Raw genomic sequence first — 57,671 nt, 5'->3', positions numbered from 1 at the left:
CCTGAGCGGCTGGAACAGCGCGATGCTCTCCGTTAACCACTCTCCGCATCGCGTGGTGACCTCTCACCTGGCGGCAGGTATTACGACCGGCCTGAACCTGCTCGGTGATATTCGTATCACCTGGCCCGAACTGGATGCGCTGATTTGCACATCCGATGAAATCGCCTGCGGTTGCATTATGGCCTGCCATGGCGCGGGGCAAAAAGTGCCCGACTCTCTGGCACTGGCAAGCCTGAGCGGAGGGACTCTTGCCGCCGTTTGTTCACCGGCGCTGACTGCCGTCGAATTTCCCTGGAGTGAAACGGGAACCCTCGCAGGACAGACATTGCTGGAGCTCCTGGCGGGTAATTCGACAGATAAATTCATTGAATTACCTTCAGCGTTACAAGTTCGCGCCAGCACCAGAAAGCCGTAGTTTTAGTGACATATTTATTGATTTGTTATCCCGCCAAATACGGCAGGATAACTATGAGTCAGAAAAGTGATGTTTTCATCTGCGGCGGGAAATGGTCAGAAAGAGAGACTGGCGCTGTAAGCCGCGCCAGTTCTGGGGTTAGTGATGGTTGCCTGACGCCATCAGGCAACCGGTACTGATTAATGCTTCACAATATACATCGTGCGGCTGTAGGCCACGTCTTCCGGATTGGTGATCGGGTATCCTTTTAACCACGGCTTGATCAGGCGGCCATTGGTATACTGATAAATCGGCGCAATAGGCGCTTTGGCCATGATGATTTTCTCTGCCGCATTGTAATCATCGTTACGCGCTTTTTCCGAGGTTTCCTGCGCCGCCTGAGCGAGGATCTTATCGTATGCCGGATCGTTAAACCGCGAGATATTACCGCTATGAGTAGAAGTGAGTAGCGACAGGAAGGTCGACGGCTCGTTGTAGTCCCCTACCCACGACGCGCGGATAACGTCGAAATTACCGGTATTACGACTATCGATGTAGGTCTTCCACTCCTGGTTTTGCAGTTTCACGTCGACACCGAGGTTTTTCTTCCACATTGACGCCACGGCGATGGCGATCTTTTGGTGATTTTCCGACGTGTTGTACAGCAGCGTCAGCTTCAGCGGACGGTCCGGGCCATATCCTGCCGCCGATAGCAGCGCTTTAGCCTGGGCATTAAGCTCGGCCTGGCTCATACTTTCAAACTGCGAAGGCTGCGGAGTAAAGCCTGCGGTGACATCTGGCGTGAATCGCCAGGCCGGTTTCTCGCCGGTGCCGAGGATCTTCTCCGCCATAATCCGCCGGTCGATAGTCATGCTTAACGCCAGGCGCACGCGCTCATCGGCGGTTGGCCCTTTCTGGGTATTGAAGGCGTAATAATAGGTACCTAACTGCGGCGGCGTGTAGACCTGTCCGGGAATATCCTTCAGCAGCTTCTGATACATATTTTTCGGGAAGGATTCGGTGATATCAATATCCCCCGCCAGATAGCGTTTGGTCGCCGAGGATTCCTGGTTAATCGGCACGAAAGTCACCTGCTTAATCACCGTTTTGGCGTTATCCCAGTACTGTGTATTCGGCACGACAACCAGTTTCTCATTCACCACCCGGTCTTTCAGCACATAGGCGCCGTTGCCGATAAGGCTGCCCGGGCGCGTCCAGTTAGCGCCGCTTTCAACGTTAGCTTTCTGCACCGGGTAGAACGCAAAGCTGGCGGTCAGGTTGCTGAACCACGGCAGCGGTTTATCCAACTGCACGCGCAGCGTGTGGGCATCTACCGCCGTCACCCCGAGGGTGTCTGGCGCCGCTTTACCATCAATAATATTTTGCGCATTACTGATACCCGCTAAGGCGGCAAACCAGGCAAATGGCGAGGTGGTTTTCGGATCGACCAGCCGCTGCCAGCTATAGACGAAATCCTGCGCCGTCACCGGAGTGCCGTCGGACCAGCGCGCGTTATCGCGCAGGGTAAAGGTCCAGACGCGGTTATCGTTGCTCTGCCAGCGGGTTGCCACGCCAGGAATAATATTGCCCTTCGCATCCTGGTTCACCAGTCCTTCAAACAGATCGCGGATAACCTGAATTTCCGGCAGGCCGACGGCTTTAGCGGGATCTAATGAAGCGGGCTCGTCTTTGATATGGCGTACCAGCTGCTGTTTTTCAGCTAATACGGTTCCCGGAGGCACGTCAGCCGCCCAGGCAAGAGAAGAAACGCTGGCTAACCACAGCGCGCCGCATGTCAATGTGACAGGATACTTCATGAGATCCCCTTTTAAATGAACAAACCAGTGCTGGCAGAGCGATAATTATTTGTTTCCCCAGCTGAAATTGCAAACAGCTTATGATAGAAAATTGACATGACGAGTTTTTTCGCCAGCCATGGAAACTATTTTATTCCGGGGCGCTTTTCTACAACACTGCTAACAATAACCTGATGACAGGATACCCTATGCCCGTTTCACGCCCTCGCCCCTTGCGCGGCGCTTTCCCGCCAGGCACGCAACGCTACGGCCAGTCGCATCTCTGCGCGCCGCTGCTGTGGTTCCCCGCTCCGCTGGCCGATAGCCGCAGCGGTCTGATTATCGCCGGCACGCACGGCGACGAAAACTCGTCGATCGTCACCCTCTCCTGCGCGTTGCGCACACTGAAACCGGAGCTACGTCGCCATCACGTCGTTCTCACAGTCAACCCCGATGGCTGTCAGTTAGGGCTACGCGCCAACGCCCGCGGCATCGATCTCAACCGTAACTTTCCGGCCGCTAACTGGAAGGCGGGAGAAACGGTGTATCGCTGGAATAGCGCCGCGGAAGAGCGCGATGTAGTGCTGCTGACCGGTGAAAAGCCAGGTTCAGAACCCGAAACCCAGGCGCTGTGCCAGCTGATCCACCAGATCCACCCGGCGTGGGTGGTCTCTTTCCACGATCCGCTAGCCTGCATTGAAGACCCCGGCCACAGCGAGCTTGGACAATGGCTCGCCGGGGCCTTTAATTTACCGCTGGTGGGCAGCGTCGGTTACGAAACGCCAGGCTCTTTCGGCAGCTGGTGCGCCGATATCGGCCTGCCGTGCATTACCGCCGAATTCCCGCCGGTCTCCGCCGACGAGGCCACAGAAAAGTACCTCGCGGCGATGACCGATTTACTGCACTGGCACACTCACAGATGAAGCACGCCGGTGCTGAACTGCAGCGCCGGCTCGACATCCACCGCCAGCCAGGTCGGTCCATCAAGGTCTGCGAAACGGGCCAACTGCGCCAGCGGCAGCGCGGCGGAAATAGCCCGTGAAGTACAAAGCATACAACCCAGCATCCGCGTATAGCCCAGCCGCTCAGCCTCCTGCGCCAATAGCAATGCCTCGGTCAAACCACCGGTTTTATCCAACTTAATGTTGACCATTTCGTAGCGGCCCGCCAGCGCCGGCAGGCTTTCCCGCGTATGACAGCTCTCATCGGCGCAGATCGGCAGCGGATGAATAAAGTTTTCCAACGCCTCATCCGCGCCGGCCGGCAACGGCTGCTCCAGCATCGCCACGCCAAGATCGGCCAGCAGCTGGCAGCGCGCCGCCAGACCCTCGCCACGCCACGCTTCGTTAGCATCCACGATCAAGGTCGCCTGCGGCACCGCGTCGCGAATAGCAACCAGCCGCTCGCTAATCAAATGATCGTCGAGCTTGACCTTCAGCAGCCGCGCGCCTTTCTCCCACAGCGCGGCGGCGCTGGCCGCCATCTGTTCCGGCGTGCCGATTACCACGGTTTGCGCCGTCACCACTTCGCGCGGTAGATTGACGCCAAGCAGCTGCGGCAACGTTTTCCCCGCGCGGCGCGCCTCCAGATCCCACAGCGCGCAGTCGACGGCGTTGCGCGCGGCTCCTGCCGGCAGTAGCTGTTGCACCTGCTCGCGGGTAGCTCCGCGCTCAAGCTGCTCGCCGATTGCCATAATCTGCGCCATCACCGAGGCGATGCTCTCACCGTAGCGCGGATAAGGCGTACATTCTCCGGCCCCTTTTACCCCATCCTCTTCTATTTCCACCACGACAACTTTGGCCTCGCTGCGGCTGCCGCGAGAAATAACAAACGGCGTGTGTAGCGGCCATGATTCTTCAAAAACTCGAAGGTTGCGCATTCCCTGGGCCTCTTAGGTAAATGTTAAATAGAGTTTGCCGTGTTGCTGGCTGATGTCATACACTAACTACGACGTTAACTATATGTAAACAGGAAGATAACCATGTCGCAAACCGTACATTTCCAGGGTAACCCAGTGTCCGTTCAGGGCTCCATTCCGCAGGCTGGCGCGAAGGCGCAGCCGTTTACGCTGGTCGCCAAAGATCTCTCTGACGTCACGCTGAGCCAATACGCTGGTAAACGTAAAGTACTGAATATTTTCCCAAGCATCGATACCGGCGTCTGCGCGGCATCGGTTCGCAAATTCAACCAACTGGCTTCTGAGCTGAACAACACCGTGGTGCTGTGCATCTCCGCTGACCTGCCGTTCGCGCAGTCCCGTTTCTGCGGCGCAGAAGGCCTGAGCAATGTGGTCACCCTGTCCACCCTGCGCGCGCCGCAGTTCCTGGCAGATTATGGCGTTGCTATCTCCGCAGGCCCGCTGGCTGGTCTGGCAGCACGTGCAGTCGTCGTTATCGATGAAAACGACCAGGTGGTTTACAGCCAACTGGTTAACGAAATCACCGAAGAGCCGGATTACGATGCGGCGCTGGCTGCGCTGAAAGCGTAATCGCCCTCCTTCTGTTATCAAGCCTCCTTCAACGGAGGCTTTTTTCTTTGCGCGGCGCATAGCGCGAAATCAACCGCGCGGTGGCCGGGCCGGTGAGCAATATGGTAAACAGGCGCAGCGTTTGCATCGCCATGATAAAAGACATATCCGCCCGGGTCCCGACGGCGATTATCGCTACCGTATCCAGGCCGCCGGGGCTGGTCGCCAGATAGGCGGTGAGAAAATCCAGCGGCAGCAGGTGCGTTAACGCTAAAGCCATCAGCGCGCACAGCGCGATCAAGCCAACGATGGCGGCGATGATTTGCGGTAGCGTCTTCAACGCCAGCAGAAAAATCTCGCGATTAAACTGCAGGCCAACCGTCCAGCCGAGCGCGGTATACGCCAGCACCAGTAACCATTCCGGTAGCTCCAGCAACAGCATGCCCTCGCCCTGCGCCAACGCGCCGGCCAGCATCGGTAATAACATTGCCCCGGACGGGATGCGTAAACGTAACCCCAACCAACCGGCGACCGCGGTCAATAGCAGCGTTAACGGTAGATTAAAAGTCAGCGGCGGGAACCAGACGATATGCTGGGTCATCTCCTGCGCCTCGCCGCCAAGCGCCAAACGCACCACCATCACCGCCGCGCCGACCACAAAGAGCACCCGCAGATACTGCATCAGAGCCACCAGCCGAACATCGGCTCCATACTCCTGCGCCATCACCACCATCGCCGATGCGCCACCCGGCGAGCTTCCCCACGCGCCGGTTGCTCCGGGTAGCGAACTGTAGCGCACCAGCAGCCAGCCGGTCAGCGCGCTGATGGCTAGCGTGGAAAAGAGGATAATCAACACCAGCGCCCAGTTGGCGGCCAGAACGCCGAAAATAGACGGCGTGAGCGCACGGGCGATCATGCAGCCGATGATAGCCTGAGCGGCGATAAAGAAGGGACGAGGGAGACGAATCGTGGCGCCGCGCAGGCTGAGGATTATTCCGGCGATCAGTGGGCCAAGCAGCGGCGCGGCAGGGAGATGAAAGCGGAACAGCACAAAGGAGAGCACGGCGGAGAGTACCAGTAATATCATCCACTGAGGCCAATCCCGTTGCAGCACCAACCGTCACCTTCCCGGAAAAAAGAATAATAAAATAAGTATATACAGAAATATCGCTAAAAAAACGCAGTTAATTGCGGCCGCGCCGAGCCGGCCGCAACCTGTGACTTACTCGTCGCCCTTCTTCTGGCTCAGACCATACTCGCGCAGCTTGTTAGCAATCGCGGTATGCGAAACGCCGAGACGTTTGGCTAATTTACGCGTGCTGGGGAAACTGCGATACAACTGCGTCAATACCGAACGCTCAAAGCGGCGGGTAATATCGTCGAGCGATCCTTCCATCGCCTCTTCGCCAACCGGCAGCGACGACACATCGTGATCTGGCAACAGGATATCCTGCGGGCGCAGTTCGAAGCCATCAAGCTGGGTTAACGCCCGGTACACTGCGTTTTTCAACTGACGCACGTTGCCCGGCCAGCTATAGCGGGTCAACACGGTATTAAGGTCGGCAGAGAGTTTGGGCCGCGGGATGCCCTGCTCATCGGCAAAGCGCGCGACGAACAGTTCGGTGAGCGGCATGATGTCCTGCGGACAATCACGCAGCGGCGGCAGGTTCAGCGTCAACACATTCAGACGATAATAAAGATCTTCGCGGAACAGCCCTTTCTGCACCAGTTCGACGAGATTTTTTTGCGTCGCGCAGATAACGCGGACATCGACATGCACTTCGTGATCTTCACCGACGCGACGGAAAGTGCCATCGTTGAGAAAGCGCAACAGCTTCGTTTGCATGCCCGGCGACATTTCGCCGATCTCATCCAGCAGCACAGAGCCGCCGTTGGCCTGCTCAAAGAAACCTTTTTTCCCCTGCGACGCATCGCCGAACAGCTCGCTCTCCACCGCGTTTTCCGGAATCGAACCGCAGTTCAGCGCCAGATACGGTTTGCTGGCGCGCGGGCTGGCCAGATGGCAGGCATGGGCAAGCAAATCTTTACCGGTACCGGTATCGCCGACAATCAGCAACGGGGCGCTAAGCATCGCCAGCTTGCGGGCCTGTTCAACGACGTGGCGCATTTTCGGCCCAACGGCGAGGATCTGGCTAAAGGCGCTGGTATCCTGGGTCGTCAGCGTTTGCAGTTGACGCCCCATACGTACGGTGGAGCGTAACATCACCACGGCGCCGGTCAGCACGCGTTCGGCGTGTTCGCCTTCCAGATACACCGGCGTTACTTCCAGCATAAAGTTTTGGCCATTAACGACCACATGCTCGGTATGCGACTCCAGCGGATTGCCTTCCAGCCAGCGCTGCAGGTTGAAATCAGTAATGAGCTGCGCCACCGGATGGCTGCGTAAGCGGGCCTGGGTTTGACCAAACAGCTGGCAGCTGGCCGGGTTGGCAAGCTCTACTTTGCCTTTGGCATCCAGCGACAGCACCGGTTCCGGCATTGCCACCAGCAGCGCGCTCAGCGCCAGATGTTCCCGTTCTGACGGCATCCACGCCACGGTACGTACATCGGTTACGCCGGAGATACGGCGGATTTCCGCCATTAAACTGCTGAAACTGGCGAACTCCAGCTCGGCGAAATTAAGGTAGATTCGGCCAATCGGGTCGATATCGATACCGCGCAGGTCAATACCGCGCAGCACCAGCAAATCGAGTAATTCACGGGTCAGACCAAGACGGTCCTGACAAAAGACTTCCAGACGCATAGGAGTTTTCACCCTAAAAAGGCCAATGACGGATGAATGATAGGACAGATATGGGCTTACGTGAAGATAGCTGTCAACAATTATTGACAGTATGGCGGAAAAATGGGCTTTATGCCGTAAAGTTATGCGGGCAACAGTAAACTGTTTTAAAGGATTTCATCAATTACAGCAGACGCAGCGTATCGTTTGGTCCAGGAAAGCATATGCGTTGTGTTAATTCAGAGCACATTGCGCTCCCGATATTTCTTCTGCGTTATGGCTCTCATGGCACAGAGGGCGCTGGTCGCTAGGTTTTTTCCCGGAGGCGGCGCGTTGCGCCTTCTCCGGGCTACCAAATCGCAAAGCGCTGTAGCCCCGGTAAGCGGCAGCGCCACCGGGGGATCCAGCGTGGTGAATAAATTAACGGCAGGTCGCACGAACCGTAGATACTGTTATCGGTTTGCAACCTTTTAGCTTGAGAAAAGCGTTTATCTCGTTTCGCTCCAGAGTATCTTGCGCTCCTGGTTAATTTTTCTGCGACATGTTTTCCGTGGCGCAGGGAGCGCACAGAGGGCGGCCAGTCGCCGCCGCCCTCTGTACTCCCGGGCTCTGGCCGCCAAAATCGCCACTTCGTGGTACCTTCGACTTATCCCGGCAGGCTTCGGGTCGGGCCGAGGCAGCGTCCTTGCAAATCACGGCCCTCAGCCCGCATCCATTCGGGCTGCCCCGGCCTGCCGGGAACGTCTCAGCGATTTTGAGGCCACCAACACCGGCAGTTTCAGTCAGCATGGTGAATAAATTAAAGGCAGGCCGCACGGACCGTAGATACTGTTATTGGTTTACCACTTTTTTAAGGGGTTTTCCCGGAGGCGGCGCGTTGCGCCTTCTCCGGGCTACCAAATCGCAAAGCGCTGGATCCCCCGGTAAGCGGCAGCGCCACCGGGGGATCCAGCGTGGTGAATAAATTAATGACAGGCCGCACGAACCGTAGGCCGGGTAAGGCGCAGCCGCCACCCGGCATTTACGCTTGCCGGCGTTATTTCTCCGCGCCGGTTTTGCTTTTCTGCAGCGTCTCTTTCAACTGGCCGATCAGCTCGCGGCGGAAATCGCCGAGCCGCGGTTTATCATCCGCGATCCACGGCAGCGGACGGCACAGCTCCATCGCCTTAATCCCCAGACGGGCGGTCAACAAGCCGGCACCGATACCCTGGGCGGCGCGCGCCGACAGGCGGGCCGCCAGATCCTGCGACATCCAGTCCATTCCGACTTCGCGCACCAGTTCGCTGGCGCCGGCAAAGGCGATATTCAACAACACCAGGCGGAATAAACGCAGGCGGCTATAATAGCCGAGTTCAATACCGTAGAGAGTGGCGATACGGTTAATCAACCGCAGGTTACGCCAGGCGATAAACGCCATATCGACCAGCGCCAGCGGGCTGACGGCGATCATCAGCGTCGATTCCGCCGCCGAGCGGCTGATTTCCCGCCGCGCCTGTGCGTCCAGCACCGGCTGTACCAGTTGCGCGTACAGGCTCACCACTTCGCGATCGTTTTGCGTTTCATGGATGGCCGCATACCAGCGCTGCAGCGCCGGATGCGATTGATCCAGCCCGGCCTGCTGCGCCAGCTTCTCACAGAACGCGCGCCCTTTGCCCACCGCGTGGCTATGCATCAGATCCCGCGCTTCATCGCGTTCGTGCGCACGCTGGCGCAAACGCCACAGGCGACGCCATTCGGTCGCCACCGAGCCCACGCCCGCGCCGACAATCAACGCCCCGGCCGCACAGCCGCCGAGCGCAATCCAGTCCTGGGTCTGCCAGGCCGTCACCGTCCACTGCACGCCCTGCGCCACCACGCTAATGCCAAAAATCGCCAGCCCGGCGCTAACCATCCGCCGCCACAGGCTGCGTTTCGGGCGCAGTACCGATTCCACCACCGCTTCGGCGGCCCCCTCTTCTTCAGCGACCCTTTCAGGCAGCATCGGAGAGAAGGTTTGCGCATCCGCCGCGTCAAAGGCGCGGGCCGATTTTAAGGTCTGGCTCTTTTCCGTTTCCAAAGGGCCATCGAAATCGATCCGCGGTTTTATCGGCTCGCTCATCGCAATTTATCTCCAATCAAAAATTCCAGCGCCGCGTCGAGGCGAATATGCGGCAGCGGTTTATCGACATCCATCGCTTTCGGGCGGAAGTTCTCAAACTGGAAGCCCTGCTGTTCCCAGAAGGCCTGACCCGGCAGCCGCGCTGGCACCTCGCCCGGGAAAATGGTGAGCGGCTGCCCATCGCTCAGACGATCGCCGCGCAGCGCCGGGATCTTCTCGCCGTTAACCTCGATAAGCCCGCCCTGGGTGGCCTGAATTGACGCCAGCCCCAGACAATCCATGCTGATGCCCTCAAAGGCGGCATTCTGCCAGGCGTCCTGAATCAGTTGCTGAAGTAGCGACACCATGTTGCCATGCTGATCGACGGTCACGTGATCGGCTTTGGTGGCGGCAAACAGTAGCTTGTCGATAACCGGTGAAAACAGGCGGCGGAACAGCGTTCGCTGGCCGTAATGGAAGCTTTGCATCAACTGGGTCAGCGCCAGGCGCATATCATTAAACGCCTGCGGCCCGCTGTTTAATGGCTGCAGACAGTCCACCAGTACAATCTGGCGGTCAAAGCGCAGGAAGTGATCTTTATAAAAGCCTTTCACCACTTTCTCGCAGTAGTATTTGAAACGCTCGCGCAGCATCCCGGCATTGGTGTGTTTATCAGCCTGCGCCAGTCTGGCTTCGCCAATCGCATCGACATCCGGCCAGGGGAAGAACTGCAGCGCCGGCGCGCCCGCCATGTCGCCGGGAAGCACAAACCGCCCCGGCTGAATAAAGTGCAACCCCTCGCGCTTGCAGGCGTGCAGATAATCGGTCCAGGCGGCGGCGATCTCCGCCAGACGGGTTTCGTCGGCGGGCGCCAGCGGATCGAGCCCATCACACAGCTGCCGCCAGCGGGCAGACCACTCTCCGCGCTGCCCCTGTAAAAGCCCGGTCATCTGCCGCGACCAGCTTAAATAATCCTGCGCCAGCATCGGCAGGTCGAGCAGCCATTCTCCCGGATAATCCACGATTTCCAGATACAGCGTTGAAGTGTCTTTGAAATGACGTAGCAGAGAGTCGTTGGAGCGATAGCGCAGCGCAAGACGAATTTCGCTCACCCCACGGGTCGGCGTCGGCCAGGCCGGGGGCTGGCCATAAAGCTGTGCCAGGCCTTCATCATAGGTAAAACGCGGAATACCGAAATCACGCTGCGGAACCCGTTTCACGCCCAACAGACGTTCTTCACGCGCCGCGCTCAGCAGCGGCAACCGCGCCCCGGCGTGGATATTCAGCAGTTGATTGACCATCGCGGTGATAAAAGCCGTTTTGCCGCTGCGGCTTAGCCCGGTCACGGCAAGACGTAAATGCCGGTCAACCCCGCGGTTGACCAGCGCATTGAATTCAGTTTTGAGTCGCTTCATCGCCAGTCCGTTATGCCCAGAAGGAATGTCGTTTAATGATAAGCTAAATAGATGGGGATAATCAGGGCCAATATAAAGCGCGCCGGTATTCCTCCCCCTGAGGAATTATTTCATGCCGCGGGCAAAACGATTGGCCAGCCGACTGAGCAGCGGCTCAAGCGCTACCGCCAGCAACATTTTCAGCGGCCGACGCGCCACCGATTTCACCGCCCAACCGGCAACGCCCGCCGGGCCGTATCGCAGCACGGTCAGTAGCACCAGCTTACCGGCGATCTTAAGACCCGGTTTCACTTTTTGCCCTGCCTGTTGCCATTTCATATTCATGCGTTGCCTCGTTGGTTACATGGAAAAATTTTACAGCTGACGAAAACGGCTGCGCAGCGTGAAGGTATCGGAGGTGATATAACGCTCCATATCACGCAGGCGCTGTTCGCCGGAAGCCAGTTCGGCATCCACGGCGGCCAGTAAATCGCCATTGCTTGGCCCTTTCTCGCCGTACAGTTCGCTATCCGGTATCGGATCCAGCGCGAAAGTGAGAATGATGTAGGCCACCAGCACAAAAAAGAACAGGCCAAAAATCATCGCCAGTACGGTTATCAAACGCACCAGCTTCACCGGCACATCCAGGTGCTGCGCGATACCGGCGCAGACCCCTTTCACCATGCCGCGCTGCGGAATGCGCCACAGTTTTTTATTAAAATCCAATCCGGCCATTATTTGTCTCTCCAGTTCGGATGTTCCGCATCAAGGATCGCTTCCAGCGCCTGAATACGCTCGCGCATCCGTTTCGCCTCATCGGTCAGCTGCAGCAGGCGCTGCTGTTCGTTCTGGGTTAATGCCCCGTCCGCCGAGCGATTGTTGTAGTGCAGCCATAACCAGACCGGCAACACGAACAGCACAAACAGCGTGAGCGGGATGGCAAGAAAAAGCATGCTCATGTGTACTCCTTACAGGTGGTGAGCCGCGGCGCAACACCGCGCCGCGCAATATGCATTACTGGTTATTCTGATTCATTTTGGCTTTCAGCGCCGCCAGTTGCTCGCTGATTTCATCATCCGCTTTCAGCTCGGCAAACTGCTGATCCAGCGATTGTTGTTTGCCAAAACGATGGCTCTCCGCCTCGGCTTCCATTTGGTCAATACGGCGTTCGAAAGACTCAAAACGCGCCATCGCTTCATCCATTTTACCGCTATCCAGCTGGCGGCGAACATCGCGCGAAGAGCTGGCCGCCTGATGACGCAGCATCAGCGCCTGCTGACGAGCGCGGGTTTCGCTGAGCTTATTCTCCAGCTCGCCAATCTCTTTTTTCATCCGCGCCAGGGTTTCATCCACCAGTTGCGCTTCGTGTTCCAGGCTGCCGATAAGGTCGGTCAGCTTCTGTTTTTCGATCAGCGCCGCACGCGCCAGATCTTCTTTCTCTTTACGCAGGGCCAGCTCGGCCTTTTCTTGCCATTCCACCTGCTGCGCCTGCGCCTGTTCGATACGGCGGGTCAGCTGTTTCTTTTCCGCCAGCGCGCGGGCGGAGGTAGAACGCACTTCAACCAATGTATCTTCCATCTCCTGAATCATCAGACGGACCAGCTTCTGCGGATCCTCCGCTTTCTCCAGCAGAGAGTTGATGTTGGCGTTCACGATGTCGGCAAAGCGAGAAAAAATACCCATAATTTCAATCCTCATAGTTCTGATAGCAGGCAGCGGCCTGTGCAGTAGTTAATACAAATGGCGTGCCAACTTTTTATCTTATTGATTTTAAACAAGGTGGTTGAGGAATGGCCGCCTGCTTGCTACAGTGAGTTGGTGAATCACACTACTTAATGGCGAAATTCATCATGACGGAATACAAGGATAACCTGCTTGGCGAGGCAAACAGCTTTCTGGAGGTGCTGGAGCAGGTCTCGCAGCTGGCGCCGCTGGATAAACCGGTGCTGGTGATCGGCGAGCGCGGGACCGGCAAAGAGCTCATTGCCAACCGTCTGCACTTTCTCTCTTCGCGCTGGCAGGGGCCGTTTATTTCGCTCAACTGCGCGGCGCTGAATGAAAACCTTCTCGATTCCGAATTGTTTGGTCATGAGGCCGGCGCCTTTACCGGCGCCAGCAAACGGCATCCGGGACGCTTTGAACGTGCCGACGGCGGCACGCTGTTTCTCGATGAGCTGGCCACCGCTCCGATGCTGGTGCAGGAAAAATTGTTGCGGGTAATTGAATACGGCGAACTGGAACGCGTCGGCGGCAGCCAACCGCTGCAGGTTAACGTACGGCTGGTGTGCGCCACCAACGCCGATTTACCTAAAATGGTGGAAGAAGGTCATTTTCGCGCCGACCTGCTCGACCGGCTGGCGTTTGACGTCGTGCAACTACCGCCATTGCGCGAGCGCCAGAGCGACATCATGCTGCTTGCCAACCAGTTTGCCATTCAGATGTGCCGCGAACTGGGGCTTCCTCTGTTTCCCGGCTTTAGCGAGCGAGCCGTCGACACGCTGCTCGCATACCGCTGGCCGGGCAATATTCGTGAGCTGAAAAACGTGGTTGAACGTTCGGTTTACCGCCACAGCAGCAGTGATAGCGAGCTGGATAATATCATTATCAACCCATTTCGCCGCGCGGCCCCAGCGCCTGCTCCAGGCGATGAATCTGCGCTTCCCAAACTACCACTGGACCTGCGCGCCTTTCAGCTGGAGCAAGAAAAAAGCCTGCTGCAGTCAAGCCTGCAGCAGGCGAAGTACAATCAAAAGCAGGCGGCGGCGCTGCTGGGGCTTACCTACCACCAGCTACGCGCATTACTGAAGAAGCATCAGCTATGAGCGACGCGCGGCAGCATCGCCGCGCTGACCAGCATTGAGCCTAAACACAGCGCGGCGTTAAACCACAGCGCGTACTGCGCGGCGCTGGCCATCCCCAACGGCAGGAATAGCGCAAAAAGTGACGCTGTCACGGCAATACCCATCGCGCCGCCAAGCGAGCTTCCCATCTTATACACCCCTGACGCGACGCCAATTTTATTCTCCGGCGCATTGGCGACGGCGGTGTCGGTCGATGGCGTGGCGTAACAACCGAGCCCGAGGCCAAACAGGATATTGCTGAAGAAGACGGTCCCGATATAGAGCGACTTATCGAGGAAGGTACAGGAGATCAGCAGAATACCTATAGCGGTAAACACCGGCCCGGTCATCATCGGCAGCCGTGCGCCGTAGCGCTGGAGCAGCTTTTCCCCGACGCGGATCATCGCCAGTACCGTCACCAGATAGCCCAGCGTCATCATGCCGGTTTCCAGCGGACTGAGATGATGCCCCTGTTGCAGCCAGATGCTGGTAATCATCATGGTGCCGATAGCGCCGTTGAGCATAAAGTTCGATAGCACCGCCGCGCCGTAGGCTCGGTTGCGAAATAAAGCGAAGTCGATCAGTGCCGCTTCACCTTTACGCAGGCCGCTGCGGATAAATACTGCTGCCGCCAGCACCGCGCCACACAGCATCGACAGCGATAAACCACTACTCCAGCCCCATTGATGACCCTTGCTGATAAACAGATTAAGCAGCACCAGCGACGCGATCAGGCTTAATAATCCGCCCACATCCAGCTTATGCCGATCGGCGCTGGCGCTGCGGCTCTCCGGGGTGCCGCGCAGCAGCAGCAACGCCAGCAGCGCCACTGCAATCGAGAACACGAAGATCCACCGCCAGCCAAGACCGGTGGCAATCGCACCGCCGACAAACGAGCAAAGCCCGCTGCCGCCCCAGGAACCAATGACCCAGAAACTCACCGCCCGCTGCCGCGCTTTGCCTTCATACCAGGTTTTAATCAGCGCCAGCGTCGCCGGCATAATGCAGGCCGCCGAAAGCCCTTGCAGGATACGGCCGGTGATAAATAGCCCCGGCCCCTGCGACGCCGCCAGAAATGCGCTACCGATAATACTCAGCGCCAGGCCGAGATAGGTCATCCGCACCCTGCCGAATTTATCCGCCAGCCCGCCGCTGGCCACCACAAAACAGCCGCTGAATAAGGCGCTAAGACTCACCGCCAGGGTTAGCGTCTCCAGTGAAATATCGAGGCTGCTTTTCATCGCCGGAACAACATTGATAACCGATTGCGCAAACAGCCAGAACGTCAGCACGCTGAGCACAATACCCGCCAGCAGGCGATCGCTACCGACGAACTGAGATTCGCTTAACGATACAGAACTCATAATCGGGTCCCCCGTCGCGATAGGTTAACGCAGATAGCGTTCCGTCAGGCCGCACCACAGCGCCGCGCCGGTAAGCAGGATTTGATCGTTAAAATCGTACCCTGGGTTATGCACCATGCAACGGTCGGCTTCATCACCCGCGCCGATAGTGAAATAGCAGCCGTTGGGATTGCTCTCCAGCATGAAGGCGAAATCTTCGCTGCCCATAAATGGATTCACGGTACCAACCTGTTCTTTGCCAAACAGCGTGGTCGCCACTTCACGGACCAGCTCATTAGCCGCCGGATCGTTACGCAATACCGGGCTGCCGTTGACGTGGGTTAAGGTAGCGCTGGCGTTAAAACTTTCCGCCTGAGCGACCGCGATGTCGTGAATACGCTGCAGCACCGTCTCGCGCACCTGCTGGTTAAGGGTACGTACGGTTAGCTTCATCAATACCTTATCGTTGATGATGTTCGGCGCATGGCCCGCCTGAATGCTGCCGACGGTGACTACCGCGGGTTCAAATGGCGTGATGTTGCGTGAAACGATCGATTGCAGCGCGAGGGTAATGTGGCAGGCCACCAGCGTCGCATCGACGGTATGTTCCGGCACCGCGCCGTGGCCGCCAATGCCCTTCACCTCGATATGCAGCGTATCGGAAGAGGCCATCATCGCGCCGTCGCGCAGGCCGATTTTGCCCAGTTTCTGGCCCGGCATATTATGCAGGCCAAAGATGGCGTCACAGGGGAATTTCGTGAACAGGCCATCTTTGACCATCACCCGTCCGCCGTACAGCAGCTCTTCCGCCGGTTGAAAAATTAAATGCAGCGTACCGTTAAACTGACGCGTGCGCGCCAGATATTCCGCGGCATACAGTAGCGTGGTGGTGTGACCGTCATGGCCGCAGCCGTGAAAACGCCCGTCGACCTGGCTTGTCCATGCTTTGCCGCTCATTTCCTGCATCGGCAGCGCATCCATATCCGCGCGCAATCCCAGACGTTTATCGCCGCTGCCGACTTTCAGCGTCCCGACCACGCCGGTACCGGCGAGGCCGCGATGCACTTCATACCCCCACTCAGTAAGCAGCCGGGCGACTTCATCGCTGGTTTTATGTTCTTCAAAGCCAATCTCGGGCTGTTGGTGGAAGCGGCGACGTAACGCCACAAACTGCGCTTCATTAACTTGCAAGGATTCAATCAGTGGATGTGTCATTTTTATTATTCCTGTGTTGTGTTTGCACGACACTTTCGAGTTTATGCGTCCCAACCGGCTTTAAAATGCCTTTTTTTGTTTTATATTGACGAAATATCAATGACTATTTTCTATACAATTCTGTTATGACAAAAAACAGCCTGCTATTTTTTGTCTTTTAAGGAGCGGCGCATGGAACATCATCTCGGCGATTTCAGCCTCACGGTTCGCGATATTCGCCATTTCAGCCCGCCGGAAAATGACGGATTAACGCTGCTATGGCTGCTGGAAGGTAACGCAACGTTGCAACTCGGCGAATCGTCGCAACCGATGCGGGTTGATGAACTGGCGATTATTAACCGCCGCCAGCGCTGGCAGATTACCGGCGAAGAGGCCAATGCGGTCATGATCCTCAACCTTGCCGCCGGTTGGCTCACCCGCCTTGATAGCGATTTTTTTGCCAGTGATTATCGGGTTAGCAGCGAAACCAGGGATGCCACAGATAATCTACGCCAGCTGATGCGCCAGTTGCTTGTAGCCGGGCTGGTCAATCATCAGTCGCGCTATCGGCTGGAGGCGAACCGTTGGCTGAGTGAAATTGCCCTGCTGCTGGCAACCCGTTTTACCCAACCTATCGTGCCCAGCCTGCGCCGCGGCGCCGAGAACTGGAGCCGACGAATTACCAACGTGGTAGCGCGCATCGAAGCCAACTATCAGCGGCGGATCTCGCTGCAGGAACTGGCTGCCGCCGAATTTGTCTCTGAGGCCTGGCTTTCGCGCCTGTTCCATAAAGAGGTCGGCATTAGCTTCGTGCAGTACATTACCGCCCTGCGTCTCGGCAAAGCCGCCGAGCAACTGCTGACTACCCGCCGCTCGGTTCAGCAGGTGGCGCAGGATAACGGCTTCGCCAGTACCCGCATCATGAGCGATCTGTTTAAGCGCCAGCACGGCGTCACGCCGCGACAATTTCGCCAGCAGCAGCCGCAGTCCAGCGCTCGTCCACGAGCGAACGCCAGCGAAATCTGGCGCCCGGTCGCGGTCGAGAGGCTTTACGCCCGTCTTAACGAGGCGGAAAAAAGCAGCGATGATACACCGCCGCTGCTGCTCAACCCGCGTCAGACACGGCTGGTGGATATCCGCCAGCTGCCAGCGCGCGCGCCGGTATTGCGCCATACCCGAACCATCGTTACCGTCCGTGAACTCGATGATTTACTCCGCGAAGATGTGCGACGCGAGCTGGAGCAACTGCAGCAGACGCTACCCGTTTACGGCATCGATATTCACGATCCGTTTCTCAGCAGTCGCTTGTTTGGCGAGGGCTGGGACGACCCGACGCTCGCAGGCTATGCCTGTTGGTACAATCTTCAGCAGCTGTTTAGCTGGCTGGCGCAGAAAGGCTGGACGGTGCTGCTACATACCGGCTTAACCACCCGCTGCGACTTATTACAACGTTTTCTGCAACTCGCAGTGAATCACTTTCCACCCGCGACGCTCGCGAGCTGGCGCTTTGTCTGGCACTGGTCGCCGCAGGCCGGTGAAGCGGCGCGACAGCTGGCCTGGCGACAACAGCGAGAAGTGCTCGCGTCCACCTTGCAACAACCGCAAATGGGTATCTGGCATCGTTTCCCGCAAAGCGGTATTGGCGACGATCCGCTCCTGTCTTCCCCGCTGCTCAGCGAGGCCGACTTTCTCGCCTGCCAGGCGGATGCCAACGAACTGCTTGACCTGGCGCAGGCCGATAGCAGCAAACTATCCGCCAGCGAAGACTATCCACGACAAAAATTACGCCAAATCCATCATGCCCTACGGCAACGGCAGCTCTCGTTACCGCTGTGGCTGCTATCGTGGAATACCCTAACCGGCGATACCCGCGATACCAACGGGCGTTTTTTCCGCGGCGCGCTGTTGATGGATAACCTGTTGGGCATTGCCGATCGGGTGTGGCTGGCCGGCTTCTGGCTTAATTCAGGTCTTCAGGGGGAAGCGCGGGACAACGGTAAACTCGACACCTCCAGCCTGGCGCTGCACTACCTGCATGGTCTGCCGCGCCCGGTGTACTGGGTATTATGGCTGTGGCGGCGTCTACGCGGCGAAGTCTTAATCAATGACAAAAACCTGTTGTTATTGCGCCATAACGGACACTACCAGTTGCTACTGCGCAATACGGTGATTTTCAACCCCTGGCTGTCGAGCGAAGAGGCCTTTACCCAGCGTTTTCGCCAGCCCTATACCCTGCGGCTTGCAGGGCTGAAGGGACGCTGGCGCATCAAACAGCATCTGTTCGATCAGCACCATGGCGCGCTATTCCCGCTATTTGAGGCATTTCGTAGCCGCAGCGGCCCTGACGAAGAAGATTATCGTTGGCTCCAGCACCACGCCCGTCCGGCGCTGAGCGTGCATGAGGAACAACTGGATGATGGCTGGCTACGGGTGGATTCACTGCAGAGCAATGCGCTGGCGTTATATGAATTCACACCGCTGGAGGATTGAAACGTGACAACGTCACTATTAATTCACATTTGAAAACGCGGAGAGTTAATAATATGTAACTGGTAAGATGTCTTAATGTGAATTATCATCGACGGCAATATCATTCAATGGATTGAAAATTCACGTGATTCCGGTTAATTCTCATACGCTCACCCGCTATGCCGCCCATGCCAGTTTGATCCACACCATGAAAAATCATCATGCGCCAGCCCTCTCATTAATGATGATTTTCTCGGATCTCTGCGTGCGTTCCACCCGTGATGCCTACAATGAACAAGGCTGGGAAATATCAGAGCGTAAAAGCGGACTGGTGCTGCGTACTTTCGTCGCCATCCATCGCGATGGCGGAGAACTGGAGATCACGCCAAAAGATTATATTGCCCGCTATAATCAGCTCCTTCCGCTCTGATCCCCACAGCCCACCCGCGCCGATACCAGAACGCCTGCAGATGGCTAACTGGAGAAATTGGCAATAAAAAGATACCATGTTTGATAATACTGGTTTAGTTCCGACACTATTTTGACCAACTGGCTGGACAACATGCGCTGCCGGTGACCGCATTATCCCCCTCGATGTCGTAAAGGTGGTGGTAAATGTCATTTAATATTAATAAGATAGAGCTCTGCTCTATGATCAAAAAGAAAATATGCGCCTGAAATTGTCCTCTCTTTTAGCGGCAGCCTCGATGCTGTGCGGGCAGGCTTTTGCCGCACCGGCCCCGACTCCGGCGCTGCCAGCTAATGCCGATATCCGCGATAGCGGATTTGTCTATTGCGTCAGCGGGCAGGTAAATACCTTTAACCCGCAAAAAGTCAGCAGCGGCCTGATTGTCGACACCCTCGCCGCCCAGATCTACGATCGCCTGCTCGACGTCGACCCTTATACCTACCGTCTGGTGCCTGAACTGGCGGAAAGCTGGGAAGTGCTTGATAACGGCGCCACCTACCGCTTCCATCTGCGCGATAAGGTCCAGTTCCAGACCACCGACTGGTTTAAACCGACCCGCGCTTTTAACGCTGATGATGTCATATTCACCTTCGGGCGCATCTTTAACCGTGACGACCCGTGGCACAGCGTCAACGGCAGTAGCTTCCCCTATTTCGATAGTCTGCAGTTCGCCGACACCGTAGAAAGCGTTCGGAAACTGGATAACCATACCGTCGAGTTTCGCCTGAAACGTCCCGATGCCTCTTTCCTGTGGCACCTGGCGACGCACTATGCTTCGGTCATGTCCGCAGAGTACGCCGCGCAGCTGACCAAAAGCGACCGCGAAGAACAACTCGACCGCCAGCCCGTCGGTACCGGTCCGTTCAAGCTAGAAGAGTATCGCACCGGGCAGTACATCCGCCTGCAGCGCCACGCGGCCTACTGGCGCGGCAAACCATTGATGCCGCAGGTGGTGGTGGATCTCGGCTCCGGCGGCACCGGCCGGCTGTCAAAACTGCTGACCGGCGAATGCGATGTGCTCGCCTGGCCGGCCGCCAGCCAGCTCACCATCCTGCGCGACGATCCGCGCCTGCGTCTGACGCTGCGCCCGGGTATGAATATCGCCTGGCTGGCTTTCAACACCGCCAAACCGCCGCTGGATAACCCGGAAGTTCGCCACGCGCTGGCGCTGGCGATCAACAACCAGCGGCTGATGCAATCGATCTACTACGGCACCGCGGAAACCGCGGCTTCAATGCTGCCGCGCGCCTCGTGGGCCTACGACAACGACGCTAAAATCACCGAATACAACCCCGCGGAGGCGCGTCGTCGCCTGCAGGCGCTGGGCTTGAGTAATTTGACCTTAAAACTGTGGGTGCCGACCAGTTCTCAGGCGTGGAACCCCAGCCCATTGAAAACCGCCGAGTTGATACAGGCGGATATGGCGCAGGTGGGTGTAAAAGTGATTATTATTCCTGTTGAAGGCCGCTTCCAGGAGGCGCGTTTGATGGACATGAGCCACGATTTGACGCTTTCCGGCTGGGCCACCGACAGTAATGATCCGGACAGTTTCTTCCGCCCGCTGTTGAGCTGCGCGGCGATTGGTTCGCAGACCAACCTCGCCCACTGGTGCAACCGCGAGTTTGATGAGGTGTTACAAAAAGCGCTGATTTCTCAGCAGCTGGCCTCGCGCATCGAAGCCTATAAAGAGGCACAGCATATTCTCGCCCGCGAACTACCGGTGCTGCCGCTGGCCTCTTCGCTGCGGCTGCAGGCTTATCGTTATGATATGAAAGGACTGGTGCTGAGTCCGTTTGGCAACGCCTCCTTCGCAGGCGTGTCGCGCGAAAAAGAAGAGGTGAAAAAACCATGATTATTTTTACCCTGCGCCGCCTGCTGCTGTTACTTGTGACGCTGTTTTTCCTCACCTTTATCGGCTTTAGCCTCAGCTATTTCACTCCGCACGCGCCGCTGCAGGGTGCATCGCTGTGGAATGCCTGGCTGTTTTGGTTCAAAGGGGTGCTGCACTGGGACTTTGGCGTCTCCAGCATCAATGGCCAACTGATTTCCGAACAGCTGAAAGTGGTCTTCCCGGCCACAATGGAGCTGTGCATTCTGGCATTTGGTTTTGCGCTGCTGGTCGGCATTCCCGTGGGAATGATTGCCGGGATCATGCGTAATAAGTGGCCGGACACGCTCATTAGCGCCCTAGCGCTGGTGGGGTTCTCCATTCCGGTATTCTGGCTGGCATTACTGTTTACCCTGTTCTTCTCGCTGACGCTGGGCTGGTTCCCGGTATCCGGTCGCTTTGACTTATTATACGAAGTGAAGACGGTGACCGGCTTCGCGCTCATCGATGCCTGGCTCTCTGATTCGCCGTGGCGCCATGAGATGATCGTCAGCGCCGCGCGTCATATGGTGCTGCCGGTGTTGACCCTGGCCGTCGCGCCGACCACAGAAGTGATCCGCCTGATGCGCATCAGTACCAGCGAAGTCTACGATACAAACTATGTTAAAGCGGCGGCCACCCGTGGCGTCACCCGACGGACAATCCTCCATCGTCACGTGTTGCACAATGCCCTGCCGCCGGTGATCCCACGCCTGGGGCTGCAGTTTTCCACCATGCTAACGCTGGCGATGATTACCGAAATGGTCTTCAGCTGGCCGGGGCTGGGGCGCTGGCTGATCAACGCCATCCGCCAACAGGATTACGCGGCGATTTCCGCCGGAGTGATGGTAATCGGCGCGCTGGTCATTATCGTCAACGTCATCTCGGATATTTTAGGAGCCATGGCTAACCCACTGAAACATAAGGAATGGTATGCCCTACGATAGCGTCTATCTTGAAAAGCGCCCGCCCGGCGCATTGCGCACCGTATGGCGTAAATTCTACGGCGATACTACCGCGATGATTGGTTTATACGGCTGCGGCGCGCTGGTGCTGCTGTGCGTATTCGGCGGCTGGTTCGCGCCTTATGGCATCGATCAGCAGTTCCTCGGCTACCAGCTGCTGCCGCCCTCGTGGTCGCGCTACGGCGAAGTGTCGTTCTTCCTCGGTACCGACGATCTCGGCCGCGACGTTCTGAGCCGCTTGCTCAGCGGCGCGGCACCGACCGTTGGCGGCGCCTTTGTGGTCACGCTCGGCGCCGTGCTGTTCGGCCTGGTGCTTGGCGTCATTGCCGGCTCCACCCATGGTTTGCGTTCAGCGATAATGAACCACATCCTCGACACCCTGCTGTCGATCCCCTCGCTGCTATTGGCGATTATCGTCGTCGCTTTCGCCGGGCCGCATCTGAGCCATGCAATGTTCGCCGTCTGGCTGGCGCTGCTGCCACGCATGGTGCGTTCGGTCTATAGCATGGTGCACGATGAACTGGAAAAAGAGTATGTTATCGCTGCTCGCCTCGACGGCGCTTCCACGCTCAATATTCTCTGGTTTGCGGTTCTGCCTAATATTACCGCCGGGCTGGTCACCGAAATTACCCGCGCGCTGTCAATGGCGATCCTCGACATTGCCGCACTCGGTTTTCTCGACCTCGGCGCCCAGCTACCGTCTCCGGAATGGGGCGCCATGCTCGGCGACGCGCTGGAACTGATTTACGTCGCTCCCTGGACGGTTATGCTGCCGGGGGCGGCCATCATGATAAGCGTACTGCTCATCAATCTGCTGGGCGACGGTATTCGCCGCGCAATTATTGCCGGGGTTCAATAATGCCGTTACTGGATATTCGTAATCTCACCATTGAGTTTAAAACCAACGAGGGCTGGGTAAAGGCCGTCGACCGGGTCAGCCTGACGCTGGCTGAAGGTGAAGTCCGTGGTCTGGTCGGTGAGTCTGGATCCGGCAAAAGCTTGATCGCCAAGGCGATTTGCGGCGTCACCAAAGATAACTGGCGGGTCACCGCCGACCGTATGCGTTTTGATGATATCGATCTGCTGCGCCTGTCTAACCGCGAGCGCCGCAAACTGATTGGCCACAACGTGTCAATGATCTTTCAGGAGCCGCAGTCTTGCCTCGACCCTTCCGAGCGTATTGGGCTGCAGTTGATGCAAAATATCCCCGGCTGGACCTTTAAAGGCCACTGGTGGCAACGCTTTGGCTGGCGCAAGCGCCGCGCTATCGAACTGCTGCACCGGGTGGGGATTAAAGATCACAAAGATATTATGCGCAGCTTCCCCTACGAGCTGACCGACGGCGAATGTCAGAAGGTCATGATCGCCATCGCGCTTGCCAACCAGCCGCGCTTGCTGATTGCTGATGAACCCACTAACGCCATGGAGCCAACCACCCAGGCGCAAATTATTCGCCTGTTGACCCGGCTCAACCAGAATAACAACACCACCATTTTGCTGATCAGTCACGATATGCAGATGCTCAGCAAATGGGCGGATAAAATTAACGTCATGTATTGCGGGCAGACGGTGGAAACCGCCCCGAGCGAAGAGCTGGTGACCATCCCTCATCACCCCTACACGCAGGCGCTGATTCGTGCGATCCCGGACTTCGGCAGCTCAATGCCGCATAAAAGCCGGCTGAATACCCTGCCCGGCGCCATTCCGCTGCTGGAACAGCTGCCCATCGGTTGTCGACTGGGGCCGCGCTGTCCCTATGCGCAACGCGAGTGTATCGTCACGCCGCGTTTGACCGGCGCGCGTAATCATCTGTACGCCTGTCATTTCCCGCTGAACATGGAGAAAGAGTGAAATGGTCGAAACATTGCTGGAAGTTCGCAATCTGAGTAAGACCTTTCGCTACCGCACCGGCTGGTTCCATCGCCAGACGGTAGAGGCGGTGAAGCCGCTCAGCTTTACCCTGCGCGAGCGGCAGACGCTGGCAATTATTGGTGAAAACGGCTCCGGGAAATCCACGCTGGCCAAAATGCTGGCCGGCATGGTCGAGCCGACCACCGGCGAACTGTTGATTGACGACCATCCGCTGGAGTTTGGCGACTACTCATTCCGTAGCCAGCGTATTCGTATGATTTTTCAGGATCCCTCGACCTCGCTCAACCCGCGTCAGCGTATTTCGCAGATCCTCGATTTCCCGCTGCGTCTCAATACCGATCTCGAACCGGAAGCCCGGGAAAAGCAGATTATCGAAACCATGCGCATGGTGGGACTGCTGCCGGACCACGTCAGCTACTATCCGCATATGCTGGCGCCGGGGCAAAAGCAGCGCCTGGGGCTTGCTCGCGCCTTGATCCTGCGCCCGAAAGTCATTATCTGCGATGAGGCGCTGGCCTCGTTGGATATGTCGATGCGTTCGCAGCTAATCAACCTGATGCTGGAGCTGCAGGAGAAACAGGGAATATCCTACATCTACGTGACCCAGCATCTGGGGATGATGAAGCATATCAGCGATCAGGTGCTGGTGATGCATGAGGGCGAAGTAGTCGAACGCGGAAGCACCGCCGATGTGTTGGCCTCGCCGCTCCATGAACTGACCAAACGGCTGATCGCCGGCCATTTCGGCGAGGCGCTGACTGCCGACGCCTGGCGAAAAGATGGCAAATAGCGTTAACCTTCCTTCAGGGGCGGCACAATAGCCGCCCCTGCTGTTTATGACTGCGGGAACACGCTCTGCGCCGGTAATGGACGGCGGTCGAAGCGTCGCAGCGCAAAATACAACCATCCGGTACCTACCCAGCCGATAATCCATGACACATCATTGCCGGCGAATATCCACGTCAGCGAACCATGGAACAGCGGGTTCTCAATAAACGGCAGTTGAATCAGCACGCCAATGATATAAATGGTAATGGCATACCAATTCCAGAAACCATAGCGTTGATGCGGATCGCTCAGCGCCGGAATATCGACCGCGCCTTTAGAGATAATGTAGTAATCCGTCAGGCTGATGGCGCTCCAGGGAACGAAAAAGGCCAGCAGGAATAACAGGAAATGGGTAAAGTGCTTTAAGAAAGCCGGTTCGCTGAGCAGCGCGATAATACATGAAGCCGCCACCATCATGACGACGAAAGCAACCCGGCATTGCTGCGACAACGCGGTCTGACGACGAAAACCGGAAACAATGGTAGTCAGAGACATAAAACTGCCGTAAGCGTTGAGCGTCGTGAAGGTGATTTTGCCAAAGCAGATAGCAAAATAGATAACCATCGCCATCACCTGGCTTTTACCTAATCCCACCAGATAACTCACTTCATGACCGGGGAATGCGCTGCCGGCAATCGCGGCGGTAAACACACCCAGCGTCATGGATGTCTGGGTTCCCAATACGGTTCCGAAAAACACCGAGCAGAACGTTTTCGTTGCCGATACATTGCGTGGCAGGTAGCGCGAATAGTCGGACACATACGGGCAGAAAGCGATTTGCCACGACGAGGATAGAGACATCGCCAGCAGGAACATCGGCAGGGAGAAATGGTTATTTTGCGCCAGGGCCGTGAGATCCGCCGACATCAGCAGGGTAACGAACATATAGACGAAGGCCAGAATGCCGATAATGCTCGCCAGTTTACCCAGCTTATGAATCACCTTATAACCCAGCACCGCAATAACAATAATAATTGCACTGAATAGCAGCATTCCAGCTACATTGCTGATACTCAACAGTTTTGCCATCGCCTGCCCCGCCAGTACGGTACCGCTCGCGGAGAAACCGACATACATAATGCAGACCAGTACCAACGGCACTACCGCGCCAAAGACGCCAAACTGGGCGCGGCTTATTATCATCTGCGGCAAACCCAGCCGTGGTCCCTGCAGCGCATGCAGCGACATCACCGCCGCCCCCAGCACCTGTCCAAGAAGAAGACCTATCAGCGACCACACCACGTCACCACCCAGCACTACGGCTAAAGCGCCGGTGACAATAGCGGTAATTTGCAGGTTGCCGCCAAACCATAGGGTAAACTGGCTAAAGGGATGCCCATGCCTTTCGCGCTCGGGGATGTAATCAATCGACCGCGTTTCCTTTAATCCTGCCTCATTATTTTTTGATTGCCCGTCTGTAGACGAAAAAGAAGACATAGGTACCTCGCTATTATTATTTCACTCACTCCCCATCTGACCGATCCTGTATATACAAGCATTGACAACTGCCCGCACCGCACGCATCCTATTTTTGTGATGAATATGTAAATTCTTTGTATTGCAAAAAGTAACAAAACCATAACAATAACGTTGATTAACGCCTGCGCAGGCAGCGCTTAACCGAGGTGTACCGCTCATGATCGTTCCCGTCCAACTATCCACTCTGCCCGTCACACCCTGGAAAAATGGCGCAGGCGAGACCCGTGAGATAGTCTGTGTGCCTTCACCTGATGCCCCTTTTTTATGGCGAGCCAGCATTGCCACTCTGCAAAATGATGGTCCGTTTTCCTGCTTTCCCGGCGTCGATCGGGTCATTACCCTGCTGAACGGGCAACCGCTCCGCCTGAAAGGCGAAGCTATCGATCACCCTTTAGCGTTGTGGCAACCCTGGGCTTTTGCCGGCGAGTGGCCGCTGCGTAGCGAAGGGATCCGCGAGCGCGGTCTCGACTTTAATATCATGACCCAGCGCAGTCGCGCCGCCGCCGAGGTACGGGTCGTGGACGATGTACAGACTCCCGGCGACGAAGGCGTCGCGTGGGTATTACAGGGGCGCTGGCAACTTGGTGAACGGCAATATGAAGCGCAATCGGGTATTTTCTGGTGCCAACAAGCGCCGGGCGAACTCGCGCCGCTAACGACGGACGCCCTGCTTTTACTCACCACGATCGTGCGCCGTTAACCGCAGAAATTTCGGCAACGCGTTGGGATCTGTCGCTAAAACACAGTGATTATCCGGTGATATACTGTAGCGAGCGCATTTATCATTACGCGCTGCCTTGCGACAGGCGACACAAAAAATCGTGACACAAGGGGTCTTCAGTGGGATATAATTCCCGGCTAAATTTGAGTTATTTTGAAATAACAACGTTAACCTTTTGATTGTTAGAGTAAAAATAAGCAATAACGATAAGGATTAAAGCTATGGGTTTTCTTTCCGGTAAGCGCATTCTGATCACTGGCGTGGCCAGTAAACTGTCCATCGCCTACGGTATTGCGCAAGCAATGCACCGTGAAGGGGCTGAACTGGCATTCACCTATCAGAACGAAAAACTGAAAGGCCGCGTAGAAGAGTTTGCTGCTGCGCTGGGTTCCAACATTGTGCTGCCGTGCGATGTGGCTGAAGACGAAAGCATCACCGCGCTGTTCACTGAGCTTGAGAAAGTATGGCCGAAATTTGATGGTTTCGTGCACTCTATCGGTTATGCGCCGGCTGACCAGTTAGATGGCGACTATGTCAATGTCGTAACTCGCGAAGGTTTCAAAATCGCCCACGACATCAGCGCCTACAGCTTCGTGGCGATGGCGAAAGCCTGCCGCGCGATGCTGAACCCGAACTCCGCGCTGCTGACCCTCTCCTATCTGGGCGCTGAGCGCGCGATCCCGAACTATAACGTTATGGGTCTGGCGAAAGCGTCTCTGGAAGCCAACGTCCGCTATATGGCGAACGCGATGGGTCCGGAAGGTATTCGTGTTAACGCCATCTCCGCCGGTCCGATCCGCACCCTGGCGGCATCCGGTATCAAAGATTTCCGTAAAATGCTGGCGCACTGCGAAGCGGTCACCCCGATCCGTCGCACCGTCACCATCGAAGACGTCGGCAACAGCGCGGCTTTCCTGTGCTCTAACCTGTCTGCGGGTATCTCCGGCGAAGTCGTTCACGTTGACGGCGGCTTTAACATCGCTGCGATGAACGAACTGGAACTGAAATAAGTTCCTTATCCTCCTCACCCCGGTGAGGAGGATCTCTCCTCCCCCTCTCTACCTACGCTTTTCCTCTGTTATTCCAATCCGCTATTTATTAGTACGTATCAATATTTTCTCCTGCTTCAGGGTTACGCCAGGATAGTTGCGCATAGAGGTACCGCGAAACGGCGGTTCGCCACCTACCGAACAAGGAACGCCCATGGAGCAACGCCGCGTGTATGGCAAAAACCACTGGTATCACGAGACCCAGTCAACCAACAGCCCGGTCGAGGTTCTTCCTCTGGTGCCAGAAGCCGCTGACGTTGATGACCGTTTTTTGCTCGATCTGTCGCTTGCAGCCGATGTCAGCCACCCACATGAAGGCTGGCTGGCGCCCGCGCGTCAATTGGCAAAGGTACTTTTCCCGGACAGCGTCACGGTAACCCGATTACAAACCTTCAGCGCCTACGACCGTCTCAGCACCGCCCTGACCGTCGCTCAGGTCTACGGCGTACAGCGCTTATGTAACCACTATGCCGCGCGTCTGGCGCCGTTGCCGGGCCCTGACTCCTCACGAGAGAGTAATCGCCGACTGGCGCAGATTACCCAGTACGCACGCCAGTTAGCCAGTTCCCCTTCGGTTATCAACGAGGTCTCCCGCCGCCAGCTTGATGAGGTCGGACTGACCAGCCGCGATATTGTGTTAATTAACCAGATTATTGGTTTCGTGGGCTTTCAGGCCCGCGCGGTAGCTGCCTTTCAGGCCGCGCTCGGACAACCGGTACGCTGGCTTCCGGGTATGCCGCAGCAGGAAGATGCCCCGTCAGAACGCTTCACGGACGTGACAGGAGAGTGGTCTGCGGATATCGATGATGCCGACCTGCGTTACGCCAATGACGATAGGCAAGCAAGGCTCGCCGCATGGCACCGTCATCCCGGCCTACAGCCTCTCGCCCCTATTCTGGCAACGGATGAAGGGGCGTTAGCGCTGCTGCATCAACTGCTAACTGAACTGGATAACTCTGCGCAGCCCTTAAGCACAATGGCGGCGTTGCTGGCGGCGCGAATCAACGGTAGCGTCAGCTGTTTTAACGCCTGGGCAGCGCGCTGGACAGCTGATAACGGATTGTTGCAAGCATTGCGCGGCGATGAACGAACGATTCAGCGCTGGGCGCAAAGCCATTCTTTGGAACACGTTTTCCTGCAGGCGGCGCAGCTATTGACCCGTGCGCCGGACCGTTTTAGCGCCGCACAGCTAACTCCCCTCACTGAATATGGGCTTTCCCGCATTGAGGCTATCAATCTGCTGGCGTGGTGCGGCCTCTGCGGCTGGCTGAACCGGCTTAAAATCGCCCTCGGCGAGGTACGTCAAGCGACGTAAAATGCTGAAACAGCGCTTGCTGAGGCAGGCATATTCGCGTAAAAATGTCAGCCGCTCTTTTAGCCACGAAAAAACCTAATTATGTTTCAGGACAACCCGCTGCTAGCGCAGCTTAAACAGCAATTGCATTCCCAGACTCCGCGCGTTGAAGGGGTCGTTAAAGGTACGGAAAAAGGTTTTGGCTTCCTCGAAGTCGACTCGCAGAAAAGCTACTTCATTCCGCCGCCGCAAATGAAAAAAGTGATGCATGGCGATCGTATTATCGCCGTGGTCCATACGGAAAAAGAACGTGAAAGCGCCGAGCCGGAAGAGCTGGTTGAGCCTTTCCTGACCCGTTTTGTCGGTAAAGTGCAGAAAAAAGACGATCGCCTGTCTATTGTTCCTGATCATCCGCTGCTGAAAGACGCCATCCCTTGCCGCGCCGCGCGTGGCGTTGAACACGACTTCAAACAGGGTGACTGGGCGGTGGCTGAAATGCGTCGCCATCCGCTGAAAGGCGACCGCGGATTTTATGCCGAATTAACGCAGTTCATCACCTTTAGCGACGATCATTTCGTGCCATGGTGGGTGACGCTGGCGCGTCATAACCTGGAAAAAGAAGCGCCGAATGGCGTTGCTACCGAGATGCTCGATGAAGGACTGGAACGTCGCGATCTGACGGCGCTTGAGTTCGTGACCATCGACAGCGCCAGCACCGAAGATATGGACGATGCGCTATATGTCGAGCGCGCCGACGACGGTAAACTGCTGCTGACCGTCGCTATCGCCGATCCGACGGCGTGGATTGCCGAGGGCAGCAAACTGGACAACGCGGCGAAAATCCGCGCCTTCACCAACTATCTGCCGGGCTTTAATATCCCGATGCTGCCGCGCGAACTGTCTGATGATTTGTGCTCGCTGCGCGCCAACGAAGTGCGCCCGGTGCTCGCCTGCCGCATGACCCTGGCAGCCGACGGCGCCATTGAAGATAATATCGAATTCTTCGCCGCGACCATCGAATCAAAAGCCAAACTGGCTTATGACGACGTCTCCAACTGGCTGGAAAATATCGGCGCCTGGCAACCTGCCGATGACGCTATCGCGCAGCAAATCAAACTGCTGCAGGAAGTCTGCCAACGCCGCAGCGAATGGCGTCAAACCCACGCCCTGGTGTTCAAAGACCGCCCTGATTATCGCTTCGTGTTGGGTGAGAAAGGTGAAGTACTGGATATCGTTGCCGAACCTCGCCGCATCGCCAACCGCATTGTTGAAGAGTCAATGATTGCCGCTAATATCTGCGCGGCACGCGTGCTGCGCGATAACCTCGGCTTCGGCGTATATAACGTGCATACCGGTTTCGACCCGGCTAACACCGAGCAACTGGCCGCGCTGCTAAAAACGCACGATGTACACGTTGATCCGCAGGAAGTCCTGACGCTCGAAGGTTTCTGTAAACTACGCCGCGAACTGGATGCCCAGCCTTCAGGTTTCCTTGATAGCCGCATCCGCCGCTTCCAGTCGTTCGCTGAGATTAGCACCGAGCCGGGCCCACACTTCGGCCTTGGGCTGGAAGCTTACGCGACCTGGACTTCGCCAATCCGTAAATACGGCGATATGATCAACCACCGTCTGTTAAAGGCCATCATTAAAGGCGAGACCATTGGCCGCCCGCAGGATGATGTCACCGTGCAGATGGCGGAACGTCGTCGTCTGAACCGTATGGCGGAACGCGACGTCGCAGATTGGCTGTACGCTCGCTTCCTCAACGATAAAGCCGGAACCGATACCCGTTATGCGGCAGAAATCATTGATGTCAGCCGCGGCGGCATGCGCGTACGCCTGGTTGATAACGGCGCTGTCGCCTTTATCCCGGCACCTTTCCTGCACGCGGTACGCGATGAACTGGTTTGCAGCCAGGAGAACGGAACCGTACAGATTAAAGGTGAAGTCGTTTATAAAGTCACCGATGTTATCGACGTGACTATCGCTGAAGTCCGTATGGAAACCCGCAGCGTCATCGCCCGTCCGGCGGCGTAACGCTTTTATGGCCCCTGCCCAGGGGCCATACATTTCTCGTTTTGAGTGAATATCGCCAGCTGCGCAAGGATGTGCGTTTTTTTCGCTTCTCTTTTGCAGTCGTTTTTTGCATCATTGATTTCATTCATTTTTGTAACCAGGATAATGCTATGTCTGATCTGAATGCCCGCCTGCTCGCCCAACGTATCGATACCGTGCTGGATATTCTGGTTGCCGGAGATTATCACTCGGCTATCCATAACCTGGAGATCCTCAAAGCCGAGCTGCAGGCGTTGTCTCACGACGAGCCAGAGAAGGACTCAGGGCAAACGAAAGCGCCGTGGGAAATCTGATTCATTCCTGTCCCCCAGCACGCCCGAAGGCCTGCTGGGCGCCGTATAGACCTCTAACTGTGATGTAGCTATGAACGCCCGACAACAAAGTATTTTACAAATGGTCATCGATAAAGGCCGCATGAGCGTTGCCGATCTGGCCAGGATGACCGGTGTCTCCGAAGTCACTATTCGTCAGGATCTGAATTCGCTGGAAAAGCAAAGCTATCTGCGCCGCACCCACGGCTTTGCCGTACCGCTTGATAGCGAAGACGTCGAAACCCGCATGATGACCAACTTTGCCATTAAGCGTGAACTCGCCGCGCGTGCGGCGTCGCTGGTAGCGGCCGGAGAGACGGTGTTCATCGAAAATGGTAGTTCAAACGCCCTGCTGGCCCGTACGCTGGCGGAACGCGGCGATATCACTATTATCACTGTCAGCAGCTATATCGCGCATTTACTCAAGGAAACGCCGGGTGAGGTCATTCTGCTGGGCGGCATTTATCAGAAACGCAGTGAAAGCATGGTTGGCCCGTTAACCCGTCAATGCATCCAGCAGGTGCACTTCAGCAAGGCATTTATCGGCGTTGACGGCTGGCAGAGTGAAACTGGTTTTACCGGCCGCGACATGATGCGCGCCGATGTGGTTAACGCAGTGCTGGAAAAACAGTGCGAAGCTATTGTGCTCAGCGACAGTTCGAAATTCAGCGTCGTGCATCCTTATCCACTGGGCCCGATTGCCCGTTTCAATCGCGTCATCACCGACAATAACCTGAGCGAAACTATTCGCCAGCAGCTCTGCGCAAGCGGTTTAACCCTCGATATTGTCAACCCCGCCTGATCGCTTCCGCCAGCGCCCAGGAATGGCGTTGGCAGCCCCTCTGTGTCTGAGAGTATTCTGACCTGCAATTAAGATTTTTTACCTGACGTTAAATTTTAAAATAAGTAGAATTATTATTAGCGATATAACAGGAAGTGACTATCACCTGCGTGATTAGAGCAACACCTGCGCAACTTAAGTTTCATGGAATAACCCTCAAGTCATAGTCAGTTGCTATGCTTAAAGGAAGTTGTATCCATGAATAGATTATTCAGGAGAATAAAATGATGACTTCGATGAGCAAAAAAATGGCTGCGGCCGTACTGGCGGTTACTGTAGTAATGTCCCTGAGCGCTTGCTCTAACTGGTCTAAACGCGACCGTAACACCGCAATCGGCGCAGGCGCCGGCGCACTGGGCGGCGCGGTATTAACCGACGGTAGCACCCTGGGCACCCTGGGCGGCGCAGCGGTTGGCGGCATCATTGGCCACCAGGTTGGTAAATAACCACCCCGCGTATTAAATTAATAATAATTTCGTAGTTACTGACTCACGCATCTACAAATAATTAAGGCCACGGTAAATACCGTGGCCTTGTTGTTTATTTCGCAGAAATTATCTTAGCCACCCGCTAATTTCACTTTCATCCCTTTGGCTTCCAGCAGTGATTTCAGCAAGTCGCGTTTATCACCCTGAATTTCAATCACTCCGTCCTTGAGTGAACCGCCGCAGCCGCATTTCTTTTTCAGCTCAGCGGCCAACTTCGCCAGCGCGTCATCATCGAGATCGATACCGGTAATCAGGCAGACGCCCTTCCCTTTGCGCCCGCTGGTCTGGCGTTGAATGCGCACGATACCATCGCCTTTCGCACGTTGCGGCGCCGCTTTCGGCTCTTCAATACGCCCGCTATCGGTAGAGTAAACCAGGCGGCTGTTAGAATCGCTCATTACGCCTCCAATTTCAGCGACGCGTTGATCGCCGCAAGCGTTGCAGCCGGATCGGCTGACTGGGTAACCGGTCGGCCGATTACCATATAATCAACCCCCGCCTGCTGCGCCTGTTCCGGAGTCATAATCCGGCGTTGGTCGCCAGCATCACTGCCTGTGGGGCGGATCCCTGGGGTAACTAACTTAAATTCTTGTCCTAACTCTTGTTTAAAGCGGACGGCTTCCTGCGCTGAGCAGACGACGCCGTCGAGACCACAGCGTTTGGTTAGCGCCGCCAGTTTAGCAGCATGATCGGCTGGAGAAAGCGTAATACCGAGATCCTGTAAATCGCTGGCCTCCATGCTGGTCAGTACGGTGACCGCTATCAGTAACGGCGCCTCTTTCCCAAACGGCAGCAGCGCCTCGCGGGCGGCAGTCATCATACGCGCGCCGCCGGAAGCGTGGACGTTTACCATCCATACGCCAAGCTCTGCGGCGGCGGCGACCGCGCGTGCGGTGGTGTTCGGGATATCGTGGAACTTCAGGTCGAGGAATACTTCAAAGCCGCGCTGATGCAGGTCGCGAACAAACTGCGGGCCCAGCAGCGTGAACATCTCCTTACCTACCTTCAACCGGCAATCGCGCGGATCGATTCGATCAACAAAGGCTAACGCCTTATCGCGGTTATCATAATCAAGCGCAACAACCACGGGAGAAGATGTGATAACGCGAGGAGAAGAGCTAGCAGTAGACGTCATGACCGGACCTTAATTGTTGATGAGCGCCTGCACGGCGCAAAAAAGGTAAACGGGCAGCATTCTACCTGCGAAGTAGGGAAAATGACAGGCTGGTTTTGCCCGGCTACAGACAAAAGCGGGCACGTGGTAACAGAAGCGGGTACGGTAAAATACAGATAAGTATGTTGTAACTAAAGCCAGGCTTTTTTATATGTTACTGGCCATCAAGGCCGCGAATCGGCTTGATAGTCGCCCACGAACGGCAGGACGGGCAGTGCCAGTACAGGGTGTGGGAAGTAAAACCGCACTTCTGGCAGCGGTAACGCGGTTTGCTCCGCACCTGCTCGCCAACCATGTTGCGCAGAACCCCCAGGCTCGCCTTCGCGCGCCCTTCTTCCGCCTCATTAAGATGGTAGTCCATCAGTTTATGGAACACGCGCATCGTCGGGTGTCGTTCCAACTGGCGAGTCACATAGCTCTGTGCAGCCTCGGCGCCTTCCTGCTGCTCGATAATTTGCGCCAGCATAAGCTCCGCGGTCGCCCCGGTGTTCTCTTCGACACAGCGGCGCAGGAACGCTTCCCACTCCTCATGCTTACCCAACTGCTGATAACAGGTTTGCAGCATTTCCAGGGTTTCACCAACCAGTTCTTTATCCTGGCCAATCACCCGTTCCAGGCTTTCTACCGCTTTCGCGTAGTCGCCTTTTTCCATCCACACGCGCCCCATCATAATCGAGACGCGGGCGCTGTTACGGTCCGCTGACGCGCCTTTTTTCAGCAGCGTCATTGCTTTATCGAGATCGTTACTGGCCATCTGCTGCAGCGCCAGCTCACACCAGAAGTTGGCGATATCGCTGCGATGTTTTTCTTTGCCCAATTTTACCAGCCTTTCGGCGACTTCAATCGCGGACTGCCAATCGCTGGTTAGCTGGTAAATTTGTAGCAGTTGCTGTAGCGCGCCCAGGCGGAAGTCGGTTTCATCCACCAACTGCTTGAACATATCTTCCGCGCGATCGTACAGGCCGGCGGCCATGTAATCGCGCCCCAGCTGTTGGACGGCAAGCAGGCGCTGATCGTAGGTGAGCGAGGCGCTCTCCATCAGGCTTTGGTGAATGCGGATGGCGCGGTCGACTTCACCACGCGAACGAAACAGGTTGCCAAGGGTCAAGTGGGCTTCAACGGTGCCGGTATCCTCTTTTAACATATCGAGGAACAGATCTACGGCTTTGTCCTGCTGATTGCTCAGCAGGAAGTTGACCCCGGCCACGTAATCACGCGACAGGCGACTAGCATCGTCCTGTTTGGACTGTTGTGCGCTCCTGCGCCCCATATACCATCCATAGGCAGCGGCAACGGGAAGAAGCAGAAACAACAACTCCAGCATAGAAGGTTATTCCTTGACCGCAGGGACGCCGGCATCAGCAGGCGCTACGGTCACTGGCGCGATCTGCTGCTCCAGGCGTTTAATTTTACGTTCGGCGCGCGCCAGCGATACACGAACCCGCAGCCAGAACAGGCCGCAAATCAGCCAGCCAATCGCAAACCCGGCAGCGAATAACACCGCCAGCAACGTGGAGATGCGGAATTCACCCTGCGCGAGTAAATAGTTGAACGTGACCAGTTGGTCGTTTTGCGCACCCAGCGTCACAGAGATGACGAAGATAGCTAACACCAGTAAGAAAATAAGTAAATATTTCACATGACTTCCCGTTCTGTGGGTTGCGCGAGTAAAACGCGTTCAAGCCCTATAAAGTATCATTTTCACCGCAGTGGTGAAATGGAAAAGCATGACACCCGTCATGATATGCGGCCAGGTGTCGCGAAATTCAACATAAACGGCGTCAGGTTGCGCGTTTTTTGATATCCGTCGCCTCTTCGACAGGCGGGGTTAACGGGCCGCAAAAACGCTGCGTGAGCCAGGTCGCCGCGGTAACCAGCAGCCAGGAAAGGCTGGTCGCCACGATAAGATCCTGCGGCCAGTGCATGCCTAACGCCAGACGGCTGCCCATGACCGCAGTAGCCCATCCCAACAGCAGGCCGATAGTCACCCAGCGCCGACGTGGCCACAACAGTCCTACCCCCAGCAGCGCCCAACTGGCGGCAAACATGGTATGGCCGGACGGAAAGGCAAAACCGGTCTCTTTTTGCCAGTGTTTACGCAAGAATCCCGGTATTGTCTGTTGTTCAGCCAATTGCTCATGCACCAGTTTAGCGCGTTCTTTACGTTTTAACTCATAGAATTGCGCCACCGGTACCTGTTGGGTTCTTTCTAACCAAATCACAAATGGCCGTGGTTCCTGCACCCGTTCTTTGATCCAGGATTTAAGCCCCTGACCTGCCAGGATGGCGGCGCCGAGAATGAGAAACAGCACCAGCGCTTCGCGCAGACGAAACCGTAAACACCACAAAAACCAGCCAAATAGCGCTACATGAGTAATTATTCCCCACGGCTGGGTGACGGTTTCAGTCACCCAGTACCACATTTTCAACATGGCCGGGGCTTGACCCGGCTGCCACTGCCAGCCGGAGAGCCAGACTATAACGGGCATAACAAGCAATAGCGCCGCCCCGATGGCGGTCCTTTTGGCAATCAACAGCATCATATCTCCTTCTCTTTCCTTCTGAATATCATAACGGAAAGTAGATCGTTTGTGCGCTTTCCGCGCAGGCGGTCGTTGGTAATTAGGAGAACGTCGCGGCGTTGTGGCAAAATAGTAGTAAACAGAAAGCACATTCAGGTGCTGTCAGAATCTGGAGAATCACATGCAGCTTAAACGTGTGGCAGAAGCCAAACTGCCAACCCCCTGGGGCGATTTCCTGATGGTGGGCTTTGAAGAACTGGCAACCGGGCAGGATCATGTCGCGCTGGTGTATGGCGATATTTCGGGGCAAGCCCCGGTACTGGCTCGCGTACACTCAGAATGTCTGACGGGCGATGCCCTTTTTAGTCTGCGTTGTGATTGCGGTTTTCAGCTGGAAGCGGCGCTGTCGCACATCGCTGAAGAGGGGCGCGGGATCCTGCTTTATCATCGTCAGGAAGGCCGAAATATCGGTTTGCTGAATAAAATTCGCGCCTACGCGCTTCAGGATCAAGGTTACGATACCGTCGAAGCCAACCACCAGCTAGGCTTTGCCGCCGATGAGCGCGATTTTACGCTGTGCGCCGATATGTTCAAACTGCTCGGCGTTGAGCAGGTTCGACTGTTGACCAACAACCCGAAGAAAGTCGAAATTCTGACCGAGGCGGGAATCAATATCGTCGAACGCGTTCCGCTCATCGTCGGCCGTAACCCGAAAAACGAACACTACCTGGATACCAAAGCGGCCAAGATGGGGCATCTGCTGAATAAATAAGTCAGCTCCAGAATGAATCAGGGCCAGCATTCGCTGGCCCTTTCTTTTACAGCATATTACGAATCACATAATGCAGAATGCCGTCATTCTGATAGTAGGTAAGTTCAGTCGCGGTATCGATACGACAGCGACACTGAATGACCTCCTGCTGTCCATCGGCGCGGGTGATGGTGACTGGAACCGTTGCCGCAGGATGCAGCGCCTGCAGGTTACTGATATCGATCCGCTCTTCGCCGGTCAGCTGTAGCGTTTTACGCGTCACGCCTTGCGGAAACTCCAACGGTAATATCCCCATGCCAATAAGGTTGGAGCGGTGAATACGCTCGAAGGACTCGGCAATCACTACCCGCACGCCCAACAGACGCGGCCCTTTTGCCGCCCAGTCGCGGCTGGAACCTGAACCATATTCTTTACCGGCAATCACCGCCAGAGGCGTACCCTCGGCTTTATACAGCATAGCCGCATCGTAGATAGCAACAGGCTGCGTGTCTGGTAAATGACGCGTCATCCCCCCTTCCACGCCCGGCACCATTTCGTTACGGATACGAATATTGGCAAAGGTACCGCGCATCATCACCTCATGGTTGCCACGTCGTGAACCATAAGAGTTGAAATCGGCGCGCGCCACGCCGTGCTCCTGCAAATAGCGTCCTGCAGGGCTGTCTGCCTTGATACTTCCTGCCGGAGAGATATGGTCGGTAGTCACCGAATCGCCTAACATCGCCAGGATCCGCGCGCCGTGAATATCTTCTACCGGTTTCGGCTCAACGCCCATCTCATCAAAGAATGGCGACAGGCGAATATAGGTAGAGTCATCCTGCCAGCGATAGGTATCGGAACGGTCTACCTGAATAGCTTTCCACTCCTCGGTACCTTCGAAGACTTCGGCATATTCTTTACGGAACATCTCGGTGGAAACCTGCTGCACCGCGCGAGCAATCTCCTCGCCGCTCGGCCAGATATCTTTCAGGAACACCGGCTTACCGTCTTTACCAACCCCAAGCGGTTCACGGGTCAGGTCAATGTTCATATTGCCAGCCAGCGCATAGGCCACGACCAGCGGTGGCGACGCCAGCCAGTTGGTTTTCACCAGCGGATGGATACGACCTTCGAAGTTGCGGTTACCGGAGAGCACCGCCCCCACGGTCAGGTCACCTTTTTTAATTGCCTCTTCGATAGGTTCCGGCAGCGGCCCGGAGTTACCGATACAGGTTGTACAACCATACCCTACGAGGTTAAAGCCCAATTCATCGAGATAAGGCGTCAAACCGGCATGCGCCAGATAATCGGAAACCACTTTCGAACCCGGCGCCAGCGAGGCTTTCACCCACGGCTGCGGTTTCAGGCCGCGCTCAACGGCGTTCTTCGCCAGCAGGCCGGCGGCCATTAACACGCTCGGGTTGGAAGTATTGGTACATGAGGTGATTGCCGCAATCGCCACCGCGCCTTCCGGCAGCGAATAGCGTTGCCCATTGAGAGTATAATCAACCGGCTGACGCGATTTTTGCGTTTGATTCACTTCCAGTTCGTTGCTGGCGGCAAACGCTTTCGGCACATCGCCCAACGCGACGCGGTCCTGCGGCCGTTTCGGCCCGGCGAGGCTGGCCTCAACCGTACCCATATCCAGCGCCAGGGTGCTGGTGAATACCGGCTCATCGCCCGTCTGGCGCCACATCCCCTGCGCTTTGGCATAAGCTTCAACCAATGCCACCTGCTCTTCGCTGCGCCCGCTCAGGCGCATATAGCTGAGGGTTACCGCATCGATCGGGAAGAAGCCGCAGGTCGCGCCATATTCTGGCGACATATTCGCAATGGTTGCCCGGTCGGCCAGCGGTAACGAGTCGAGACCGTCGCCGTAGAATTCTACGAACTTGCCAACCACACCATGTTTGCGCAGCATCTGGGTCACTGTCAGCACCAGGTCAGTCGCGGTGATCCCCTCACGCAGTTTACCGGTCAGCTTGAAACCGACGACATCAGGTATGAGCATGGATACCGGCTGCCCAAGCATCGCTGCTTCCGCTTCAATCCCGCCGACGCCCCACCCTAATACGCCCAGACCGTTAATCATGGTGGTGTGCGAATCGGTACCCACCAGCGTATCCGGGTAAGCCACCCATTCGCCATCCTGTAGTTCGCTCCACACGGCACGGCCGAGATATTCAAGGTTCACCTGGTGGCAGATCCCGGTTCCCGGCGGCACAACGCTAAAGCGGCTGAAGGCCTGCTGTCCCCAGCGCAGGAAAGCATAACGTTCGTGGTTCCGCTCCATTTCAAGGCGCACGTTATCTTCAAAGGCGTTTTCATTACCAAAACGGTCCACCGTTACCGAGTGGTCAATCACCAGGTCAACCGGCGAGAGCGGATTCACCTTTGCCGTATCGCCGCCCAGCCGTTTTACCGCTTCACGCATGGCGGCTAAATCGACCACCGCCGGTACGCCGGTAAAATCCTGCATCAATACGCGCGCCGGACGATAGGCTATTTCGCGGTCGGCATGCGCTTTCTGCAGCCAGCCGGCCAGCGCCTGAATATCTTGTTCCGTCACCGAGTCACCATCCTGCCAGCGCAGGAGGTTTTCAAGCAGAACTTTGAGGGATTTGGGCAGTCGGGTGAGATCGCCCAGTTGTTTAGCGGCCAGCGCCAGGCTGTAGTAATGGTAGGTTTTGTCTTTGACCTGTAGCGTATCCTTACTGGCTGCTCGTAGTGTTGACGACATAGCTCCTCCTTTATCACAGGGATGCATGCCCTGAACTCCTCAGGGTCTTTATTAAAGATAACACAAACTTGACATAACACTTTGATAACAACTCAAATTGCTAAAATTGACAAAACCATACAGTTCAGAAATTTTGAAGATAACAGTGTTACAGCGCGGAGATATTTGATGAGGTTGAGTAAGTTCCGATCCTATTCTCTGAACGGGAAAAGAAAAAGAGCTAATCACGGATAGACAATGATTAGCTCAGGATGGATTAACATTTAAAGCTGATAAGTCGGAAAATAATTTCTTCCACCGTGTTCCACAATTCCGGGTGCTAATTTTACCAACCTCCTTTTGTCACAAAAGTGAAATATAACCTTCTCTGATAAACTGCTTTAGCTAATAATCCAGATGAATAATGCAACGATGCACCAGAAAGCGCTAAGCCCCATCAGTATTGAGCCCCAGACCTGACTGCGCAGCGTTGGATCGATTTCCGCTTTGTGACGTTCATACGACATCGCGAGCTTTGCATAATCGATATTGTTTATCATTTCATCACCACCAATTGCTAAAATCATCAGGTACAGATAAATCTTAATAAGATATATAAAATAGATCCAGCTAATTCAGGAACAGGTAAAAGGCTTTTAACCGTTATTTTGATCGCAGCGGGTATATTGGAGAAATAACGAAGTGAAAATCCGTAGAAATGTGATTACAACGAGGTTTATAAGTTCTGATAAGGTCCATAATAGAAAATGGCACTCCCCGGAGGAAATGCCATTTATCAATTCGATTATTTTTCCGGCAGTTTAATATCTTTGAACATGGCCTCTATATCCTCATTCGAACGTAGCGCCACGGCCGTATCGACCACATCTCGCGTCAAATGCGGCGCAAAACGTTGAATAAAATCATACATATAACTTCTGAGGAAGGTGCTTCGGCGGAAGCCTATCTTGGTGGTGCTGTGGCTGAAAATACCATTGGCATCGAGTTTTACCAGGTCTGGATCGGACACGGGATCGACCGCCATGCTGGCAATAACTCCAACGCCAAGCCCTAAGCGCACATAGGTTTTGATGACATCGGCATCAGTCGCCGTGAAGACGATACGTGGAGTAAGCCCGGCGCGATTAAACGCGGTATCCAACTCAGAACGTCCGGTGAAGCCGAAGGTATAAGTTACCAGCGGATACTGCGCCAGCTCTTCAATGGTCACCGAACCTTTCGAAGCGAGCGGGTGGTCCGGCGTCACCACAATTGAACGGTTCCAGTGATAGCACGGCAGCATCACCAAATCGTCGTACAGATGCAGCGCTTCGGTAGCAATGGCAAAGTCGGCATTACCCTTCGAAACCGCTTCTGCAATCTGCGTCGGCGACCCCTGATGCATATGCAAAGAGACCCGAGGATAACGCTCAATAAAGCCTTTAATCACTCCAGGGAGCGCGTAACGCGCCTGCGTATGGGTGGTGGCAACGTACAACGAGCCCTTATCCGGCCAGGTGTGCTCGCCTGCCACGGATTTAATGGCCTCAACTTTAGATAACACTTCACGCGCGATGCGAATAATTTCCTGACCGGCTGGAGTGACCTGAGTTAAATGCTTACCGCTGCGGGCAAATATCTGAATTCCCAACTCATCTTCCAGCATGCGTACCTGCTTGCTGATGCCTGGCTGTGAAGTATACAAGCCTTCGGCGGTAGAGGAGACATTCAGGTTATGGTTAACAACCTCAACGATGTAGCGGAGTTGCTGTAGTTTCATGGCTGATATCCGTAAACGCGTCAAATGAATCCGCTTAATACCCATTACGTTCAGACTGCTGCCTGCCGGCGGCAAAATGCCAGAGATGCCCTGCGGCACGCCGAACCTGCGCCACAACGCGTGCTGAGACCGATGGTGTATAAGACGATTTAATAATAAAAAAGTGATTCGCTATAACCACTATATCATTTATATCTACAGTGTATAGATGGTAACAAAAAATAATAAGTCGGTTATAAAGCGACAATGACGAGGCGGTAGTGCGAGGAAAATCGAAGAAAGAATGGGCCGCATCGCGGCCCATTCAGAAGGTTACTTTTTCGCTTCAGTCCATTTACCGTCGATAAAGAAGGCGGACCAGCCGGTCGCTTTACCCTCTTTCTCGGAGGAGACGTACTGTTGCTTGGTCTTACGACTAAAGCGTACCAGCGTTTTATTGCCCTCAGGATCCTGCTGCGGCGCATCGGCCAGATAACGCAGCTTTTCAGGCAGACGATCGCGGAAGCGGTACAACTCTTCCACTAACGGCGCACGTGTTTCACGTGATTTCGGGAAGGTGTTTGCCGCCAGGAAAACGCCCGCCGCGCCATCGCGCAGGACGAAATAAGCGTCGGACTTCTCGCAGGGCAGTTCCGGTAAAGGCACCGGATCTTCCTTCGGCGGAGCCACTTCGCCATTACGCAGGATCTTACGCGTATTTTTACATTCGTCATTGGTGCAAGCCATGTACTTACCAAAACGCCCCATTTTGAGGTGCATTTCGGAACCACATTTCTCACACTCCACGATAGGGCCGTCATAGCCTTTGATACGGAACTCGCCCTCTTCAATCTCGTAGCCGTCGCAGGTCGGGTTGTTACCGCAGACATGCAGTTTACGCTTCGGATCGATAAGATAGCTGTCCATCGCGGTGCCGCATTTCTGACAGCGACGTTTAGCGCGCAGCGCGTTGGTTTCGGCATCATCGCCTTCCAGCACGTTGAGAACTTCGTTTTCCGGTACCAGGTTAATGGTGGTTTTGCAACGCTCTTTCGGCGACAAAGCGTAGCCAGAGCAACCGAGGAATACCCCGGTACTGGCGGTACGAATGCCCATTTTACGCCCGCAGGTCGGACAGTCGATGCTGGTCAGCACCATTGGGTTCGGCTGCATACCGCCTTCTTCAGGATCCTTCTCAGCCGTTTGTAGCTGGGAAGTGAAATCGCCAAAGAAGTTATCCAGTACCTGTTTCCACTCAGCCTGATGACTGGCCACCTGATCGAGGCGATCTTCCATCTGTGCGGTAAAATCGTAGTTCATCAGATCGCGGAAGTTCTCTTCCAGACGGTCGGTGACGATTTCACCCATTTTTTCAGCGTAAAAGCGGCGGTTCTCGGCGCGTACATAGCCGCGGTCCTGGATGGTCGAAATGATCGACGCATAAGTGGACGGACGACCGATGCCGCGTTTTTCCAGCTCTTTTACCAGCGAGGCTTCGCTGAAACGCGCAGGCGGTTTGGTGAAGTGCTGCGCAGGTGTCAGTTCCACCAGGCTGAGGCTGTCGCCCTGATTGACCACCGGTAACGTCCTGTCTTCATCGCCTTTACGCAGCGCTGGCATCACTTTCGTCCAGCCGTCAAAGCGCAGCGTACGACCGCGGGCTTTTAGTTTGAACTCGCCGGCCTGTACCGTCAGGGTGGTTGAGTCGTATTTTGCCGGCGTCATCTGACAGGCGACGAACTGACGCCAAATCAGTTGATATAACTTCTGCGCATCGGCTTCCATGTCTTTCAGCGATTCCGCCATCACATTCACGTCAGAAGGACGAATCGCTTCGTGCGCTTCCTGCGAGTTTTCTTTGCTGGCGTACTGATTCGCGCTTTCAGGCAGGTATTTTTTGCCGAAGTTATCGCCGATATAGCCGCGTACCATATTCAGCGCATCCTGACTCAGATTGGTAGAGTCGGTACGCATGTAGGTAATATGGCCGGCCTCATACAGACGCTGGGCCATCATCATGGTTTTCTTCACGCCGAAGCCAAGACGGGTACTGGCGGCCTGCTGCAGCGTGGAGGTGATAAACGGCGCGCCCGGCTTGCTGCTGGTCGGCTTATCTTCGCGCTCCAGCACGCTATATCGCGCTTTTTCCAGCAGCGCGACGGCCGCCATGGTTTCGTCACGGTTAACCGGACGGAACGGCTTGTCATTCTTGTGAGTCACCTGCAACGGTAACGCGTCGCCGCCCGGCGTGGTAGTACTGGCGTCGATCTCCCAGAACTCTTCCGGAACGAAGGCTTTAATTTCGCGTTCGCGCTCAACGACCAGGCGGACTGCGACAGACTGCACGCGGCCAGCGGACAGACCGCGGGCAATTTTTTTCCACAGCAGTGGAGAAACCATATACCCCACCACGCGGTCCATAAAGCGGCGCGCCTGCTGGGCATTAACACGATCGATATTCAGCTCGCCCGGCTTCTCAAAGGCCTGACGAATCGCGTTTTTGGTGATTTCGTTGAACACCACGCGGCTGTACCGTTGCTCATCACCACCGATAACTTCCCGCAGGTGCCAGGCAATGGCTTCCCCTTCGCGGTCAAGGTCGGTTGCGAGATAGATGTGGTCGGCTTTTTCCGCCAACTGTTTGAGTTCTGAAACTACCTTTTCTTTACCCGGAAGTACTTCATAATGCGCATTCCAGTCGTGCCATGGGTCTACACCCATGCGGTTGACCAGAGCGCCACGTTCATCCTTTTTAGGCTTTTTAGCCCCTTTGGTGGAGGTAGAGTCGGCGCTCTTTTTGGAAGCTGAGCCACTGGTCGGCAAATCGCGGATATGACCGACGCTGGATTTCACCACGTAGTCATTACCCAGATACTTATTGATCGTTTTGGCTTTTGCCGGGGACTCAACGATAACGAGAGCTTTACCCATATTCACCTTTACCTAATTTAATTCATCCAGGAATACATCGCACATTGATTCACCATCCACTAGCGACGTGCCTGATATGTTGCGGCCACGTCGATGGATATCAACCCTCTGCACGCCCAGTTTCACATCCATAAAACCAGATAGCTGAGTTTGCTGGCTTTAGCGAGCCAGGTTGCATAGCACGAAGAATTTTTGGCCGAATGTCAAGCAAATCTGTTGCCAGATCGCTGAAAGCGTCACACTGTACCTGATAAAATTCGTTACGCAACTTTATTAGCATGCAAAAGCCAACTCCGCCAGTAAAGTGATGTTTCTTAGCCAGTTGCAATTACCCCTGCACAATCAATGGAAAATTTGCCCGTTGCCCTCTCGCGGCGTAGACTACCGGCGAAGAACTACAGGAGTCCGTTATGCAAGGTACAATCCAACCCATCGAACGCCAGGCGTTACTTGAAATTGCCAATCAACTCATTCGCGATCATGAAGATACGTTAGCCGGAATTGAAGCCACCAACGTCGTTCAGCGTAACGGGGTTTTGGTGTTCAGCGGCGAGTTTTATCTTGATGAGCAAGGTTTGCCGACAGCGAAGAGCACCGCGGTATTTAACATGTTCAAATATCTCGCTCATGAGTTGTCAGATAAGTATCACCTGGTTGATTAATAGCCAGTCATTGATGGGCCGGCTCTCGGCTTAAGCCAGCCAGAAACAGCAACGCGAGGTATCAGCCTCGCGTTGTTTTATCTTACATTAAGGGCTTTTGCCCACGCTGCCACCAGCGAAGTAATAGACGGTCCGCGCTTTCTGCCGCGCTACCGGTAACGCGATCGAGCAACTTCTTACGCTGCTGATAACGCACGCTAATGACTTCATGGTTATCCATCATGCTCAACAGGAGTTCATCGCTGGTCTGTACCGCATCCGCCAGCCCTTTTTCCAGCGCCTGCACGCCGTACCAGTGCTCGCCGGTCGCTACCTTTTCGATATCCAGCGACGGGCGCATCTGATGTACGAAATCTTTAAAAAGCTGATGGGTTTCATTGAGATCTTCGCGGAATTTCTGCCGGCCTTCCTCGGTGTTTTCACCCAACATGGTTAACGTGCGTTTATATTGCCCGGCGGTATGGAGTTCAATATCGATGTCTTTGTTTTTCAGGAAGCGATTGATGTTGGGGATCTGCGCCACTACGCCAATCGAGCCAAGGATAGCAAACGGCGCGCAGACGATTTTGTTCGCCACGCAGGCCATCATATAGCCGCCGCTGGCAGCGACCTTATCGACCGCAACCGTCAGTGGGATCTGTTTATCACGTAAGCGCTGCAGCTGCGATGCAGCCAGGCCATAGCCGTGAACCACCCCGCCGGGGCTTTCCAGACGCACCACCACCTGGTCGCGCGCCTTCGCCGAAGCCAGCACCGCCGTAATTTCTTCGCGCAGGCCGCTTACCTCGTGGGCATCCATGCTGCCTTTAAAATCCAGCACCCAGATACGCGCCTTGCCGCTGGGCTCCGCGGCGCCCAATTTTGCCCGCGCTTTGGCCTCCTTGGCTTCCTGCTTATGCTTTTTCTTCTGCGCTTTATGCCAGAGTTTTTGCTGCGGGCCATCCAGCAGCGCCACCGCCAGCTCTTCTTTCATCTCCTTATATTGCTCGCTAAGATTCGTCACCCGCAGCTCGCCGCGCTGCTTCTTACGCTGAGTCAGATTAACGATAATGGCGGCGATAACCGCAATGGCAACGACGATAGTCGCAGCCTTGGCTAAAAATAAGCCGTATTGAGCAAGTAATTCCACGTTTTCACCTTGTGTAAAGCACTGACGTTGACGCACAGTGTACATCAGCCTTTATCATCAAGTCTCTGCGCTTTCCGTGCGCTGCGAGGCGCATTCCCGTTTTTTTTGTCGCAATGAAATCGTTGCAAGATATTAATTCTGCGAAGAGTTTCCCTTTGACTGATTGCAATCATCAATCGTTTGAGGCATAAAGCGCAAAAGTAAGATACCGAATAAGATGTGGCCATAAGCAGGCCAGCAGAGGAGTCGCCGTGCACTATCAACCGCAGTTTCACCTACTTAAAGACCGTATCATTCTGGTCACCGGCGCCAGCGACGGCATCGGCCGTGAAGCCGCCCTTACCTATGCGCGCTACAGCGCAAGCGTGGTACTGGTCGGCCGCAATGAAGAAAAGCTGCGCGGCGTCGCGCAAGAAATTGAACAGGCTGGCGGTATTGCGGCACGCTGGTTCACCCTCGACCTGTTGACCTGCACGCCGCAGGAGTGCCAGCAGCTGGCGCAGAAAATCGCCATTCACTACCCGCGTCTCGACGGCGTATTGCACAACGCGGGCCTGCTTGGCGACGTATGTCCGATGGACCAGCAGGATCCTGAGGTATGGCAGCAGGTGATGCAGGTGAACGTTAATGGCACTTTTATGCTCACCCAGGCGCTTCTTCCTTTATTACTCAAGTCTGATTCCGGTTCGCTGGTGTTTACCTCTTCCAGCGTTGGCCGCCAGGGCCGCGCCAACTGGGGCGCTTACGCGGCCTCGAAATTCGCCACCGAAGGGATGATGCAGGTACTGGCCGAAGAGTACCAAAGCCGTCATCTGCGGGTAAATTGTATTAATCCTGGCGGGACGCGCACCAAAATGCGCGCCAGCGCTTTCCCGACCGAAGATCCGCAAAAGCTGAAAACCCCTGCCGATATCATGCCGGTCTATTTATGGCTGATGGGCGACGATAGCCGACGTAAAACCGGTATGACCTTTGATGCCCAGCCAGGGCGTAAACCAGGGATATCCCAATGAGCGATCAACGTTACCGCGAGCGCCAGCAGCGGGTAAAAGACAAAGTCGATGCGCGGGTCGCCGCCGCCCAGCAAGAACGCGGGCTGATCATGGTATTTACCGGAAACGGTAAAGGCAAAACTACCGCCGCCTTCGGTACCGTCACCCGCGCGGTTGGACACGGCAAAAAAGCCGGCGTGGTGCAATTCATCAAAGGAACCTGGCCTAACGGCGAGCGTAATTTACTGGAGCCGCACGGCGTCGAGTTTCAGGTAATGGCCACTGGATTTACCTGGGATACGCAAAATCGCGAAAGCGATACCGCAGCCTGCCTCGATGTCTGGCAGCACGGGCGGCGCATGCTGGCCGACGACAACCTGGATCTGGTACTACTGGATGAACTTACCTACATGGTGGCCTATGACTATCTGCCGCTGGAAGAGGTGCTGACGGCGCTGAGAAACCGCCCTGCGCATCAAACGGTGATGATTACCGGGCGCGGCTGCCATCGCGAAATTATCGAGTTGGCCGATACCGTCAGCGAGCTACGCCCGATAAAGCATGCCTTTGACGCGGGGGTTAAAGCGCAGATGGGGATTGATTACTAACCGCCAGCCGCGCCAGCAGTTGGCCGTTTAATGGCAGGCATACACAGTCCTCGCCGAGCGCCAGCTGCTGGTCGAGGACGTTTTGCCGCGAAACAAAGCGTTTACGGTACTCGGTCGGCGTCAATCCGCAGTATTTGTTAAAGGCGGCGATCAGGTATTTGTGCTCCTGAAAACCGCAGCTATGGCTGATTTCGGTGATCGGCGTACGCGTATCCCTCAGCAGATTACGGGCCTTATTCAGCCGTACCAGAGTCAGATACTCTTTAAAGTTGTAACGACTCACCCGCTTAAACAGCCGGGAAAACCACGAATAGCTCATGCCGCTGTGCTCGGCCACTTCGCTCAACGTCAGTGGCCGATCGTAATGCAGATTAATATAATCAATGCCTTTTTTAATCATCGACTCTTCGCGTAGCGAGCTCTCTTCGCGCTCCTGCGGCTCCCCTGCCGTCACCAGCGCATCAAGCAGTAAATAAATCGCCGCGATGCGCTGGAATGGCGTACGGTTATCGACGAGCTGTTGCAGCAGCGCCGTTAGCCGCTGTCGCACCTGCCAATCCGCGTTCTGCGCAATACGTCCGGCGGTACACCACTCCAGCCGTGGAGAGGGATGCATTTCATCAAACAGACCTGGCGAAAATTGCACGGTGACCAGCTGGCTACCGGCCATCTCCGCGCTGAGTGAATGCACTTCCTCCGCGTTGATATACAGCATATCGCCCTCGCGCAATAGCCACTCCCGCTGACCGACGGCCAGCGTAAAACCGCCATGAAGGACGGTGATTAGCTCCGGCGCCGGGTGCCAGTGAGGTTCGCAGTAGCGTACCTCGGCGGCAAAGACGTTGAGTTTCTCGGCGTCGAAGGCGATCAGCTCGTAGCCGCTATTGGTCGCCGGCTGCCCGCTTTGCGTTACCTAACGAGGATGCGTCACTGAAAACGGGAACACGGATTACCTCCTGAACTTTTGTTTATTGATGACCCGCCAGCACGGCATTGAGTTCATTGCGATCGATATCCAGCGCCAGGAATTCAGTCAATGCAATCAGCAAACCACAGAACAGATCCGGGGCCAGGCGGATAAGCTTTTCCCGTACCAGGTCTGGCGCTACACCGCTTTTCGCCGATATCAGCGTCACCACGCGGGCAAAGGCTTCCGGCTGTTGAATAAGCTGCTGGAGAGAATTGTCGTCGCGTAACGGTACGTAGCGCGCAGGGCAATCAATCTTAACGCTTGCCGTTAATGGAAGATCGCGTGACGAAGCGCCCACGTAGATTTGCCACTGCCCAGGGGTCACCAGCCAATCCGCCAGCCCCGGATGATAGCAGGCTAAATCAGCGACAGGCAGCGCGAGCTCGACCCGACGCGTTTCTCCCGCCAGCAACGACACTTTACAAAAGGCTTTCAGCGCGCGAACCTCGCGGATAAGCTCCCCCTTCGGGGCCGCAACGTACAGTTGTACAATCTCTTTGCCCTCATAATCGCCGGTATTCGTTAAATCAAACGCTACATACAGGGTGTCGCCTTCGGCAAGCCGCGCTGTGGAAAGCGAAAGATTGGCATAGCTGAATTGGGTATAGCTCAGGCCAAAGCCAAACGGGAAAAGAGGCGTAAGACTGCGCTTATCGTAATAGCGATAGCCGACAAATAGCCCTTCGCCATAATGATGGCGCAGGTTTTCCCCAGGATACTGCAGCCAGGCGGGCGTCTCTTCGAGCGTATTTGGCACCGTGACGGTCAGCTTACCGCAGGGGTTGCGCTTACCGAAGAGAATTTCAGCAACGGCGCGCCCCATCCCCTGTCCGGCGAAGAAGGTTTCCAGCAGCGCCCGGCATTCGCCAAGCCATGGCATCACCACCGCATCGCTGTTGGCCAACACCACCACCACGTTCGGCTGTACCGCAGCGACCTCGCGGATCAGCTGTTCGTGCGCGGGGAGAATATTCAGATCCTGGCGATCGCCATTTTCGCCATCTTCGCCAACCGCCGTGCTGACAAAAACCACTGCCACGTCGGCGGCCCCGGCAACATCGCGCGCCTGCGCCAGAGCCTGCTCGTCGCTTTGGTTGTCGTCTGGCGCGCCCGGCGACCACGTAACCTTAAAGTCGTCCCCGGCAAGATCGAAAATCTCATCCAGCGGACGGTCGAGCAAATACGGAACCGTGGTGGCACAACCTGAGCCCTGAATAACCGGCTCCTGTGCGGGCTTACCGATCACCGCGATGCGCGGGGTTTTATGTGGTTTCAGCGGCAGCAGGTTGTCTTCATTTTTCAGCAATACGATGGATTCTGCCGCTAAACGCTGCGATAACGCATGGTGTGCGGCAAAGTCAGCGCGCATTCGCGGCCGGCGATGTCGTTGTACTTTATCGACCAGCTCCAGCATCCGCAAACAAGCCCGGTCAACCACCGACATCGGTACCTCGCCGCAGGTGATGGCCGCCAGCAGGGTTTGTTTGTCCCGGCGGGTTTCCGGCATCGCCAGGTCGTTGCCGGCAAGCAGCGATGCCGGACGGTCTTTAATACCGTACCAGTCGGACATCACCAGACCGTCATATCCCCATTCATCACGCAATACCTGGGTCAGTAAGAACGGATCCTGCGATGTTTGGACGCCATTAAGACGGTTATAAGAAGACATCACCGTCCACGGCCGGGATTTGGCTATCGCTCGTTGAAATCCGGCGAGATAGATTTCACGCAGCGCTCGCTCCTCAATAATCGAATCCATTTCGGTACGCCGATACTCGGAGTTATTGGCGGCAAAATGTTTAAGGCTGGCGCCGACGCCTTCGGCCTGTAAGCCGTTAATCAGCGCCGCGGCGATATCACCGCTGACGATCGGGTCTTCAGAGTAGTATTCATAGCCGCGTCCAGCCAGCGGGGTGCGCCGAATGTTAATTCCCGGCCCCAATAGAATACCCACCCCCATCTGTTGGCATTCGCGACCCAGCGCTTCCCCCATCTCCCGTACCAGTTCAACATCCCAGCTACAGGCCAGACTGGAGCCATTCGGAAAACAGGTGGCCGGCAGCGAGGCGCTGAACAACGCTTCGCTGCCGCCCTTCGCGACAGGCTCTTCGGCGCTGGCCTGGTCGGCAGTTTGAGTAATCACCGAGATGAAGTCATCCATGCTCCACTTTTCATTACCATCTATTTGCGCGCTGCTATAGCGCACGCCGTAGGTCCCATCGGTCATCACGATATCGGGGATACCATGCTGCGGCAACGAAGCCGTGCGCCACAGGCCGCTGCCGGTCAGCAGCGCCACTTTTTCCTCTGCCGTCATGGCGGCGATAAGGGTACTAAAATCGTTATTCATCTCTCTGACTCCTTGAGGTTAAAGCGCGTTTTGCTTACGCAGGCTGATTTTTTGCACAATATCGCGATAGGTTTTTTCATCCAACGAATAGCAGGCCACGAAGATGGCGCTGATGGCGAACATCGCGCCGGGGAAAAGCGTCATCAGAATATTGATGCCATTAATTGCATCGCTGGTCACATTACCCGCATCATAGTGATAGAGATCCAGCATCCAGCCCGCGCAACCGCCGCCAATCGCCATCGCAATTTTGGTGATGAAGTTAAAGAAACCGTAGATTGCGCCTTCAGAGCGTACGCCGTGATGCCATTCAGCATATTCGACGGTGTCGGCAATCATCGACCACATGGCGACAAAGCCCATGCCTAGCGTAATGCTGTAAAGGCACACGCCAATCATTATCAGCCACAGATTATTACCGGCGATAAAATATTGCATCAGCACTCCCAGCACGCCAATTAACAATGCCAGTAGCGCCATTTTCTTTTTCCCCATTAGCGCAATCACTTTCTCGGAAACAATGGTACCAATGATATAAGCGCCTGACTGAACCATGAAGAAAGTAGCGGTGAAACCTTCGCTGCCGATGATGTATTTAATAAAGTAAATGGCGATCGCCATCCATACGGTATAAGCGATATAGAAAAACACGGTAAATAATGACAGATGAATTAGTGGCGCATTACCTAATACCGCACGGAACATTTCCCGAAGCGTCGGCGCATTCATTTTATCCTCTTCGCCAACTCGCTCCGTGGTCATGGCAAAACAGGCAAGAAACATAAAAGTCGCTAACAGCGCAAAACAGGAAACGGCAAAGACATAGCCCATTTGTTTGTCGTTAAAAGGCGAAATCAGCCAGTCGGCGGTCGTGGAAACAATCAGATAGCCGACAATCGCCAACACAAAGCGGTATACCGACAGCGACGAGCGCGAGGCTTCATGCTGCGTCAGGCGGTTGGTCAATGCCGAATAAGGCGTGTTAACCGCCGTATAGGCCAGACAATAAATGGTATAAGAAGCAAGCGCGAAATAAAATTTAGCCTCCCCGCCAAACGGCACAAAACACAGCACGGTTAAAAAACCTAACGGTATCGCACCATATAATAGCCAGGGACGCAGTTTGCCATATTTACTCTGCGTCTTATCAATTGCAAAGCCAATCAGGATATTAAATATTGCGTCAATCACCCGGGCAATCACAAAGATCAGGCTCGCTTGTACCGCGCTGATGCCATAAATATTCGTATAAAAAAACAGTAGGAATAAAGAGACAAAACCGAACGATAAATTAGAGGCGAAATCACCTAAGCCATAGCCTATCTTTTCTTTTACGCCGATGACCACATAGCTTGCCGATAACTTTGTTGTTGTACTCATTGCGGGCTACCTGTTTTGTAATCAGTGCCGACAGTATATGGCGACGCTAATAACATCACTTTGCGTTATTTGTCTGCGTAATTCCTGTTTCTTGTCTTTATGCAAAAGTGTGAAAAATGTCACAAGCGAAGGGATAAAGGAGGAGCGTTCCGGCGGGAGACCGCCGGAACGGACAGCATTAGCCGTTAGTCTTGTTGCGGGTGCTCGAACGGCGGTTACCGTTATTACCCTGACGCGGATTGCCGCTGGTCTGGCTATGACGCTTGACGGCACGGCGAATCTGATTCGCTTTCATGCGACGGCGATCTTTCTCCACCGCCACTTTGCTTTCGGTTTCAGCCGGCAGCTCCACCAGTTCACGCAGATAGTTGGTCTGAGCCAAATCCAGTTCCGTCCAGCCGCCGCGCGGCAGGCCTTTCGGCAGCAGAATATCGCCGTAGCGTACGCGGATAAGACGGCTAACCTGAACGCCGACCGCTTCCCACAGGCGACGCACTTCGCGGTTGCGGCCTTCGGTCAGAGTGACGTTATACCATTGGTTGATCCCTTCACCGCCGGTGAACTTAATCGTTTTAAATGCTGCAGGGCCATCTTCTAACTGTACCCCACGCGCCAGCTGGCGCAGTTTGTCTTCATCAACCTGGCCGAAAACGCGAACGGCGTACTCACGCTCGACTTCGCGGCTTGGGTGCATCAAACGGTTCGCCAGTTCACCATCGGTGGTAAACAGCAGCAGGCCGCAGGTGTTCACATCAAGGCGACCTACCGCGATCCAGCGCGCGCCGCGCAGTTTCGGCAGACGGTCAAATACCGTCGGGCGCCCTTCCGGGTCGTTACGGGTGCAGAGTTCGCCTTCTGGTTTGTAATAGGCCAATACCCGGCAAATCTGCTCGGCAGATTCTTTTACCGAAATAAGATGACCGTCGATACGAATTTTCAAACCAGGTACGATTTCTACGCGATCGCCGAGGGTTGCGACCTTACCATCCACGCTGACGCGGCCAGCTTCGATGATAGTTTCAATTTCACGGCGGGAGCCATGGCCAGCACGAGCCAGCACTTTCTGTAATTTCTCGCTCATAGAGCTTCCTTTAGGTGTCGCCTTCCCAGGCGTCTGATATGCTTTGGCGACAACAGGTCATTAAAAACACCAACCTGTTGTTATATAAACACTTTACACAATTTAAGGCGCCATTCGTCAGCGCTGTAAAACAGCGCGCGCGCCTGCGTGGGCGAACATACTACACTAACTTCAAAATGAATGCTTCACTGCGATACATTTCTACGCCTTAAGATTATCGCCCGCCGTCAAGGAACTTGCCGGGATGGAAAAATGGTAAATGGCGCCGGATGACCAAACAGGTAACCTTGCGCTTTCTGGCAGCCGAGGTCGCGTAACTGGTTTTTTATCGCCTCATCTTCAATACCCTCAGCAACAACGGGCACCTTAAAACCCTGAGCCAGCACAATCAACGATGCAATCATCGATTCTGCTTTATCCTCATCGGCAAATTGGCAAATCAGCCGGCGGTCAATTTTGATGCTATCAAATGACAGCGTGTGTAAATAAGGCAAACTGGATAAATTGACGCCAAAATCATCCAGCGCTACGGCAATACCATGGCGGCGCAGATAAGCAATCATTCGACTAATTCTGGCAGCATCATTCATCAGTAACCGTTCGGTTATCTCAAGACAAATATTGCCCGTGACCAGACCATGACGATAGATAACATCCATTAAATGCCAGGCAAAATCCTGTTGCAGAAGCTGAATCGCCGATACATTTATGTGCAGGAGGAAATGCGGTGACGCCCCGCGATTTATCATCCCGGCGAGTTCCCGACAAGCCTCCTCAATAATCCACCGCCCCAGTGGAATAATCATCCCACTCTCTTCCGCCAATGGGATGAAACGCTCAGGCGAGATCTCCCCACCCACTGCGGACGACCAGCGAAGCAGACACTCTCCTTCACGAAAAATGGTTTGATCCTGCAAATCCACAATTGGCTGCAGTACCAGACGAAATTCATGATGCTGGATGGCATCATGAAGATGCTCATGAAGTTGGATATTATAAAGCTCGGCTTCATGCATCTCAGCGCTGAAAAACGTCGCGACGCCATTCCCCTGTTTCTGCGCATGACGTAGGGCAATCCACGCCTCACGCAACGTTTGCTCAATATTCTCAACGCTAATATCAGCCGTAACCACACCAATATTTCCGGTGTAAACATATTTGCTTGCCGCAAGATGGGAGTCGTATTCGACATCGATAAATAGTGAGGAAAGTAGTTCACTATATTGCTGCCGCTCCTTTGGCTGGTGATGCCCCGGAAAAACCACGATAAGCTGATCCACTTTATCACGAGCGATTAGCGTATTCGTCGGCAGTAAATTACGCAGACGAAAAATAAAATCGCTAATAAATCTCTCACCATATTCAGTACTTAATGAATTGATAATCGCGTTCATGTTACTGATATGCAATAGCGCAAGTAAGTTTCTTCGCTGATATAGCGATGTCTGCCGCAGTAACCCTGTCCGCGTGAATAAGCCGGTGGTTTTGTCCTCTTCTATCTCGCGCCGTTGGACGTCGAAGCTTTCCGCCAGTTTATGTGACAGCGCCATAAAAGTGGTTTCCAGAGAGGCGATTTCCGGGAAATGACGCTTATTATCAGGCGGCGTCCAGCGGTGCGTCGCAAGCTGATCCGCTTTACGGACAATATCCCGCAATGGTTTGACCACCCTCGCCAGGCCGCAGAAAACCACCAACAGGCCAAAAGCAAAAATGATAAACAGCACGCCCATGGTAATGGCTATATATTTGACTATGGTGCGCGTAATCATTCTCGCCGGGCTAATTACAATCCCCGTCCAGTGCAGTATGCCGTCACGGTCGGTAACAGGAAAAGCATCAACATAATATTCTTCATTGCCGGAACTGAAAAACTGTAATCCCGTGTGGTCATGCGCTTTTAAGGTACGACTAGCGGCTACAACAACCGGTAAAGGAGTATTTTCCAGCGTTTGCAAATTCAGTTGCGAGTGTTTTTCCCCCGCCAACATACTCCGCGTTAATGAGGGAACGGATGAAGAGATTAGTTCATCTTTTTCATTAACAATCAGCAGAATACTTTCAGGATTGGGTTTAAATTTTTCCAGACTTTTATTTAGTTCGTTGAGCTGCAATTCGCTGGCGACGACGCCAACAAACTGCCCTGTGCGATTGAATGCCGGCGAGCTAAACGCGACGCCAATTTCATTATCATACTCATAATCGCGAAAGGGTTTTGTCCAGTGAGAACTCTGGTCTTTAGCAACCGCCGCATACCATTCGCGCTGCGTTATTTGATAATCCGGTAGCACCGCTTTTACCAATGAATTCACAGTGAGATGACTATACACCGTCAGATGATGAGCTGTTCGCGCATCTTTTACCGCAAGATAATCATTCGACGCGACTTTACCATGTGCCGCCTGAAGGAAATCGCCATTCACCGCGCCAAATTCAACCAGATTGAGATAATGTTTGTTGCTGAATACGTTATTGGTGGTATTGACCATTTCCCCAATCAAACTACGAACCGGGATCGCCGCACTGGATTGGCGCCCAATGGCATGGACCAGTATCGCATTCGCTTGTACGGGAACATCAATATAATCGTGGATAACTTCCTCGATATTGACTCTTTTCGCGCGCAGAATATCAGCACTCACCTCATCAAAAAAAGCATAACCTTCGTAGTAGAGAAAAGCATATGTCGTCAGCAGCACGACGATAATTGTCGTAACTAAGGTAAATATGATGGCCTGCGTTAAGGTGAACGGGTAGCTGTTGACCGAAAGCTGTTTTTTTAATATCTGCATCGTTATTATCGCCGTTTGTCGGGCACATCATTCGGGGTCAACAACAAATAAACCATTAGTAAATTCAAAGCTATCAAACGTTTTCGGCCGGGAATAATAATACCCCTGCGCCAAATCACAGCCCATCTCCTGCAGTTTTTCCGCCATTTCGCACGTTTCAACGCCTTCGGCCACCAGAGGCACGGAAAAACTCTGCGCCAGCATTAACACCGAGGCGATAACCGCTTCATTTTTTTTGTCGTCAAGCACATTGCTGACAAACCCACGGTCGATCTTCAAACAATCAAACGGCAGTGAATGCAGATATGAAAGGCTGGAGTAACCGGAGCCAAAATCATCAATCGCGACGCAAACGCCAAGGCGGCGTAAATAAGCCAGTATCTCGACAATTCGCCACGTGTCTTGTAGCAAGACGCTTTCGGTGATTTCAAGGCAAATATTACTGTTCATCAAATCGCAAGCGTGAATTGATTCCAGCAGATGCTGAGCAAAATCAGGTTGCTGAAGCTGAATTGGCGAGATATTGACGTGAAGTTTAAAATCCCGTGGCGCGCCGCGCGCGATAAACGCGGCAAGTTCACGACAGGCGGTTTCAATTATCCATTTCCCTAACGGCACAATCATGCCGGTGTTCTCGGCGAGGGAAATGAATTTATCGGGCGGCACGAAGCCAAGCACATTGGATTGCCAGCGAACCAGGCATTCACCTTCTTTACAAGGGCGCTGCGATTCAAATGCGACGATCGGCTGCATAACCAAATGAAAACCTTCTGAACGGAGATCATCGCATAACGCCTGGTGCAGACGCAGATTATTGACTTCCTCTTCACGCATAGCGACGGTGAAAAGTTTACTCATGCCGCTACGCTGCATTTGA

Annotated in this window: 51 protein-coding genes (2 of these 51 only partly in view); 22 read left to right on the top strand and 29 right to left on the bottom strand. The window is 55.0% G+C overall.

The window, feature by feature from the left end; genetic code table 11:
* Positions 1-415, top strand: the end of a protein-coding gene (locus tag ABLV66_RS10765) for a LacI family DNA-binding transcriptional regulator (protein ID WP_072251429.1). It extends 638 nt beyond the left edge of the window; 415 of the gene's 1,053 nt are visible here — the last part of the coding sequence; its start codon lies off the left edge, out of view; it ends in the stop codon at positions 413-415.
* A 179-nt stretch (positions 416-594) separates the two neighbouring features.
* Here the strand turns inward: ABLV66_RS10765 and ABLV66_RS10760 are convergent, their stop codons facing one another.
* Positions 595-2,211 carry a peptide ABC transporter substrate-binding protein gene (locus ABLV66_RS10760; protein WP_045374631.1) on the bottom strand — a complete coding sequence of 539 codons (1,617 nt, stop codon included), beginning with the start codon at positions 2,209-2,211 and terminating at the stop codon, positions 595-597.
* A gap of 188 nt (positions 2,212-2,399) precedes the next feature.
* Between ABLV66_RS10760 and mpaA the strand changes: the two genes are divergently transcribed.
* Entirely contained in the window at positions 2,400-3,113 is a 714-nt protein-coding gene (gene mpaA, locus ABLV66_RS10755) for a murein tripeptide amidase MpaA (RefSeq protein WP_348876419.1), read from the top strand.
* Here mpaA and ycjG read toward each other — a convergent pair.
* Positions 3,104-4,069, bottom strand: coding sequence for an L-Ala-D/L-Glu epimerase (gene ycjG / locus ABLV66_RS10750; protein WP_348876420.1), 966 nt, complete (start codon positions 4,067-4,069; stop codon positions 3,104-3,106). The two genes, mpaA and ycjG, sit on opposite strands and share 10 nt — an antisense overlap.
* A gap of 102 nt (positions 4,070-4,171) precedes the next feature.
* Between ycjG and tpx the strand changes: the two genes are divergently transcribed.
* Entirely contained in the window at positions 4,172-4,678 is a 507-nt protein-coding gene (gene tpx, locus ABLV66_RS10745) for a thiol peroxidase (protein WP_015366280.1), read from the top strand.
* A 28-nt stretch (positions 4,679-4,706) separates the two neighbouring features.
* Here tpx and ABLV66_RS10740 read toward each other — a convergent pair whose 3' ends face one another.
* From ABLV66_RS10740 to pspA, 8 genes are all read right to left on the bottom strand, one after another.
* Entirely contained in the window at positions 4,707-5,744 is a 1,038-nt protein-coding gene (locus ABLV66_RS10740; RefSeq protein ID WP_047047297.1) for an AbrB family protein, read from the bottom strand.
* 135 nt (positions 5,745-5,879) lie between these two features.
* Complete coding sequence (gene tyrR, locus ABLV66_RS10735; RefSeq protein WP_045393099.1) at positions 5,880-7,421, bottom strand: transcriptional regulator TyrR; 1,542 nt, start codon at positions 7,419-7,421, stop codon at positions 5,880-5,882.
* 1,015 nt (positions 7,422-8,436) lie between these two features.
* On the bottom strand, positions 8,437-9,498 hold the full coding sequence (locus ABLV66_RS10730; RefSeq protein ID WP_316423400.1) for a TIGR01620 family protein: 1,062 nt from the start codon (positions 9,496-9,498) through the stop codon (positions 8,437-8,439).
* Entirely contained in the window at positions 9,495-10,892 is a 1,398-nt protein-coding gene (locus tag ABLV66_RS10725; RefSeq protein ID WP_316423401.1) for a YcjX family GTP-binding protein, read from the bottom strand. The genes ABLV66_RS10730 and ABLV66_RS10725 overlap by 4 nt, the downstream gene beginning before the upstream one ends.
* Before the next feature lie 105 nt (positions 10,893-10,997).
* Positions 10,998-11,216, bottom strand: coding sequence for a phage shock protein PspD (gene pspD, locus ABLV66_RS10720; protein WP_047078486.1), 219 nt, complete (start codon positions 11,214-11,216; stop codon positions 10,998-11,000).
* 30 nt (positions 11,217-11,246) lie between these two features.
* Complete coding sequence (gene pspC, locus ABLV66_RS10715) at positions 11,247-11,606, bottom strand: envelope stress response membrane protein PspC (RefSeq protein WP_015366274.1); 360 nt, start codon at positions 11,604-11,606, stop codon at positions 11,247-11,249.
* Positions 11,606-11,830, bottom strand: coding sequence for an envelope stress response membrane protein PspB (pspB, locus tag ABLV66_RS10710; RefSeq protein WP_045393114.1), 225 nt, complete (start codon positions 11,828-11,830; stop codon positions 11,606-11,608). Before pspB ends, pspC begins: the two co-directional genes overlap by 1 nt.
* A 55-nt stretch (positions 11,831-11,885) precedes the next feature.
* Complete coding sequence (pspA, locus tag ABLV66_RS10705; RefSeq protein ID WP_015366272.1) at positions 11,886-12,554, bottom strand: phage shock protein PspA; 669 nt, start codon at positions 12,552-12,554, stop codon at positions 11,886-11,888.
* 152 nt (positions 12,555-12,706) lie between these two features.
* On the opposite strand from pspA, the gene pspF reads away from it, so the two are divergent.
* The gene (gene pspF, locus ABLV66_RS10700; RefSeq protein ID WP_348876423.1) at positions 12,707-13,693 is read left to right on the top strand and encodes a phage shock protein operon transcriptional activator; all 987 of its coding nucleotides are present in this window, start codon (positions 12,707-12,709) and stop codon (positions 13,691-13,693) included.
* Here the strand turns inward: pspF and ABLV66_RS10695 are convergent.
* Positions 13,684-15,075 carry an MFS transporter gene (locus ABLV66_RS10695; RefSeq protein WP_213292476.1) on the bottom strand — a complete coding sequence of 464 codons (1,392 nt, stop codon included), beginning with the start codon at positions 15,073-15,075 and terminating at the stop codon, positions 13,684-13,686. The genes pspF and ABLV66_RS10695 overlap by 10 nt on opposite strands.
* Positions 15,076-15,099: 24 nt before the next feature.
* Entirely contained in the window at positions 15,100-16,269 is a 1,170-nt protein-coding gene (locus ABLV66_RS10690; RefSeq protein WP_059342103.1) for a M20 aminoacylase family protein, read from the bottom strand.
* Positions 16,270-16,440: 171 nt separating this feature from the next.
* Between ABLV66_RS10690 and ABLV66_RS10685 the strand changes: the two genes are divergently transcribed.
* From ABLV66_RS10685 to sapF, 7 genes are all read left to right on the top strand, one after another.
* Positions 16,441-18,738: a helix-turn-helix domain-containing protein gene (locus ABLV66_RS10685; protein WP_348876424.1), complete on the top strand. Its 2,298-nt coding sequence runs from the start codon at positions 16,441-16,443 to the stop codon at positions 18,736-18,738.
* A gap of 124 nt (positions 18,739-18,862) precedes the next feature.
* On the top strand, positions 18,863-19,147 hold the full coding sequence (locus tag ABLV66_RS10680; protein ID WP_047067096.1) for a hypothetical protein: 285 nt from the start codon (positions 18,863-18,865) through the stop codon (positions 19,145-19,147).
* 238 nt (positions 19,148-19,385) lie between these two features.
* Positions 19,386-21,038, top strand: a complete 1,653-nt coding sequence (gene sapA, locus ABLV66_RS10675; protein WP_045393130.1) for an ABC transporter substrate-binding protein SapA — start codon at positions 19,386-19,388, stop codon at positions 21,036-21,038.
* Entirely contained in the window at positions 21,035-22,000 is a 966-nt protein-coding gene (sapB, locus tag ABLV66_RS10670; protein ID WP_020078599.1) for a putrescine export ABC transporter permease SapB, read from the top strand. Before sapA ends, sapB begins: the two co-directional genes overlap by 4 nt.
* Complete coding sequence (gene sapC, locus ABLV66_RS10665) at positions 21,987-22,877, top strand: putrescine export ABC transporter permease SapC (RefSeq protein WP_348876427.1); 891 nt, start codon at positions 21,987-21,989, stop codon at positions 22,875-22,877. The genes sapB and sapC overlap by 14 nt, the downstream gene beginning before the upstream one ends.
* Positions 22,877-23,869, top strand: a complete 993-nt coding sequence (sapD, locus tag ABLV66_RS10660) for a putrescine export ABC transporter ATP-binding protein SapD (protein WP_015366243.1) — start codon at positions 22,877-22,879, stop codon at positions 23,867-23,869. Before sapC ends, sapD begins: the two co-directional genes overlap by 1 nt.
* Before the next feature lies 1 nt (position 23,870).
* Positions 23,871-24,680, top strand: a complete 810-nt coding sequence (gene sapF, locus ABLV66_RS10655) for a peptide ABC transporter ATP-binding protein SapF (protein WP_015366242.1) — start codon at positions 23,871-23,873, stop codon at positions 24,678-24,680.
* Positions 24,681-24,724: 44 nt separating this feature from the next.
* Here sapF and ABLV66_RS10650 read toward each other — a convergent pair whose 3' ends face one another.
* Positions 24,725-26,155 carry a purine-cytosine permease family protein gene (locus ABLV66_RS10650; protein ID WP_348876428.1) on the bottom strand — a complete coding sequence of 477 codons (1,431 nt, stop codon included), beginning with the start codon at positions 26,153-26,155 and terminating at the stop codon, positions 24,725-24,727.
* A gap of 199 nt (positions 26,156-26,354) precedes the next feature.
* On the opposite strand from ABLV66_RS10650, the gene ABLV66_RS10645 reads away from it, so the two are divergent.
* From ABLV66_RS10645 to osmB, 7 genes are all read left to right on the top strand, one after another.
* Positions 26,355-26,897 carry a HutD/Ves family protein gene (locus ABLV66_RS10645; protein ID WP_348876430.1) on the top strand — a complete coding sequence of 181 codons (543 nt, stop codon included), beginning with the start codon at positions 26,355-26,357 and terminating at the stop codon, positions 26,895-26,897.
* Positions 26,898-27,139: 242 nt separating this feature from the next.
* Positions 27,140-27,928, top strand: a complete 789-nt coding sequence (gene fabI / locus ABLV66_RS10640) for an enoyl-ACP reductase FabI (RefSeq protein WP_045393136.1) — start codon at positions 27,140-27,142, stop codon at positions 27,926-27,928.
* 193 nt (positions 27,929-28,121) lie between these two features.
* Positions 28,122-29,282 carry a carboxymuconolactone decarboxylase family protein gene (locus tag ABLV66_RS10635; RefSeq protein WP_047044995.1) on the top strand — a complete coding sequence of 387 codons (1,161 nt, stop codon included), beginning with the start codon at positions 28,122-28,124 and terminating at the stop codon, positions 29,280-29,282.
* Positions 29,283-29,363: 81 nt separating this feature from the next.
* Complete coding sequence (locus tag ABLV66_RS10630; protein ID WP_047045001.1) at positions 29,364-31,298, top strand: exoribonuclease II; 1,935 nt, start codon at positions 29,364-29,366, stop codon at positions 31,296-31,298.
* A 149-nt stretch (positions 31,299-31,447) separates the two neighbouring features.
* Positions 31,448-31,630, top strand: a complete 183-nt coding sequence (locus ABLV66_RS10625; protein ID WP_045393142.1) for a YciZ family protein — start codon at positions 31,448-31,450, stop codon at positions 31,628-31,630.
* A gap of 70 nt (positions 31,631-31,700) precedes the next feature.
* Positions 31,701-32,450, top strand: coding sequence for a DNA-binding transcriptional regulator YciT (gene yciT / locus ABLV66_RS10620; protein WP_045393144.1), 750 nt, complete (start codon positions 31,701-31,703; stop codon positions 32,448-32,450).
* Positions 32,451-32,716: 266 nt separating this feature from the next.
* On the top strand, positions 32,717-32,935 hold the full coding sequence (gene osmB, locus ABLV66_RS10615; RefSeq protein ID WP_032688354.1) for an osmotically-inducible lipoprotein OsmB: 219 nt from the start codon (positions 32,717-32,719) through the stop codon (positions 32,933-32,935).
* Positions 32,936-33,048: 113 nt separating this feature from the next.
* Here osmB and yciH read toward each other — a convergent pair whose 3' ends face one another.
* The 5 genes from yciH to pgpB all read right to left on the bottom strand — a co-directional run bounded on the left by yciH (position 33,049) and on the right by pgpB (position 36,691).
* A complete protein-coding gene (gene yciH / locus ABLV66_RS10610; protein ID WP_015705734.1) occupies positions 33,049-33,375 on the bottom strand; it encodes a stress response translation initiation inhibitor YciH in 327 nt (108 codons plus the stop codon).
* Positions 33,375-34,112: an orotidine-5'-phosphate decarboxylase gene (gene pyrF, locus ABLV66_RS10605; RefSeq protein WP_045393148.1), complete on the bottom strand. Its 738-nt coding sequence runs from the start codon at positions 34,110-34,112 to the stop codon at positions 33,375-33,377. The genes yciH and pyrF overlap by 1 nt, the downstream gene beginning before the upstream one ends.
* Before the next feature lie 193 nt (positions 34,113-34,305).
* Positions 34,306-35,475 (bottom strand): lipopolysaccharide assembly protein LapB, encoded by a 1,170-nt coding sequence (gene lapB / locus ABLV66_RS10600; protein WP_045374683.1) that lies wholly within the window; start codon positions 35,473-35,475, stop codon positions 34,306-34,308.
* A 6-nt stretch (positions 35,476-35,481) separates the two neighbouring features.
* Positions 35,482-35,790 (bottom strand): LapA family protein, encoded by a 309-nt coding sequence (locus tag ABLV66_RS10595; protein WP_045374686.1) that lies wholly within the window; start codon positions 35,788-35,790, stop codon positions 35,482-35,484.
* Between the two features lie 142 nt (positions 35,791-35,932).
* Positions 35,933-36,691, bottom strand: a complete 759-nt coding sequence (gene pgpB, locus ABLV66_RS10590) for a phosphatidylglycerophosphatase B (RefSeq protein ID WP_045393152.1) — start codon at positions 36,689-36,691, stop codon at positions 35,933-35,935.
* 163 nt (positions 36,692-36,854) lie between these two features.
* Between pgpB and ribA the strand changes: the two genes are divergently transcribed.
* A complete protein-coding gene (gene ribA / locus ABLV66_RS10585) occupies positions 36,855-37,445 on the top strand; it encodes a GTP cyclohydrolase II (protein ID WP_015366227.1) in 591 nt (196 codons plus the stop codon).
* 46 nt (positions 37,446-37,491) lie between these two features.
* Here ribA and acnA read toward each other — a convergent pair whose 3' ends face one another.
* The 4 genes from acnA to topA all read right to left on the bottom strand — a co-directional run bounded on the left by acnA (position 37,492) and on the right by topA (position 44,833).
* Positions 37,492-40,164 carry an aconitate hydratase AcnA gene (gene acnA / locus ABLV66_RS10580; RefSeq protein WP_213292472.1) on the bottom strand — a complete coding sequence of 891 codons (2,673 nt, stop codon included), beginning with the start codon at positions 40,162-40,164 and terminating at the stop codon, positions 37,492-37,494.
* Between the two features lie 380 nt (positions 40,165-40,544).
* Positions 40,545-40,703, bottom strand: coding sequence for a YmiA family putative membrane protein (locus ABLV66_RS10575; RefSeq protein ID WP_348876431.1), 159 nt, complete (start codon positions 40,701-40,703; stop codon positions 40,545-40,547).
* A 245-nt stretch (positions 40,704-40,948) separates the two neighbouring features.
* A complete protein-coding gene (gene cysB, locus ABLV66_RS10570; RefSeq protein ID WP_015705738.1) occupies positions 40,949-41,923 on the bottom strand; it encodes an HTH-type transcriptional regulator CysB in 975 nt (324 codons plus the stop codon).
* Between the two features lie 312 nt (positions 41,924-42,235).
* Positions 42,236-44,833: a type I DNA topoisomerase gene (gene topA, locus ABLV66_RS10565; protein WP_348876432.1), complete on the bottom strand. Its 2,598-nt coding sequence runs from the start codon at positions 44,831-44,833 to the stop codon at positions 42,236-42,238.
* Between the two features lie 410 nt (positions 44,834-45,243).
* On the opposite strand from topA, the gene ABLV66_RS10560 reads away from it, so the two are divergent.
* On the top strand, positions 45,244-45,495 hold the full coding sequence (locus ABLV66_RS10560) for a YciN family protein (RefSeq protein WP_348876433.1): 252 nt from the start codon (positions 45,244-45,246) through the stop codon (positions 45,493-45,495).
* 82 nt (positions 45,496-45,577) lie between these two features.
* Here ABLV66_RS10560 and sohB read toward each other — a convergent pair whose 3' ends face one another.
* The gene (gene sohB / locus ABLV66_RS10555) at positions 45,578-46,624 is read right to left on the bottom strand and encodes a protease SohB (protein WP_047045013.1); all 1,047 of its coding nucleotides are present in this window, start codon (positions 46,622-46,624) and stop codon (positions 45,578-45,580) included.
* Between the two features lie 251 nt (positions 46,625-46,875).
* On the opposite strand from sohB, the gene ABLV66_RS10550 reads away from it, so the two are divergent.
* Positions 46,876-47,637, top strand: a complete 762-nt coding sequence (locus ABLV66_RS10550) for a YciK family oxidoreductase (protein ID WP_047045014.1) — start codon at positions 46,876-46,878, stop codon at positions 47,635-47,637.
* Complete coding sequence (gene cobO / locus ABLV66_RS10545) at positions 47,634-48,224, top strand: cob(I)yrinic acid a,c-diamide adenosyltransferase (protein WP_348876434.1); 591 nt, start codon at positions 47,634-47,636, stop codon at positions 48,222-48,224. The genes ABLV66_RS10550 and cobO overlap by 4 nt, the downstream gene beginning before the upstream one ends.
* Here the strand turns inward: cobO and ABLV66_RS10540 are convergent.
* The 6 genes from ABLV66_RS10540 to ABLV66_RS10515 all read right to left on the bottom strand — a co-directional run.
* On the bottom strand, positions 48,196-49,095 hold the full coding sequence (locus tag ABLV66_RS10540; RefSeq protein ID WP_228339536.1) for a helix-turn-helix transcriptional regulator: 900 nt from the start codon (positions 49,093-49,095) through the stop codon (positions 48,196-48,198). The two genes, cobO and ABLV66_RS10540, sit on opposite strands and share 29 nt — an antisense overlap.
* A 97-nt stretch (positions 49,096-49,192) precedes the next feature.
* Positions 49,193-51,544, bottom strand: a complete 2,352-nt coding sequence (locus tag ABLV66_RS10535) for a beta-glucosidase family protein (RefSeq protein ID WP_348876435.1) — start codon at positions 51,542-51,544, stop codon at positions 49,193-49,195.
* Between the two features lie 18 nt (positions 51,545-51,562).
* On the bottom strand, positions 51,563-52,924 hold the full coding sequence (locus tag ABLV66_RS10530; RefSeq protein ID WP_045393167.1) for an MFS transporter: 1,362 nt from the start codon (positions 52,922-52,924) through the stop codon (positions 51,563-51,565).
* Positions 52,925-53,102: 178 nt separating this feature from the next.
* Positions 53,103-54,005: a 23S rRNA pseudouridine(2605) synthase RluB gene (gene rluB, locus ABLV66_RS10525; protein WP_045393170.1), complete on the bottom strand. Its 903-nt coding sequence runs from the start codon at positions 54,003-54,005 to the stop codon at positions 53,103-53,105.
* A gap of 227 nt (positions 54,006-54,232) precedes the next feature.
* Complete coding sequence (locus tag ABLV66_RS10520; protein ID WP_348876437.1) at positions 54,233-56,794, bottom strand: EAL domain-containing protein; 2,562 nt, start codon at positions 56,792-56,794, stop codon at positions 54,233-54,235.
* Positions 56,795-56,821: 27 nt separating this feature from the next.
* Positions 56,822-57,671, bottom strand: partial view of a bifunctional diguanylate cyclase/phosphodiesterase gene (locus tag ABLV66_RS10515; protein ID WP_348876438.1) — the 3' end only. 1,631 nt of this gene lie beyond the right edge of the window; only the last 850 of its 2,481 coding nucleotides appear in the window; its start codon lies off the right edge, out of view; it ends in the stop codon at positions 56,822-56,824.

This window comes from Klebsiella sp. CN_Kp073, assembly GCF_040065495.2.
GTDB classification, from domain to species: domain Bacteria; phylum Pseudomonadota; class Gammaproteobacteria; order Enterobacterales; family Enterobacteriaceae; genus Klebsiella; species Klebsiella aerogenes.
Note: the sequence above shows the minus strand (reverse complement) of the source record. Positions and strands in the feature narration are given on the sequence as shown.

Coding starts and splice junctions, on each gene's coding strand:
- ABLV66_RS10730 (WP_316423400.1), bottom strand. CDS start 9,498: ATGAGCGAGCCGATAAAACCGCGGATCGATTTCGATGGCCCTTTGGAA.
- pspB (WP_045393114.1), bottom strand. CDS start 11,830: ATGAGCATGCTTTTTCTTGCCATCCCGCTCACGCTGTTTGTGCTGTTC.
- pspA (WP_015366272.1), bottom strand. CDS start 12,554: ATGGGTATTTTTTCTCGCTTTGCCGACATCGTGAACGCCAACATCAAC.
- sapA (WP_045393130.1), top strand. CDS start 19,386: ATGCGCCTGAAATTGTCCTCTCTTTTAGCGGCAGCCTCGATGCTGTGC.
- tyrR (WP_045393099.1), bottom strand. CDS start 7,421: ATGCGTCTGGAAGTCTTTTGTCAGGACCGTCTTGGTCTGACCCGTGAA.
- tpx (WP_015366280.1), top strand. CDS start 4,172: ATGTCGCAAACCGTACATTTCCAGGGTAACCCAGTGTCCGTTCAGGGC.
- ABLV66_RS10625 (WP_045393142.1), top strand. CDS start 31,448: ATGTCTGATCTGAATGCCCGCCTGCTCGCCCAACGTATCGATACCGTG.
- ABLV66_RS10725 (WP_316423401.1), bottom strand. CDS start 10,892: ATGAAGCGACTCAAAACTGAATTCAATGCGCTGGTCAACCGCGGGGTT.
- pspD (WP_047078486.1), bottom strand. CDS start 11,216: ATGAATATGAAATGGCAACAGGCAGGGCAAAAAGTGAAACCGGGTCTT.
- ABLV66_RS10520 (WP_348876437.1), bottom strand. CDS start 56,794: ATGCAGATATTAAAAAAACAGCTTTCGGTCAACAGCTACCCGTTCACC.
- ABLV66_RS10760 (WP_045374631.1), bottom strand. CDS start 2,211: ATGAAGTATCCTGTCACATTGACATGCGGCGCGCTGTGGTTAGCCAGC.
- ycjG (WP_348876420.1), bottom strand. CDS start 4,069: ATGCGCAACCTTCGAGTTTTTGAAGAATCATGGCCGCTACACACGCCG.
- pgpB (WP_045393152.1), bottom strand. CDS start 36,691: ATGCTGTTGATTGCCAAAAGGACCGCCATCGGGGCGGCGCTATTGCTT.
- ABLV66_RS10560 (WP_348876433.1), top strand. CDS start 45,244: ATGCAAGGTACAATCCAACCCATCGAACGCCAGGCGTTACTTGAAATT.
- mpaA (WP_348876419.1), top strand. CDS start 2,400: ATGCCCGTTTCACGCCCTCGCCCCTTGCGCGGCGCTTTCCCGCCAGGC.
- sapC (WP_348876427.1), top strand. CDS start 21,987: ATGCCCTACGATAGCGTCTATCTTGAAAAGCGCCCGCCCGGCGCATTG.
- acnA (WP_213292472.1), bottom strand. CDS start 40,164: ATGTCGTCAACACTACGAGCAGCCAGTAAGGATACGCTACAGGTCAAA.
- ribA (WP_015366227.1), top strand. CDS start 36,855: ATGCAGCTTAAACGTGTGGCAGAAGCCAAACTGCCAACCCCCTGGGGC.
- pspF (WP_348876423.1), top strand. CDS start 12,707: ATGGCGAAATTCATCATGACGGAATACAAGGATAACCTGCTTGGCGAG.
- cobO (WP_348876434.1), top strand. CDS start 47,634: ATGAGCGATCAACGTTACCGCGAGCGCCAGCAGCGGGTAAAAGACAAA.
- cysB (WP_015705738.1), bottom strand. CDS start 41,923: ATGAAACTACAGCAACTCCGCTACATCGTTGAGGTTGTTAACCATAAC.
- lapB (WP_045374683.1), bottom strand. CDS start 35,475: ATGCTGGAGTTGTTGTTTCTGCTTCTTCCCGTTGCCGCTGCCTATGGA.
- fabI (WP_045393136.1), top strand. CDS start 27,140: ATGGGTTTTCTTTCCGGTAAGCGCATTCTGATCACTGGCGTGGCCAGT.
- pspC (WP_015366274.1), bottom strand. CDS start 11,606: ATGGCCGGATTGGATTTTAATAAAAAACTGTGGCGCATTCCGCAGCGC.
- ABLV66_RS10690 (WP_059342103.1), bottom strand. CDS start 16,269: ATGACACATCCACTGATTGAATCCTTGCAAGTTAATGAAGCGCAGTTT.
- sapB (WP_020078599.1), top strand. CDS start 21,035: ATGATTATTTTTACCCTGCGCCGCCTGCTGCTGTTACTTGTGACGCTG.
- ABLV66_RS10650 (WP_348876428.1), bottom strand. CDS start 26,155: ATGTCTTCTTTTTCGTCTACAGACGGGCAATCAAAAAATAATGAGGCA.
- ABLV66_RS10740 (WP_047047297.1), bottom strand. CDS start 5,744: ATGATATTACTGGTACTCTCCGCCGTGCTCTCCTTTGTGCTGTTCCGC.
- osmB (WP_032688354.1), top strand. CDS start 32,717: ATGACTTCGATGAGCAAAAAAATGGCTGCGGCCGTACTGGCGGTTACT.
- yciH (WP_015705734.1), bottom strand. CDS start 33,375: ATGAGCGATTCTAACAGCCGCCTGGTTTACTCTACCGATAGCGGGCGT.
- ABLV66_RS10630 (WP_047045001.1), top strand. CDS start 29,364: ATGTTTCAGGACAACCCGCTGCTAGCGCAGCTTAAACAGCAATTGCAT.
- ABLV66_RS10695 (WP_213292476.1), bottom strand. CDS start 15,075: ATGAGTTCTGTATCGTTAAGCGAATCTCAGTTCGTCGGTAGCGATCGC.
- ABLV66_RS10635 (WP_047044995.1), top strand. CDS start 28,122: ATGGAGCAACGCCGCGTGTATGGCAAAAACCACTGGTATCACGAGACC.
- topA (WP_348876432.1), bottom strand. CDS start 44,833: ATGGGTAAAGCTCTCGTTATCGTTGAGTCCCCGGCAAAAGCCAAAACG.
- rluB (WP_045393170.1), bottom strand. CDS start 54,005: ATGAGCGAGAAATTACAGAAAGTGCTGGCTCGTGCTGGCCATGGCTCC.
- yciT (WP_045393144.1), top strand. CDS start 31,701: ATGAACGCCCGACAACAAAGTATTTTACAAATGGTCATCGATAAAGGC.
- pyrF (WP_045393148.1), bottom strand. CDS start 34,112: ATGACGTCTACTGCTAGCTCTTCTCCTCGCGTTATCACATCTTCTCCC.
- ABLV66_RS10575 (WP_348876431.1), bottom strand. CDS start 40,703: ATGATAAACAATATCGATTATGCAAAGCTCGCGATGTCGTATGAACGT.
- sapD (WP_015366243.1), top strand. CDS start 22,877: ATGCCGTTACTGGATATTCGTAATCTCACCATTGAGTTTAAAACCAAC.
- ABLV66_RS10530 (WP_045393167.1), bottom strand. CDS start 52,924: ATGAGTACAACAACAAAGTTATCGGCAAGCTATGTGGTCATCGGCGTA.
- ABLV66_RS10685 (WP_348876424.1), top strand. CDS start 16,441: ATGGAACATCATCTCGGCGATTTCAGCCTCACGGTTCGCGATATTCGC.
- sapF (WP_015366242.1), top strand. CDS start 23,871: ATGGTCGAAACATTGCTGGAAGTTCGCAATCTGAGTAAGACCTTTCGC.
- ABLV66_RS10535 (WP_348876435.1), bottom strand. CDS start 51,544: ATGAATAACGATTTTAGTACCCTTATCGCCGCCATGACGGCAGAGGAA.
- ABLV66_RS10645 (WP_348876430.1), top strand. CDS start 26,355: ATGATCGTTCCCGTCCAACTATCCACTCTGCCCGTCACACCCTGGAAA.